The 54,594-nt window shown below is 65.6% G+C and carries 55 protein-coding genes and 1 tRNA gene (1 of these 56 cut by a window edge); 29 read left to right on the top strand and 27 right to left on the bottom strand.

Features of this window, described 5'->3' with window-relative positions; genetic code table 11:
* Window positions 1-167 precede the first annotated feature (167 nt).
* Genes AC56DV_RS22280 through AC56DV_RS22255 form a run of 6 tightly spaced genes read right to left on the bottom strand, consistent with a single transcriptional unit; the run spans window position 168 to window position 5,831 of the window.
* Entirely contained in the window at window positions 168-1,550 is a 1,383-nt protein-coding gene (locus tag AC56DV_RS22280) for an MFS transporter (RefSeq protein WP_496316397.1), read from the bottom strand.
* Between the two features lie 37 nt (window positions 1,551-1,587).
* Entirely contained in the window at window positions 1,588-2,709 is a 1,122-nt protein-coding gene (locus AC56DV_RS22275; protein ID WP_496316396.1) for a porin, read from the bottom strand.
* A 50-nt stretch (window positions 2,710-2,759) separates the two neighbouring features.
* Complete coding sequence (gene aroQ, locus AC56DV_RS22270) at window positions 2,760-3,212, bottom strand: type II 3-dehydroquinate dehydratase (protein WP_496316395.1); 453 nt, start codon at window positions 3,210-3,212, stop codon at window positions 2,760-2,762.
* 9 nt (window positions 3,213-3,221) lie between these two features.
* On the bottom strand, window positions 3,222-4,109 hold the full coding sequence (locus tag AC56DV_RS22265) for a sugar phosphate isomerase/epimerase family protein (protein ID WP_496316394.1): 888 nt from the start codon (window positions 4,107-4,109) through the stop codon (window positions 3,222-3,224).
* Window positions 4,106-4,954: a shikimate dehydrogenase family protein gene (locus AC56DV_RS22260; RefSeq protein WP_496316393.1), complete on the bottom strand. Its 849-nt coding sequence runs from the start codon at window positions 4,952-4,954 to the stop codon at window positions 4,106-4,108. The genes AC56DV_RS22265 and AC56DV_RS22260 overlap by 4 nt, the downstream gene beginning before the upstream one ends.
* The gene (locus AC56DV_RS22255) at window positions 4,947-5,831 is read right to left on the bottom strand and encodes a 4-hydroxyphenylpyruvate dioxygenase (RefSeq protein WP_496316392.1); all 885 of its coding nucleotides are present in this window, start codon (window positions 5,829-5,831) and stop codon (window positions 4,947-4,949) included. Before AC56DV_RS22255 ends, AC56DV_RS22260 begins: the two co-directional genes overlap by 8 nt.
* Window positions 5,832-5,949: 118 nt before the next feature.
* Between AC56DV_RS22255 and AC56DV_RS22250 the strand changes: the two genes are divergently transcribed.
* Window positions 5,950-6,732 (top strand): IclR family transcriptional regulator domain-containing protein, encoded by a 783-nt coding sequence (locus AC56DV_RS22250; protein ID WP_496316391.1) that lies wholly within the window; start codon window positions 5,950-5,952, stop codon window positions 6,730-6,732.
* Here the strand turns inward: AC56DV_RS22250 and AC56DV_RS22245 are convergent.
* The 8 genes from AC56DV_RS22245 to cysS all read right to left on the bottom strand — a co-directional run bounded on the left by AC56DV_RS22245 (window position 6,701) and on the right by cysS (window position 18,562).
* On the bottom strand, window positions 6,701-10,636 hold the full coding sequence (locus tag AC56DV_RS22245; protein ID WP_496316390.1) for a beta-galactosidase: 3,936 nt from the start codon (window positions 10,634-10,636) through the stop codon (window positions 6,701-6,703). The genes AC56DV_RS22250 and AC56DV_RS22245 overlap by 32 nt on opposite strands.
* A gap of 288 nt (window positions 10,637-10,924) precedes the next feature.
* Window positions 10,925-12,175, bottom strand: coding sequence for a hypothetical protein (locus AC56DV_RS22240; RefSeq protein WP_496316389.1), 1,251 nt, complete (start codon window positions 12,173-12,175; stop codon window positions 10,925-10,927).
* Between the two features lie 234 nt (window positions 12,176-12,409).
* Window positions 12,410-12,502: transfer RNA gene (locus AC56DV_RS22235), tRNA-Ser, on the bottom strand.
* 112 nt (window positions 12,503-12,614) lie between these two features.
* A complete protein-coding gene (locus tag AC56DV_RS22230) occupies window positions 12,615-13,862 on the bottom strand; it encodes an aspartate kinase (RefSeq protein ID WP_056404513.1) in 1,248 nt (415 codons plus the stop codon).
* Window positions 13,863-14,004: 142 nt separating this feature from the next.
* Window positions 14,005-15,393, bottom strand: coding sequence for a tRNA lysidine(34) synthetase TilS (tilS, locus tag AC56DV_RS22225; RefSeq protein WP_496316388.1), 1,389 nt, complete (start codon window positions 15,391-15,393; stop codon window positions 14,005-14,007).
* 77 nt (window positions 15,394-15,470) lie between these two features.
* Complete coding sequence (locus AC56DV_RS22220; protein ID WP_057155476.1) at window positions 15,471-16,445, bottom strand: acetyl-CoA carboxylase carboxyltransferase subunit alpha; 975 nt, start codon at window positions 16,443-16,445, stop codon at window positions 15,471-15,473.
* 69 nt (window positions 16,446-16,514) lie between these two features.
* Window positions 16,515-17,174 carry a DNA-3-methyladenine glycosylase family protein gene (locus AC56DV_RS22215; RefSeq protein ID WP_496316387.1) on the bottom strand — a complete coding sequence of 220 codons (660 nt, stop codon included), beginning with the start codon at window positions 17,172-17,174 and terminating at the stop codon, window positions 16,515-16,517.
* Complete coding sequence (gene cysS / locus AC56DV_RS22210) at window positions 17,174-18,562, bottom strand: cysteine--tRNA ligase (protein WP_496316386.1); 1,389 nt, start codon at window positions 18,560-18,562, stop codon at window positions 17,174-17,176. Before cysS ends, AC56DV_RS22215 begins: the two co-directional genes overlap by 1 nt.
* Window positions 18,563-18,801: 239 nt before the next feature.
* Between cysS and AC56DV_RS22205 the strand changes: the two genes are divergently transcribed.
* From AC56DV_RS22205 to AC56DV_RS22190, 4 genes are all read left to right on the top strand, one after another.
* Window positions 18,802-19,425 (top strand): peptidylprolyl isomerase, encoded by a 624-nt coding sequence (locus AC56DV_RS22205; protein ID WP_496316385.1) that lies wholly within the window; start codon window positions 18,802-18,804, stop codon window positions 19,423-19,425.
* A gap of 73 nt (window positions 19,426-19,498) precedes the next feature.
* A complete protein-coding gene (locus AC56DV_RS22200; RefSeq protein ID WP_496316384.1) occupies window positions 19,499-19,990 on the top strand; it encodes a peptidylprolyl isomerase in 492 nt (163 codons plus the stop codon).
* 19 nt (window positions 19,991-20,009) lie between these two features.
* On the top strand, window positions 20,010-20,777 hold the full coding sequence (locus tag AC56DV_RS22195; protein WP_496316383.1) for a UDP-2,3-diacylglucosamine diphosphatase: 768 nt from the start codon (window positions 20,010-20,012) through the stop codon (window positions 20,775-20,777).
* Between the two features lie 146 nt (window positions 20,778-20,923).
* Window positions 20,924-21,631: a substrate-binding periplasmic protein gene (locus tag AC56DV_RS22190; RefSeq protein WP_496316382.1), complete on the top strand. Its 708-nt coding sequence runs from the start codon at window positions 20,924-20,926 to the stop codon at window positions 21,629-21,631.
* A gap of 1 nt (window position 21,632) precedes the next feature.
* On the opposite strand, the gene gudD is transcribed toward AC56DV_RS22190, so the two are convergent.
* Window positions 21,633-22,964, bottom strand: a complete 1,332-nt coding sequence (gudD, locus tag AC56DV_RS22185; protein ID WP_496316381.1) for a glucarate dehydratase — start codon at window positions 22,962-22,964, stop codon at window positions 21,633-21,635.
* 84 nt (window positions 22,965-23,048) lie between these two features.
* On the opposite strand from gudD, the gene AC56DV_RS22180 reads away from it, so the two are divergent.
* On the top strand, window positions 23,049-24,098 hold the full coding sequence (locus AC56DV_RS22180; protein WP_496316380.1) for a LacI family DNA-binding transcriptional regulator: 1,050 nt from the start codon (window positions 23,049-23,051) through the stop codon (window positions 24,096-24,098).
* Window positions 24,099-24,105: 7 nt separating this feature from the next.
* Here AC56DV_RS22180 and AC56DV_RS22175 read toward each other — a convergent pair whose 3' ends face one another.
* Complete coding sequence (locus AC56DV_RS22175) at window positions 24,106-24,498, bottom strand: RidA family protein (protein WP_496316379.1); 393 nt, start codon at window positions 24,496-24,498, stop codon at window positions 24,106-24,108.
* 116 nt (window positions 24,499-24,614) lie between these two features.
* Between AC56DV_RS22175 and AC56DV_RS22170 the strand changes: the two genes are divergently transcribed.
* A complete protein-coding gene (locus tag AC56DV_RS22170) occupies window positions 24,615-25,547 on the top strand; it encodes a LysR family transcriptional regulator (RefSeq protein WP_496316378.1) in 933 nt (310 codons plus the stop codon).
* Here AC56DV_RS22170 and AC56DV_RS22165 read toward each other — a convergent pair.
* Genes AC56DV_RS22165 through AC56DV_RS22155 form a run of 3 tightly spaced genes read right to left on the bottom strand, consistent with a single transcriptional unit; the run spans window position 25,526 to window position 27,120 of the window.
* Complete coding sequence (locus AC56DV_RS22165; protein WP_496316377.1) at window positions 25,526-26,185, bottom strand: glutathione S-transferase family protein; 660 nt, start codon at window positions 26,183-26,185, stop codon at window positions 25,526-25,528. The genes AC56DV_RS22170 and AC56DV_RS22165 overlap by 22 nt on opposite strands.
* A gap of 18 nt (window positions 26,186-26,203) precedes the next feature.
* Window positions 26,204-26,782 (bottom strand): DinB family protein, encoded by a 579-nt coding sequence (locus AC56DV_RS22160; protein WP_496316376.1) that lies wholly within the window; start codon window positions 26,780-26,782, stop codon window positions 26,204-26,206.
* Complete coding sequence (locus AC56DV_RS22155) at window positions 26,779-27,120, bottom strand: winged helix-turn-helix transcriptional regulator (protein ID WP_496316375.1); 342 nt, start codon at window positions 27,118-27,120, stop codon at window positions 26,779-26,781. The genes AC56DV_RS22160 and AC56DV_RS22155 overlap by 4 nt, the downstream gene beginning before the upstream one ends.
* A gap of 80 nt (window positions 27,121-27,200) precedes the next feature.
* Between AC56DV_RS22155 and AC56DV_RS22150 the strand changes: the two genes are divergently transcribed.
* Entirely contained in the window at window positions 27,201-27,719 is a 519-nt protein-coding gene (locus AC56DV_RS22150; RefSeq protein ID WP_496316374.1) for a carboxymuconolactone decarboxylase family protein, read from the top strand.
* On the opposite strand, the gene AC56DV_RS22145 is transcribed toward AC56DV_RS22150, so the two are convergent.
* The gene (locus tag AC56DV_RS22145) at window positions 27,707-28,450 is read right to left on the bottom strand and encodes a hypothetical protein (protein ID WP_496316373.1); all 744 of its coding nucleotides are present in this window, start codon (window positions 28,448-28,450) and stop codon (window positions 27,707-27,709) included. The genes AC56DV_RS22150 and AC56DV_RS22145 overlap by 13 nt on opposite strands.
* A 93-nt stretch (window positions 28,451-28,543) precedes the next feature.
* Window positions 28,544-29,164 (bottom strand): DUF1439 domain-containing protein, encoded by a 621-nt coding sequence (locus AC56DV_RS22140; RefSeq protein WP_496316372.1) that lies wholly within the window; start codon window positions 29,162-29,164, stop codon window positions 28,544-28,546.
* A gap of 74 nt (window positions 29,165-29,238) precedes the next feature.
* Between AC56DV_RS22140 and AC56DV_RS22135 the strand changes: the two genes are divergently transcribed.
* The 4 genes from AC56DV_RS22135 (at window position 29,239) to AC56DV_RS22120 (ending at window position 32,233) form a co-directional block, all read left to right on the top strand.
* On the top strand, window positions 29,239-29,961 hold the full coding sequence (locus AC56DV_RS22135) for a DUF72 domain-containing protein (protein ID WP_496316371.1): 723 nt from the start codon (window positions 29,239-29,241) through the stop codon (window positions 29,959-29,961).
* 90 nt (window positions 29,962-30,051) lie between these two features.
* On the top strand, window positions 30,052-30,435 hold the full coding sequence (locus AC56DV_RS22130) for a GntR family transcriptional regulator (protein ID WP_496316370.1): 384 nt from the start codon (window positions 30,052-30,054) through the stop codon (window positions 30,433-30,435).
* Window positions 30,432-31,289, top strand: coding sequence for an ABC transporter ATP-binding protein (locus AC56DV_RS22125; protein ID WP_496316369.1), 858 nt, complete (start codon window positions 30,432-30,434; stop codon window positions 31,287-31,289). The genes AC56DV_RS22130 and AC56DV_RS22125 overlap by 4 nt, the downstream gene beginning before the upstream one ends.
* Window positions 31,286-32,233, top strand: a complete 948-nt coding sequence (locus tag AC56DV_RS22120; RefSeq protein WP_496316368.1) for a hypothetical protein — start codon at window positions 31,286-31,288, stop codon at window positions 32,231-32,233. Before AC56DV_RS22125 ends, AC56DV_RS22120 begins: the two co-directional genes overlap by 4 nt.
* Window positions 32,234-32,267: 34 nt before the next feature.
* On the opposite strand, the gene AC56DV_RS22115 is transcribed toward AC56DV_RS22120, so the two are convergent.
* Complete coding sequence (locus tag AC56DV_RS22115) at window positions 32,268-33,020, bottom strand: PAS domain-containing protein (protein WP_496316367.1); 753 nt, start codon at window positions 33,018-33,020, stop codon at window positions 32,268-32,270.
* A gap of 111 nt (window positions 33,021-33,131) precedes the next feature.
* On the opposite strand from AC56DV_RS22115, the gene AC56DV_RS22110 reads away from it, so the two are divergent.
* The 7 genes from AC56DV_RS22110 (at window position 33,132) to AC56DV_RS22080 (ending at window position 38,464) form a co-directional block, all read left to right on the top strand.
* Window positions 33,132-34,064, top strand: coding sequence for a 4-hydroxyproline epimerase (locus tag AC56DV_RS22110; protein WP_496316366.1), 933 nt, complete (start codon window positions 33,132-33,134; stop codon window positions 34,062-34,064).
* Window positions 34,061-35,191, top strand: a complete 1,131-nt coding sequence (locus AC56DV_RS22105; RefSeq protein ID WP_496316365.1) for an NAD(P)/FAD-dependent oxidoreductase — start codon at window positions 34,061-34,063, stop codon at window positions 35,189-35,191. Before AC56DV_RS22110 ends, AC56DV_RS22105 begins: the two co-directional genes overlap by 4 nt.
* A complete protein-coding gene (locus AC56DV_RS22100) occupies window positions 35,184-35,453 on the top strand; it encodes a 2Fe-2S iron-sulfur cluster-binding protein (RefSeq protein ID WP_496316364.1) in 270 nt (89 codons plus the stop codon). The genes AC56DV_RS22105 and AC56DV_RS22100 overlap by 8 nt, the downstream gene beginning before the upstream one ends.
* A complete protein-coding gene (locus tag AC56DV_RS22095) occupies window positions 35,450-36,727 on the top strand; it encodes an FAD-dependent oxidoreductase (RefSeq protein ID WP_496316363.1) in 1,278 nt (425 codons plus the stop codon). The genes AC56DV_RS22100 and AC56DV_RS22095 overlap by 4 nt, the downstream gene beginning before the upstream one ends.
* Before the next feature lie 17 nt (window positions 36,728-36,744).
* Window positions 36,745-37,656, top strand: coding sequence for a dihydrodipicolinate synthase family protein (locus AC56DV_RS22090; RefSeq protein WP_496316362.1), 912 nt, complete (start codon window positions 36,745-36,747; stop codon window positions 37,654-37,656).
* 65 nt (window positions 37,657-37,721) lie between these two features.
* Window positions 37,722-37,934, top strand: coding sequence for a helix-turn-helix domain-containing protein (locus tag AC56DV_RS22085; protein WP_496316361.1), 213 nt, complete (start codon window positions 37,722-37,724; stop codon window positions 37,932-37,934).
* A gap of 20 nt (window positions 37,935-37,954) precedes the next feature.
* Entirely contained in the window at window positions 37,955-38,464 is a 510-nt protein-coding gene (locus AC56DV_RS22080; RefSeq protein WP_496316360.1) for a Clp protease N-terminal domain-containing protein, read from the top strand.
* 25 nt (window positions 38,465-38,489) lie between these two features.
* Here the strand turns inward: AC56DV_RS22080 and AC56DV_RS22075 are convergent, their stop codons facing one another.
* Both AC56DV_RS22075 and AC56DV_RS22070 read right to left on the bottom strand, forming a co-directional pair.
* Entirely contained in the window at window positions 38,490-40,409 is a 1,920-nt protein-coding gene (locus AC56DV_RS22075) for a methyl-accepting chemotaxis protein (RefSeq protein ID WP_496316359.1), read from the bottom strand.
* Between the two features lie 99 nt (window positions 40,410-40,508).
* On the bottom strand, window positions 40,509-41,420 hold the full coding sequence (locus tag AC56DV_RS22070) for a LysR family transcriptional regulator (RefSeq protein ID WP_496316358.1): 912 nt from the start codon (window positions 41,418-41,420) through the stop codon (window positions 40,509-40,511).
* 126 nt (window positions 41,421-41,546) lie between these two features.
* Between AC56DV_RS22070 and gcl the strand changes: the two genes are divergently transcribed.
* From gcl to pyk, 5 genes are all read left to right on the top strand, one after another.
* Window positions 41,547-43,289: a glyoxylate carboligase gene (gene gcl / locus AC56DV_RS22065; protein WP_496316357.1), complete on the top strand. Its 1,743-nt coding sequence runs from the start codon at window positions 41,547-41,549 to the stop codon at window positions 43,287-43,289.
* A gap of 10 nt (window positions 43,290-43,299) precedes the next feature.
* Window positions 43,300-44,079, top strand: coding sequence for a hydroxypyruvate isomerase (gene hyi, locus AC56DV_RS22060; protein WP_496316356.1), 780 nt, complete (start codon window positions 43,300-43,302; stop codon window positions 44,077-44,079).
* Window positions 44,080-44,106: 27 nt separating this feature from the next.
* Window positions 44,107-44,994, top strand: a complete 888-nt coding sequence (locus AC56DV_RS22055; RefSeq protein WP_057155508.1) for a 2-hydroxy-3-oxopropionate reductase — start codon at window positions 44,107-44,109, stop codon at window positions 44,992-44,994.
* Window positions 44,995-45,066: 72 nt separating this feature from the next.
* A complete protein-coding gene (locus AC56DV_RS22050; protein ID WP_496316355.1) occupies window positions 45,067-46,335 on the top strand; it encodes a glycerate kinase type-2 family protein in 1,269 nt (422 codons plus the stop codon).
* Window positions 46,336-46,359: 24 nt separating this feature from the next.
* Window positions 46,360-47,781 carry a pyruvate kinase gene (pyk, locus tag AC56DV_RS22045; protein ID WP_496316354.1) on the top strand — a complete coding sequence of 474 codons (1,422 nt, stop codon included), beginning with the start codon at window positions 46,360-46,362 and terminating at the stop codon, window positions 47,779-47,781.
* A 115-nt stretch (window positions 47,782-47,896) separates the two neighbouring features.
* Here pyk and guaD read toward each other — a convergent pair whose 3' ends face one another.
* Window positions 47,897-49,216 carry a guanine deaminase gene (guaD, locus tag AC56DV_RS22040; protein ID WP_496316353.1) on the bottom strand — a complete coding sequence of 440 codons (1,320 nt, stop codon included), beginning with the start codon at window positions 49,214-49,216 and terminating at the stop codon, window positions 47,897-47,899.
* A gap of 185 nt (window positions 49,217-49,401) precedes the next feature.
* Between guaD and purF the strand changes: the two genes are divergently transcribed.
* On the top strand, window positions 49,402-50,808 hold the full coding sequence (gene purF, locus AC56DV_RS22035) for an amidophosphoribosyltransferase (RefSeq protein ID WP_496316352.1): 1,407 nt from the start codon (window positions 49,402-49,404) through the stop codon (window positions 50,806-50,808).
* A 23-nt stretch (window positions 50,809-50,831) separates the two neighbouring features.
* Here purF and uraH read toward each other — a convergent pair whose 3' ends face one another.
* On the bottom strand, window positions 50,832-51,185 hold the full coding sequence (uraH, locus tag AC56DV_RS22030; RefSeq protein ID WP_496316351.1) for a hydroxyisourate hydrolase: 354 nt from the start codon (window positions 51,183-51,185) through the stop codon (window positions 50,832-50,834).
* A 153-nt stretch (window positions 51,186-51,338) separates the two neighbouring features.
* Here uraH and AC56DV_RS22025 point away from each other — a divergent pair, with 153 nt between their 5' ends.
* From AC56DV_RS22025 to AC56DV_RS22010, 4 genes are all read left to right on the top strand, one after another.
* Window positions 51,339-52,160, top strand: a complete 822-nt coding sequence (locus AC56DV_RS22025; protein ID WP_496316350.1) for an outer envelope protein — start codon at window positions 51,339-51,341, stop codon at window positions 52,158-52,160.
* A gap of 119 nt (window positions 52,161-52,279) precedes the next feature.
* Window positions 52,280-52,885: a YdeI/OmpD-associated family protein gene (locus AC56DV_RS22020; protein WP_496316349.1), complete on the top strand. Its 606-nt coding sequence runs from the start codon at window positions 52,280-52,282 to the stop codon at window positions 52,883-52,885.
* 296 nt (window positions 52,886-53,181) lie between these two features.
* Window positions 53,182-53,313, top strand: a complete 132-nt coding sequence (locus tag AC56DV_RS22015) for a hypothetical protein (protein ID WP_496316348.1) — start codon at window positions 53,182-53,184, stop codon at window positions 53,311-53,313.
* Window positions 53,314-53,489: 176 nt separating this feature from the next.
* Complete coding sequence (locus AC56DV_RS22010; RefSeq protein ID WP_496316347.1) at window positions 53,490-53,993, top strand: cyanophycin synthetase family protein; 504 nt, start codon at window positions 53,490-53,492, stop codon at window positions 53,991-53,993.
* A gap of 39 nt (window positions 53,994-54,032) precedes the next feature.
* On the opposite strand, the gene AC56DV_RS22005 is transcribed toward AC56DV_RS22010, so the two are convergent.
* Window positions 54,033-54,594 carry the 3' portion of an HAL/PAL/TAL family ammonia-lyase gene (locus tag AC56DV_RS22005; protein ID WP_496316346.1) on the bottom strand. It continues 1,073 nt past the right edge of the window, so 562 of the gene's 1,635 nt are visible here — the last part of the coding sequence; the start codon falls outside the window, past its right edge — the gene reads right to left on this strand; its stop codon occupies window positions 54,033-54,035.

Below are 54,594 nucleotides of genomic sequence, written 5' to 3'. Positions count from 1 at the left end.
ACTATTGCCTCTCCGTTACGTTGCCGTACCGGTGAGGACGAGCGCTATAGTAATGGCACCTTCCCGATTGGTCAAGGGATCGTACTCGCCTTTAGTGCTTGCGCGTTTGCTTGGCGCCGCCGTACGGTACGCTCAACTCGCCGCGAAAACAACGCCGTACTGTTCGCCTACGCGCCCAGCTCGTGCATCGGGGTCCGGTAGGTCTCCTTGGCCGTGGCGACCGAGACCGCCGAGATCGCACTGGTGATGCTGACGAACACCGCCACCGGCAGCCAGCCCATCTCGCCCTGCCCCAGGATGGCGGCGCTGATGGTGGGGGCGAAGCCGCCCAGCGCGAAGCCGATCTGCGTGCCGATGGCCATGCCGGACAGGCGCACCCGGGTGTCGAACATTTCGCCGTACATGGCCGGCCAGACGCCGTTGGCGGCCGAGTACACCACGCCGGAGAGCAGCAGGCCGAAGGCGAAAATCAGCGGCACGTTGGCGGTGGCGATGGCCCACAGGTAGGGCCACATCAGCACCGCGGAGCCGAGCGCGCCGAAGATGAACACCGGCTTGCGCCCGATGCGGTCGGCCAGCGCGGCGAACAGCGGGATGGCGCCGAGCGCGATCAGGTTGGCCAGGATCAGCACGGTGAGCATGGTGGCGCGCGGGATGTGCATGGTGTTGACCGCGTACGACAGCGTGAACACGCTGAAGATGGTGCTGACGACGGACACCAGCGCGGCGAAGACCACCCGCGCCAGGTTGGCCTTGTGGGTGCTGAACAGCTCCACGATGGGCATGCGCGCGGCTTTGCCCGGCGCGGCCGCCTCTTCCTTGAAGGCGGGCGTTTCAGGCAGGGTGCGGCGCACCCAGAAGCCCACCGCCACCACCACGGCGCTCAGCAGGAAGGGAATGCGCCAGCCCCAGGACAGCATGTCTTCTTCCGGCAGCGCGGAAATCGGCAGGAATACCAGCGTGGCCAGGATCAGGCCGGCCTGCGTGCCGCTCAGGGTGAAGCTGGTGAAGAAGGCGCGCCGGTGCGGCGGCGCGTGTTCCAGCGTCATGGAGTTGGCGCCGGCCTGCTCGCCGGCCGCCGACACGCCTTGCAGCATGCGCAATATCACCAGCATCACCGGCGCGGCCATGCCGATCTGGCTGTAGGTGGGCAGCAGGCCCACCGCGAAGGTGGAGACGCCCATCAGCAGCAGCGTGAAGGTGAGCACTTTCTTGCGGCCGTATTTGTCGCCGATGTGGCCCAGCACGATGGCGCCCAGCGGCCGCGTGATGTAGGCCACGCCGAAGGTGGCGAAGGCCGCCACCGTCGCCGCCACGGGATTGAAGGCGGGGAAGAAGATTTTGCCGAACACCAGCGCCGCCGCCGTGCCGTAGATGAAGAAGTCGTAGTATTCGACGGCGCTGCCGATCCAGCTGGCGAAGGCGGCCTTGCGCGGCGAGCGCTTCGGGGCGGCCGGCGTTGCGGCCATCGACTCTGCGTCATGCGGTCCGGCCGGGGTCTTGCGCTCCGCCTCTGCGGGCGTTGCTTGCGCTGCGATTGCTGTGTTCATGTCTTCCTCCAATTTGATAGTGTAGTCTGGTGCGGGATCAGAAGCGGTGCAGGATGCCCAGCTGCAGCCCGGTCAGGCGCCTGCCGTTGACGTCGCCGTTGGCCAGGTTGGCGGACGGCGCGGCCGAGCTGCTGAAGCGGAAGCCGGCGCTGGGGTCGTTCTTCATCACGGTGGCGAAGCCGTACAGCAGCGTGCGGCGCGACAGGTCGTAGTAGCCGCCCACGTTGGCCGAGCGCGCGCCGGCCCCGCCGCCGCTGGTGTCGTGCGCGCCGCCCAGCATGGCGCCCACCCGCAGCGCGGGACTGATGCGGTAGTCGGCCGACAGCTCCCACAGGTTGTAGTAGCGCCGCGCGTTGGCGTCGGTGCCGGCGAAGGCGTTGTTCGGGCTGCCCACCAGGCTCAAAATCGCGCCGGTGTTGCGGCCGCTGCCGTTGGCGGTGTTGTTGTTGCTGCGCGCCGCCGCCAGGTAGATCTTCCCTGCCCCGTACTGGTAATTCAGGTAGAGGTTGTGGTACTCGATGCGCTCCTGCACGGTGGCGGTGGCGCGGTTCGGACTGGCCAGCACGCCGGCGTAGCCGGTGCGCCAGGGGCCGTTCTGATAGTCCAGCGCCAGCTGCCATACGCCCTTGCTGTTGGCGCCGGCGGCGTTCTCGGGCAGCGCGTAGTGCAGGTCCAGCTGCAGGCCGGCCATGCGCGGCGATTTGTAGGACAGGTCGTTGTCGTAGCGCGAGGGCACGCCGAAGGTGTTGAAGATGGAGCCGAAGGTGGTGCGCTCGGTGTAGTCGATGGCGCCGCCGATGTAGAAGGCCTGGGTGTTCTGCCGCCCGGCGCGGAATTCGCCCGCCGGGGTGGCGATGCCGACCCAGGCCTGGCGGTCGAACAGGCGGCTGCTGTCGGCCGCCGCGCCGCTGTCGGCGCCGATGCCCTGCTCCAGCGTGTAGTTCACGCGGTAGCCGCCGCCGAGGTCTTCGCCGCCCTTGACGCCGAGGCGGCTGCGCAGGATGGCGCCGTCGTTCAGGCCCGTGATGTGGGCGCCGCTGCTGCTGCGGATGTAGCCGATGTATTGGTCCAGCGTGCCGTACAGGGTGACGCCGCTTTGCGCCAGCGCAGGGACAGCCGTCCCCGCCAGCAGGCAGGCTGCTGTAATCGTGTGTCTCATATTGTCTCGTTTTATGGTTATAGGTTTGGATACGTGCTACGAAATACGTGCTACGAAAGCTGGGCCAGGCCCGCGATGGCCAGGCCGTAGCCGGCCACGCCGAAGCCGTACAGCACGCCGGCCGCCACCGGCGAGATATACGAGTGATGGCGGAATGCTTCCCGCGCATGCACGTTCGAGATGTGCAGCTCCACCACGCGCAGCTGCGCGCCCTTGATGGCGTCGTGCAGCGCCGCCGAGGTGTGGGTGTAGGCGCCGGCGTTGATCACCGCGCCGGCCAGCGTGCCCGCCGCCTGCGCGGCGCCCGCTTCATGGATGGCGTCGATCAGCACGCCCTCGTGGTTGGACTGGCGGAAGTCCAGCGTGCAGCCGTGCGCCTCGCAGGCCGCGCGGCACAGGCGTTCCACGTCGGCCAGCGTGTGGGCGCCGTACACGCCGGGCTCGCGGCTGCCCAGCAAGTTCAGGTTGGGGCCGTTCAGCACCAGGATGGTTGGTCGCGCCATGGCTGCTCCTCAGGCCATGGCCGGGTGGCCGGCGGTTGCCTGCAGCACCGCCAGGCTGCGGCGCAGCACCTGGTCGGTCACCCACTTGGCGGAGCGGTAGGCGCGCTGCGCCACCACGTCCGGCGGGAACTGCAGGTAGTCGTCGTTGAAGACTTCAAAGCTGTAGTCGCCCCGGTAGCCGTTGCGGTCCAGCTGGCGCAGCATGGCCGCCAGTTCCCTGGCGTGGCTGCCTTCGCCCGGGAACACGCGCAGGTGGCGCGCCGTTTCCAGCCGCTCCTCGGCGCTGCGCAGCTCGCGCCACATGTAGTCGGACAACTGCACCAGCGCGATCTTGTGCGCGGGGATGTCGTCCAGCTCCGTGCAGTCGGCGCCGTTGGCCAGCATGTGGAAGGAGTCCAGCACCACGCCCAGGTTGGCGTGGCCGGCGCGCTCCACCGCTTCCCACGACTGCTGGTACTGGTTCACGTGGCGGCCCCAGGACAGCGCCTCGTAGCCCACCCGCACGCCCAGCGGCACCGCCAGCGTGGCCAGCTTGGCCAGGTCGCGCGCAATCCCGGCCATGTCGCCGCTGGCGTGGATGGAGGTGCTGGAGCACACCATCAGCAGCGGCGCCCCCACGGCCCGGCATACCAGCAGCATCTGTTTGGCGATATCGAGCTTGTAGTCGTGCAGCGCTCCGTCCAGGCCTTCGTAGTCGCGCATCACCTGGATGCCGGTCACGCGCACGCCGCTGGCGCGCACCACGCGCACCGCTTCGTCCAGCCCGCCGGGGTGGCCGGCCAGGTCCTTCGCCCACAGCATCAGCTGCGAGAAGCCGGCCGCCTTCGAGGCGCGCAGCTTGGCTTCGAGCGGGCCGGCCAGCGTGATGCTATCCATGCCGAAATTGGCCAGGTTCATAATGCCTCCAGTTCGCGGAATGCGTCCGAGTTCACGCCGGGCCAGCCGAACAGCGCCAGGTACAGCGGCGCCTGTTCGATCAGCATCTCCTTGCCCTTCTGGATGCGGCAGCCGCGCGCCTGCGCCTCCACCAGCAGCTTGCTCATCTCAATCTTCATGCCGCAGTCGGCCACCACGCAGGACGGCGACACGCCGCGCAGGTCGATCGGCATGGGGTCGTCCGCATGCATGCCCAACGGCGTGCAATTGACCACCACGTCGTAGCCTTCCGCCTGCGGCTGGCCCGCCGCCACGCGGCAGGCAGGGAAGGCCTGCTGCAGGCGGGCGCGCAGCGCGGCGGCCTGCTCGCCGCGCGTGTCGAAGATGGCCACTTCGCCCATGCCGCGCACGGCCAGCGCTTCGGCCACCGCGCAGCCCACGCCGCCGCTGCCCACCACCAGGGCGCGCGATCCGGCCCAGTCGAACGGGGCCCCGGCCAGGGTGCGGTCGAAAGCGCGCACGAAGCCTTCGCCGTCTATCAGGTCGCCCAGGATGGTGCGGCCGTCGGCGCCCTTGTAGATGGCGTTGCAGGAGCCGGCCAGTTGGGCGCGGCTGCTGGCCGCGTCCACCGCGTCCACGCTCATGGGCTTGTGCGGGATGGAGACGAAGATGCCGCCCACGTTCTCAATGCCCATCAGCAGGCGCACGGCGGCGATGTAGCGCTCCGGCGGCACTTTCAGCGGCACCACGCGGGCGTCGATGCCATGACGCTGGAAGTAGGCGTTGAACAGCGTGGGCGCTTTGACCTGCTCGACCGGCCAGCCGATCACGGGGAAGATGCGCGTGGCGCCGGTAATCTCAAGCATGCCGGCCTCCGTCGCGGCTGGCCACCAGTTCGAAGCTCACGCCGCCCCGGTACAGCTGCGTGATGGCGCCCTTCTCGCTCGGCCCGGCCGGCGCGCGGTCGACGAAGACGATGCCGCGCTGCTGCAGTTCGCGCACGGCGCCCAGCACGTCCGGCGCGCCCATGCCGACGCGGATCAACTGCTCTTCCCATTGCAGGCCGCCGGCGCCGCCCGGCGGTTCCACCAGCTGCAGGTAGAAGCTGTGGCACGGGCTTTCCAGCAGCGTGCCCTTCTGCACCACGCCGAAATAGCGGCCTTCGGGCAGCGGACGGAAGTCCATCAGCTGCTGGTAGAAGTCCACCCACTCCGCGCTGCGGCCCTGGCCGATGGCTTGCACCACGCCGAAGAAATGCAGGCCGGCGATGGCCGGCGGCTGCGCCGGCGCGTGGACGATGGGCTTGAAGTCCACGTCGTAGATGGAGAAGTCGGTATAGCGGTCCACGAAGTAGAGGATGGAGTCGCCCGCGCCGTGCACGCCGGGGATGTTCAGTTCCATGGCGCCGGCGCGGGTCTGGATGGCCCAGGCGCCCATGGCGATGGCGTGGCGGTAGGCGGCGTCCGCGTCGCGCACCCGCAGCGCGATGGCGCTGATGACGGTGGACTGCACCGCTTCCTCGCCCTGCGGCAGCGCGCGCGGATCGGCGTTCACGATCACGTTCATGCCGCCCTGGCGGTACAGCGTCACTTCGCGCGAGCGGTGCCGCGCGGTGGCGGAAAAGCCCATCTGCTCCAGCAGCGCGCCCAGCGCCAGCGGCTGCGAGGTGGCGTATTCGATGAATTCTATGCCGGCGATGCCGAGCGGGTTATGCGGTTCCGGCAACTGCTCTTTGACGATCATGGTGGTCTCCTGCGTTCACTTGTGGAGGCAAGTATAGGAAGCGCACGGATGCAAAAATAGCCGTCAAAACCGGCTATACTGCGCCAATCGCCCCACTTGCGCGATTAGCGCACAAAACATGAAAAAGCCGCAGTTGCTGGATGTAAAGGTTGCCGAACGGGATTTGATTGACGGCCTGGTAACGGGAATCAACGTGATCACCGCCTTTAACGACGATACGGCGCGCCTGACCGCGACCGAGCTGGCCGAGAAGGTGGGCATCAGCCGCAGCGCCGCGCGGCGCTACCTGCTGACCCTGGTGCACACGGGCATGGCGGCCACCGACGGCCGGGTGTTCTGGCTCACGGCCAAGGTGCTGACGCTGGGGCGCTCCTACCTGGATTCTGCGCGGCTGCCGCGCGCCATCGTGCCGTACCTGCAGAAGCTGACGGCGGACTTGCAGGAGTCGACCAATTACTCGGTGCTGGAGGGGGACGATGTGGTCTACGTGAGCCGCGTGAACGCGCCGCGCCAGCTCACCACCGGCTTCGAGCCGGGCACGCGGCTGCCGGCTTATGCTTCAACGGCGGGACGGGTGCTGCTGTCGGCCATGCCGGACGAGGCGCTGCACGCCTACCTGGAGCGGGTGCAGCTGGTGGCCTATACCCACCTGACCGTGACGGACAAGCAGCAGCTGTTCCAGGAGCTGCTGGCGATCCGCGAGTCCGGCTTTGCGCTCACGGAGAACCAGTACGAGATCGGCTTCCGGGGGATTTCCGTGCCGGTGAAGAGCCGGCGCGGAAACCTGATCGGCGCGCTGAGCGTGTCGATGATGACGGCCAGCTCTTCGCGCGCCGAGGCCAGCGCGAAGTGCGTGCCGGCGCTGCAGGCTACTGCGAATACGCTGATGCTGTGGGTTTGACCTCGCCGCCGGCCATGATATCCAGCGGCACGCCGCCGCGCGCGGTGCGCAGGTTGACCAGCTTGACCGGCTCCAGCGCGTTACCTGCCTTGCCGTCCGTGGTGACCGCCAGCGCGATGGTGTTGTGGCCGTTCGGATTCAGGATGCCGGGCGGGATGACGAAGGTGCGCTGCGGGCCGACGTTGGCCGCGAACTGCCCCATGTTCCAGCCGTTGACGAAGATCAGCGCGCGGTTGCTGCGCTCCGAGCGCGGCTTGCCGGTGTCGCCGAAGGCCAGGCCCAGTTGCACGTCGTGGCCCTTGGGCAGGTCCAGCGCGAAGCCGGTGCGCAGCCAGTAGGTGCCGGCGGCCGGCGGCGCGTCGGTGGGCTTGGCGGTTTGCCAGCCTTCCTGCTTGCCCTCCTGCTTGCCGGGCAGGTGCCAGCCCTGGCGTTCGCCGTACAGGCCGCCGTTGTTCAGCGGGCCGCGCACCACGTCGGCGATCGCTTCGCCGCCCTGGTTGCCCTGGATGCGCCATTCGATCGGCACGGCAAAGCGGTTGCCGCCGCGCGAGGTGAGCGAGGCCGAGATCAGGCCGCGCGCTTCGCGGTGGTAGTCGTCCGCCATCAGGTTCCAGTTGTGCGAGTTGTTGCGCACCATGACGGAGATGACGTGCTCGCCCGCCTTCAGGCTGCCGAGGGAGAATTTCACGCTGTCGGTGGTTTCGGGGAAGGAGCGGCCGGTGTCCATTTCATCCTGGCCGAGGAATTTTCCATCCACCCAGGCCTGGATCATGCCGGCCCCGCCGCCGCCGTAGAACAGCTCCAGCTGATTGGTCTTCGGGTCGCTGATCTTGACGCGGCCGCGGTACCACACGTCGCCGTGGTGGAAGCCGTAGTCGCTCATGCTCAAGGTGGGCTGGCCGCGTTCCGGCATAGTCCAGGTTTGCGCGGCGGAGGCGCGGCTGTCGGCCTTGATCCACTGGCTGTCGTCGAAGCCGGGCTGCGCTTCGGGGCTGTCCATGCGGCGCGTCCATGGCTGCTTGGCCAGGTCCGGCAAGGCGATGCTGGCCGGCCCCTTGACGGTGCCGGTCTTGACGCTGCCGTCCGGCTGCGCGGTCAGCGTCAGCGCTTCGCCGTTGAAGGTGACGGCCGCCGCTGGCGGGCCCCAGATTTCCAGCGCCGCGTCCCGGCTGGTGTCGCCGGTGAGCGCCAGCTTGCCGCCGTCGAATCTGGCCGAGCGCACCAGCGCCGGGGTCAGTTCCAGCATCGCGCCATTTGCCGTGTCCTGGCGCCACATGTTGAAGCTGGTTTTCTCGTCGGCCAGCAACAGCAGCATGGGCGCGCGGCCGCCGCCGCTGATGCGCACACGCGCCAGGCCGTCGTGCACGTAGCTCAGCTTGAGGTCGCCCCTGGCGGCGTCGAAGGCCGATGCAACCGAGCCGGACAGGACTTCGACCTTGGGCGCGGACGCATAGCGCAGCACGGTTTCGCCCTCTTCCTTGTCGCGCCCGTGCAGCAGCACGATGTCGCGCTCGCCGTTGCGGAAGTGGGTCTGGATTTCCGAGTTCGAATACACCAGGTGCTGGCGTTCCATGGCGTAGGAGGCCAGCAGCAGCTTGCCGTCCTGGCCGTTGACGCGCACCGGCACCTGGTAGCTGCCGTCCCTGGTGGCCAGCGCGAAGGTGGCGCGGTCATCCGTCAGCGCATCGGACGGGTTGTGCACGGCGAACAGGATGTGGGTGCCGGACTTGGGGTTGATGTTGTGATAGACCTTGATCTTGCCGTTGCTGGGCTTGAGCTCCGGCCCTTTGTCCATCTCGGCCAGCGCCTGCTCGGCCGCCTGCACGAACATGCCCTGCTGCTTGAGCGCATAGGCTTTTTCGCGCAGGCCGCGGTCTTCGGAGATGGCGGCGCCGTAGTCGTAGGAGGTGTACACCACCGGCCCGGCCAGCCAGCCCCACGAGGTGCCGCCAAAGGTCATGTAGATGTTGTGGATGGTGATGCGGTTGATCAGGTTGGTGCCGTAGAACACGCGCTGGTAGCCCTTGCCCTGGCGCTGCGCGGTGCAGTCGTAGGTGCCGTTCGAGCCCCAGTAGTCGAACCAGCCGCCGCCCAGTTCGGCCGCGAAGCCGGGCGTCTTCGGCGACGTGAGCGCGCCGGATTTCGGGCCGGGCTTGCCGTGCATGCCCCAGTCGGGCGCCTTGTTGGGGCCGGACGGGTCGGCGAACACGTTGCAGGTGCCGCCGGGGTAGCCGTCGAAGGCGTACATGTCGGTGGGGCCGGAGTTGGCCCACGGCGCGCTGGAACCTTTCGGCGCCCAGTCCGGCAGGCGGCCGGCCGCGTTGTGGAAGAACGGCACGGTGATGCCGTCGGCGCGCGCCTTGGCGGCCAGGTGCTCCATATGCCGCACGTGCTTGGGCTCGACCTTGCCCAGTTCGTTTTCCAGCTGGTAGGCGATGACGTTGCCGCCGCCGGTGGTGGCCTGGTGGCGGGCGATGATGGCGTTAATCTGCGTCATCCATTCGTCGGTGGCGGCGGTGTAGACCGGGTCGTCGGTGCGGGCTTCGGCGCGGTTGCGGAACATCCAGCCGGGGTAGCCGCCGCCGGTCAGTTCGGCGTTCACGTAGGGGCCGGTGCGGGCGATGATGTACATGCCCTCTTCCTCGACGATCTGCAGCGCGCGCTCCACGTTGCGCACGCCGGAGAAGTCGTACACGCCCGGCGCGGACGAGTGGTAGCCCCAATCGAAGTAGAAGGCCACGCCGTTGAAGCCGGTCGCTTTCATCTTCTGGATCACGTCGCGCCACAGCGATGGATTGGGCAGGCGGAAGGGATGCACTTCGCCGGACCAGACCACCACGCGCTTGCCGTCCACCGTCAGCGAGTGTTCGTCCCAGGCGATATTTTTCGGCTGGCCCTTGGGCCTGGTGGCCTGGGCGTAGGCTTGCGGGTCCTCGGCCAGCACGGTGAAGTGGCGCGCCACGCTGGAGACGCCGCCGACTTCCTTCTTCGGCGTCCACTGGCTGAAAGTGCTGTCGCCGTCCGAGTACCAGGCGCGCTTGCCCTGCTCGTCGAAGTAGATGCGCCAGCCGCCGCCGGGCAGTTTGACCAGCGCCGGGCCTTCGCCGCCCGCGCCCCAGCCGGCCCAGTCGCCCTTCCGCTCCACCGTCCAGGGGCCGGACAGCTCTGCCGCGGTGGCCAGTTCGATGTAGCCGGTTTGCTGGTTTTTGACGAAGGCGGCGTAGCCTTTGCCCGCCGCCAGCACGAAGGTGTCGAGATAGCCTTGCAGGCCGGCCAGCGGCCTGGGCGCGGACCACTGGCTGAAGTCGGCGTTCGGTTCCAGGATGTGCGGGGCGAATTTGGCGCCGTCCTGCGACAGTGACACCACCACCTTCAGGCTGCCGTCCTGGCCGCGCAGCCATTCGGGCGCGCGGGTGGCGGCCACGCCGGGCAGGCTGATGGCCGCTTCAGGCAGGGGCTGCCAGGTCTTCAGGTCCTTCGAGCGGGTGACGCCGAAGCGCGCGCCGTTCGCGCTGCTGGTGTGGACCACGTAGTAATAGCCGTCGCTGTGGCGGATGATGGACGGGTCGCGCAGCAAGGGCTGAGGCGCGGTATAGGTTTCTGAGGCGAGCGTGGTGAAGGTGGCGCCGTCGGCGGAGGTGAACAGGCTGAGCGCATTCGGCGCGCTGGCCGTGAAGCTGGACATCAGGTACACCGGCGTGGATAGGTTCGCGGGCTGGCTCGAACCTGCCTTGGCCTGGGCGGCCTGCCGCGCGCTGTCGGACGCCTGGGGGATGCCCAGTTCCTGCGCCAGGGCCGCGCCGGCCAGCGTGCCACAGGCAACGGCGACGGCGGCGGCAAGCTTGCCGAGGTATGGGGCACGCGACCGGGCGGCACGGCGGTGGGCATTATTCGTCTGGACCAAGGTCTACTCCTACGCTTATTATCGGAATGTTCGCCCGCCATCCTAATGCGAGCCGCCGCGCGGGATTCGTCAAAAAGGTGATTGTTTGCAAAACGCAGCAGGCGCTGGTGCTGGCTGTCGAGCCACCGGCGTGTAACACTATGCGAAGTTTTATCTGCTATGATTTGATATCACGTCGTGACTGACGAATTGGACTAAGGAGTAGACCTTATGATGATCAAAGAACCAGGCTGCTAATCCGGTGCAATGGGGCGTGCAAGTGCGCGCCCCGTACATGCTACTACCCTGCTATCCGCTGTGCTTCATTGCTTCGATATCAACCTTGATTGATAGGAAGTCCTGGTCCTCCAGTGCCTGCGCGATGCCATCCTTGGCGCCGCTTGCTCTTCCCTGCTCAATATACTGCGTCAACAGTTTGACGGCCTGCTGCTTGTCGGCCGGGTTATTCCGCTTCTGGAATCTGATGGCGTAGATCCGTGCCACGTCGTACGCTTTGCCGTACTCCAGCGCCATCGTTTCGATGTCATCTTTGATGGGGCGCAACTCGGTATCGTCCAGGGCGTCGCTGATATCGCCGGCCGCGACCGATGCCTTTCCGTCCTTTTCGAAGTACTGCCTGATGAGAGCGGTGGCTTCCTGTTTGTCCGCTTCGTTATGCATTTTGTCGAATTTAACAGCATAAATGCAGGCCAAATTGTAGACGCGGTCGTCCCAGTTTCTGGGGTTGCAGGTCAGCGCGATTTTGCCGTACGTGCTGGCCTCTTCCCATAGCTCTGCGTACATGTAGATCAGCGAGAGCGAAGCCGCCAGGTAGGACTTCACCCGCTCATTCTTGTGCTTCTCGGCAATGCCATACAGGGCCTTGGTTTCGTCCAGTACGGCATGTGCTTCTTTGATCTTTTGGTCGCTGGCGCGCAGGGTGTCCAGGATGAGCTTTTGCGAGTGCATGCCCGTGAAGAGTTCTTCGATTTCGCTCAGCTTTTCGGCGAATGCATCGGCGGCCTGGTCGGCCTTTTCTATCTTGGCAGTCAAGGCGCTTTCCTTGATCTGAAAATCCTTGACGGCCGTTTCCACCAACTTGGCGTCGCGCTCTACTTTTTTCGCATTTTTTATCATCTCTTCGCTGCTTTCGCGCGCTTTCTTATTCAGGGCTTCGATTTCTTTCAGCCACTTGCTTACTTCGGCGTACTTGGTGATGCCGAAGTAGGTGAGAATCGCCGCGACGATGGAGAAGATGATGCCGATGGTTTGGATCAGTCTCACCATCCATTCTTCTTTGTCTTTGGCTGCGGTGATGGCGGCTTGCGATGTCGCGGCGACGGCTTCCAGGGTGGCCTTTTGCGCGGAGACCATGTTTTCCAGGTAGGTGGTTTGGACTACGACGAAACCTGCGGGGGGTGCTGGGGTGCCGGGCGGGGCTGGGGTGACGATGCCTGTGGGGTTTGCTGGGGGCGCAGTGGCGCCGGCTTGTGCGGCGGCGGGTGCTTGCAGGCAGGCTGTTATGAGGGCAAGTGCGAAGGCAATCCGGTGGAGGGGCATGGCGTCTCCCGTTGTGTAATATGCAATGATCGTATCATATTGGGGGACTCGGGGATTCATGCGTCGCGCGCCCTCGGCGCGCGGGGGCCGGCGCATGCGCCGGCGCGTAGCGCGCAGCAGATGGGCGATTCGGATAGCCTCGCCCCCGCCAGGGGGCTCCGTCTTCGAATCCCACCGTCTCCGTCCGAACAAATAAAAACGGGCTCCCGCAGGGGAGCCCGTTTTTATTTGTTCTGGCGGAGACGGTGGGATTCGAACCCACGATACAGGTATAAGCCGTATGCATCCTTAGCAGGGATGTGCCTTCGGCCACTCGGCCACGTCTCCTAGCTGATTACTCAACTATTTGCCTTTTCCTCCACGTTTCCGCTTCGGATCAGACGAGCGCTATCTTACTGGCCCACCCCTCGTTTGGTCAAGGAAACGGGCCATCTTTTTTTCACTCTTTTTCCAGCTCGAATGCCTTGTGCAGTGCGCGTACGGCCAGTTCCATGTACTTTTCGTCGATCAGTACCGAAATCTTGATCTCGGAGGTCGAAATCATCATGATGTTGATGTTTTCTTCGCTCAGGGTGCGGAACATTTGCGACGCTACGCCAACGTGCGAGCGCATGCCCACGCCGACCACGGAGATCTTCGATACCTTGGCGTCGCCCACCAGGGTGCTGTAGCCGATCTCGGCTTTCTGCCCTTCCAGTACGTCGATCGCCTTTTGGTAGTCGTTGCGCGACACGGTGAAGGTGAAGTCGGTTTTACCGTCCACGGACTGATTCTGTATGATCATGTCCACTTCGATATTGGCGTCGGCTACCGGGCCGAGGATGTGGTAGGCCACGCCCGGACGGTCCGGCACGCCCAGCACGGTGATTTTGGCTTCGTCGCGGTTGAAGGCGATGCCGGAGATGACTGCTTGTTCCATGTTGGTGTCTTCCTCAAACGAAATCAGGGTGCCGGAGTTGGCTTCGGTGGCGAGATCCATCAGCGGATCGGTCAGCGACGACAGGACGCGCGTCGGTACGCGGTAGTTGCCCGCGAATTCGACCGAACGCGTCTGCAGCACTTTCGAGCCCAGCGAGGCCAGTTCCAGCATTTCTTCGAACGTGATCGCCTTCAGGCGGCGCGCTTCCGATACCACGCGCGGGTCGGTCGTGTACACGCCGTCGACGTCGGTGTAGATCAGGCATTCGGCGGCCTTCAGCGCGGCGGCGATCGCCACGGCCGAGGTGTCCGAACCGCCGCGGCCCAGGGTGGCGATGTTGTCGTTGTCGTCCACGCCCTGGAAGCCGGTGATGATGACGATCTTGCCGGCGTCGAGGTCTTTGCGCACGCGCTCGTCGTCGATCGATTGAATGCGGGCTTTGGTGAAGGCGGAGTCGGTTTTAATCGCCACTTGCCAGCCGGCGTAGGAGACCGCTGCCTTGCCAATGGCTTGCAGCGCCATCGACAGCAGACCCACGGAGACTTGCTCGCCGGTGGAGGCGATCATGTCCAGTTCACGCGGGTCGGGCGGGTTTTGAATTTCCTTTGCCAGCGCGATCAGACGGTTGGTCTCGCCGGACATGGCCGACGGTACAACGACGATCTGGTGTCCTGCGTCGTGCCATTTGGCGACGCGGCGCGCGACGTTCTTGATGCGGTCGGTCGATCCCATCGACGTTCCGCCATATTTGTGAACGATTAAAGCCATAACAGTGATGTTTCCGCTCGAAGATTGAAAAAAGGGAGGGCTTGTAACTCTACATGTTGCAGTGCGAAACGACAAGCCAAAAAAGTTATGACGTCATACAGTATTGGCATATGGACATACTAAATCGCCGCAGTACCGAATTTTATTTTGATTCCCAGCGAAAAACCACACGTTCGCCGCCGCCCTGCCCCACTTGCTGGCAGTCCATGCCTATTCCGGCGGCAAAAAGCAATTGCGCCTGGGTTTTGAGCACCGGCAGGCGGCCGCGCTCCCAGGCCGGGATGCCCAGCGCCTGGTAGTGGTATTTGAGGGCGCGCGTGGGGCGGTTCCCGGCCGGCTTGAGCCGCTCGCCGCCGCGCCGGAACTCGATGGTGAGGTATTGGCTGCGCAGCCAGGCGGCGTCGATGCCCTGCTCGGCCGGCTCGATGTGCAGCACGCCGCCGTAGTCGGGGAATTCCAGGGAACTTTCTCCGTTCCAGCGGAAGTCCTGGCCGGGCGAGTCGTCGAACTGGTCTTCGCGGGTGCCGGCGATTTCCGGCAGCTTGGGGATCAGGTGCAGGCGGTCGCGGTGGCGGCGCACGTCCACTTCGGGGTGCACCACCAGCATTTGCGTGTCGTGCCGCGCTTCGAGCAGCTGCGCCAGCATTTCGGACAGCCAGGCGGTGGACGGCATGCTCAGGCCGCGCAGCGCGAACCAGTGGCGCAGCAGGTTGTAGGCGCGGTCGGTGCTCATGCCGCGCAGGGCGGCCACTTGCAGGCAGTCGCCGTCCAGCGCAGCGGCCAGGTCCTGCTCGGCCAGTTCGGTCAGCAGGCGCTGGGCGGACTGGGCGTGCTGGGCGCTGCGGGCGAAGCGTTCCTGGAAGCCGGGGAAGTATTGCGCCAGCGCGGGCATGACGGTGTGGCGCAGCGCGTTGCGGGCGTAGCGCGGGTCGTCGTTGGATTCGTCGTCGATGTGGGCGATGCCATGTTCGGCCACGTAGGCTTCGAGCTGCTTGCGCGAGACCGGCAGCAGGGGGCGCATCATGACCAGGCCGGGGTTGAGCAGCAGTTCCGGGGCGGTGTTGGCGGCGTCCATGCCGGACAGGCCGGCGGTGCCGGAGCCGCGCAGCAGCTGCAGCAGCACGGTTTCAGCCTGGTCGTCCTGGTGGTGGGCCGTCAGCAGCAGGTTCGCGCCGTGTTCGGCGCACATGGCGCCCAGCGCGGCGTAGCGGGCCTTGCGGGCAGCCGCTTCGGTGCCGCTCTTGCGCGCGTTTTCCAGCGTGATGCGGCGCGCTTCGAAAGTGACGCCGAGGGCCGCGCATTGCTGTTCGCAGTGCGCCAGCCAGGCGCCGGCGTTGGGGCTGATGCCGTGGTGGACGTGGAAGGCGTACAGGGCGATGCCCTGCTCTTTCGCGTGCGCGTGCGCCAGGTGCAGCAGCGCGGAGGAATCGAGGCCGCCGCTCAAGGCGATGGCGATGCGGCCGCCGTGCTGCGCCGTGGCCAGGGCCTGGGCGTAGGTGCTGGCAAGGGTGGCGGTTTGCTGCTTTTTCATGGGAACTCCGGATGACAAACGGGGACAGGCGCTGGCGCGGCTGTCCCCGGGGTGCGGCGCTGTTGCAGCGCGCTGAATTACTCTTGCGGCGTGGTTTCTTTGAACTTGCCGTAGCTCATCAGTTTTTCGTGGCGGGCGTTGATCAGGTCCTTGGTTTTCATGCCGTGGAACTGGCGCAGCGAGTCGGCCAGCGCGCGCTTGAGCATGGTGGCCATGGCTTTCGGGTCGCGGTGGGCGCCGCCCAGCGGCTCGGAGACGATCTTGTCGATCAGGCCGATGGCTTTCAGGCGGTGCGCGGTCAGGCCCAGGGCTTCGGCGGCGTCGGCCGCGCGTTCGCTGGTCTTCCACAGGATCGATGCGCAGCCTTCCGGCGAGATCACCGAGTAGGTGGCGTATTGCAGCATCAGCACCTGGTCGCCCACGGCGATCGCCAGCGCGCCGCCGGAGCCGCCTTCGCCGATGATAGTGGCGATCAGCGGCACTTTCAGTTCCGCCATCACGTACAGGTTGTGGCCGATGGCTTCGGACTGGCCGCGCTCTTCGGCGTCGATGCCGGGGAATGCGCCCGGGGTGTCGACGAAGGTGAAGATCGGCAGGTTGAATTTCTCGGCCAGCTTCATCAGGCGCATGGCCTTGCGGTAGCCTTCCGGCTTGGGCATGCCGAAGTTGCGCATGGCGCGTTCTTTGGTATCGCGGCCCTTCTGGTGGCCGATCACCATGCAAGCCTGGCCGTTGAAGCGCGCCAGGCCGCCGACGATGGACTGGTCGTCCGCATAGGTGCGGTCGCCGTGCAGTTCATGGAAGTCGGTGAAGATCTCGTTCACATAGTCCATGGTGTATGGACGCTGCGGGTGGCGCGCGATCTGCGCCACTTGCCAGGGGGTCAGCTTGGCGTAGATGTCTTTGGTCAGCTGCTGGCTCTTCTTGGCCAGACGGTCGATCTCCTCGGAGATGTCGACGGCCGAGTCGTCCTGCACGAAACGCAGTTCTTCAATTTTGGAATCGAGTTCCGCAATCGGTTGCTCAAAATTGAGGAAAGTTGTCTTGGTCATTGTACCTCCGTGTTATGGCCCGGATGGCGGGCGGCCCGGGGGCCAGCCTCGCGCTGGGCGAATTTTTCGCTATTCTACCGGAACCGGGTCCAGACTACGCCATAAATACCAGGTGGCGACGGTCCGATAGGGCTCCCAGTTGGCCGACACTTCGCGCGCATCGCTGCGGGAAACGGGCTCGCCGGAGAAATAGTTTTGGCTGATGCCCTGGATCAGACCGGGGTCGTCCAGCGGCAGAACATTGGGACGGAGCAGATTAAATATCAAAAACATCTCCGCTGTCCAGCGCGTGATACCACGTATCTGCACCAGTTCGGCGATGACGGCTTCGTCATCCATCTGGTCCCATTGGTTGGCGTGGACTTTCTTGGCCTTGAAGTTGTCGGCCAGGTCCAGGATGTATTCGGTCTTGCGCTTGGACAGGCCGCAGGCGGCCAGTTCCTCGGCGCCGGCCTTGAGCACGGCGGCCGGGGTGAATTTCGGGCAGGCCGCCAGCAGCTTCTGCCAGGCGGCAGCGGCGGCTTTCGGCGTGACCTGCTGCTTGACGATGGATCGGGCCAGGGTGGTGAACGGGTCGTCGTGGCCGACCAGGTGCAGGTCGCCAAACTGCGGGATGAGCTTTTTCATGATGCGGTCGCGCTTCATGAGCTCCTGCTTGGCTTCTTCCCAGTACGGCGGCACTGCTACCGCTGGGGACTGCGCCCCCATCATGTCCGTGGCCTTCACCATTATGCGCGGCGCCAGTTGGTGGTGCCGTCAGGCTTGTCTTCGAGGACGATGCCGGCCGCCAGCAGCTCGGCGCGGATCTTGTCCGACAGCGCGAAGTCGCGCGCCTTCTTGGCGGCGGCGCGGGCGGCGATCTGCTGCTCGATGGCGGCGGCGTCGTCGCCCGAGGCGCCCACGCCGGCTTGCAGGAAGGCCTGCGGCGCGCGTTCCAGCAGGCCGAGTACGGCGGCCAGTTGTTTCAGCTGGCGCGCCACGGCCGGCGATTTGGATTTGTTCAGCTCGGTGGCCAGGTCGAACAGCACCGACACCGCCATCGGCGTGTTGAAGTCGTCGTCCATGGCCTCGGCGAAGCGCTGGGCGTTGGCTTCGGTCCAGTCCAGCGGCTGGCCGTCGTCCTGCACGCCGTCCAGCGCCGTGTACAGGCGCGTCAGGGCGCCCTTGGCGTCGTCCAGGTGGGCGTCCGAGTAGTTCAGCGGGCTGCGGTAGTGGGCGCGCAGGATGAAGAAGCGCACCACTTCGGCGTCGTACTTCTTCAGCACGTCGCGGATGGTGAAGAAGTTGCCCAGCGATTTGGACATCTTTTCGTTATCCACGCGCACGAAGCCGTTGTGGATCCAGTAGTTGGCCAGCGCGTGGCCGGTGGCGCCTTCCGATTGCGCGATTTCGTTCTCGTGGTGCGGGAACTGCAGGTCCGCGCCGCCGCCGTGGATGTCGAACTGGTCGCCCAGCAGCGAGGCGCACATGGCGGAGCACTCGATGTGCCAGCCCGGGCGGCCCTTGCCCCACTTGGAGTCCCATTTCACTTCTTCCGGTTCGGACTCCTTGGAGGCCTTCCACAGCACGAAGTCGAGCGGATCGCGCTTGCCGGTGTTGACGTCCACGCGCTCGCCGGCGCGCAGGTCGTCCAGCGACTTGCCGGACAGCTTGCCGTAGCCTTCGAAGTTGCGCACGGCGTAGTTCACGTCGCCGTCTTCGCCCTGGTAGGCCAGGTCTTTCGCTTCCAGTTTTTCGATCAGCGCCAGCATCTGCGGCACGTATTCGGTGGCGCGCGGCACCAGCGTCGGCGGCTGGATGCCCAGCGCGGCGGTGTCCTCGTCCATGTACTTGGTGAAGCGCGAAGTGAGCTGGCCGATGGTTTCGCCGTTTTCAACCGCGCGCTTGATGATCTTGTCGTCGATGTCCGTGATGTTGCGGGCGTAGGTCACGTCGTAGCCGGATGCCTTGAGCCAGCGGTAGACCACGTCGAACGCCATCATCATGCGGCCGTGGCCGATATGGCAGTAATCGTAGATCGTCATGCCGCAGACATACATGCGGACTTTGCCCGCTTCCATCGGTACGAATGTTTGCTTCTCGCGCGCCAGCGTGTTGTAAATCTTTAAATTGCTCATCGGACTCTTGCGTTTTTGTTAAGTGCAAGCCAGCCGGACAATACGAGAACCGGGCGCGGGCACTTCTGGTGCCGCACCGGGCTCTCAAGCATTTGCCGTGGAGACTGACAGACCCTCGGTATCTTGTTGTTCTAGTTTGCTAGAATGAAACGTCAACGCTTAGTATAGCATTGATAAAAACCGGACTGCCCCGATCTTGGTACGGTTTTATCAGACCATACATAAAAAAGGATGACCATATGCAAGACACGAAGACCCTGCTGGCCAAATTCATGAGCCTGTTCGCCGGCGTGGCCCTGTCCGGCGCCGTGGCTGCCGCACCGGCCGCCCCCGCCGTTCCCAACCCTACCCCGCAGGTGTCGCTGAAGACCACCGAGGGCGAGATCGTGCTGGAACTGAACCAGGAAAAAGCGCCCAAATCCGTGGCCAACTTCCTGTCCTACGTGAAGAGCGGCCACTACAAGGGCACCATTTTCCACCGCGTGATCGACGGCTTCATGATCCAGGCCGGCGGCTACACCGTGGACCTGAAGGGCAAGCCGACCAAGCCGCCGGTGGTGAGCGAGTCGCAGAACGGGCTGAAGAATGAAACCTACAGCGTGGCCATGGCCCGCACCGGCAATCCGAACTCGGCCACCGCCCAGTTCTTCATCAACGTGGTGGACAACACCGGCCTCGACTATCCGGGCCAGGACGGCTTCGGCTACACCGTGTTCGGCAAGGTGGTGAAGGGCCACGAGGTGGTGGACAAGATCAAGGGCGTGCTGGTGGACGACAAGGGCATCTTCCAGAACATCCCCGTGAAACCCATCGTCATCACGTCCGCTACGGTATTGAAAACGCCGGTCGCCGTGACGCAGTAAAATAGCGCTTTGGCCGCGCCTGCTGTATAGTCGCGGCCCTGTGCAGAACATCATAACTACCTCAAGGAACATCATGACCACCATCGTCATCACCACCAACATGGGCAAGATCACCGCTGAGCTGGACGCTGAAAAAGCGCCGAAAACGGTTGAGAACTTCCTGGCCTACATGAACGCCGGCCACTACAGCAACACCATCTTCCACCGCGTGATCGACGGCTTCATGATCCAGGGCGGCGGTTTCGAGCCAGGCATGAAGCAGAAGCCGGCCGACACCACCGTGGAAAACGAAGCCAAGAACGGCCTGAAAAACGAGCCGTACACCCTGGCCATGGCCCGCACCTCGGCGCCGCACTCGGCATCGGCCCAGTTCTTCATCAACGTGAAGAACAACTCCTTCCTGGACTACCCAGGCCAGGACGGCTGGGGCTACGCCGTGTTCGGTAAAGTCACCGAAGGCCAGGAAATCGTGGACGCGATGAAAAAAGTGAAAACCACCCGCAGCGGCATGTTCGCCGACGTGCCGGTGGAAGACATCATCATCGAGAAAGTCGAAGCGGTTTAATTACGCAAAGCAGCATCCGATGCAGGCCGACGGCACCAAGCGCATCAGCGCCCTCTTCATCTCCGACCTGCATCTGCAGCCGGCCCAGCCCGCCATCACGGCGGCGTTCCATGCCTTCATGGAGCAGCAGGCGCCGGCCGCCGCATCGCTTTACCTGCTCGGCGACCTGTTCGAGTACTGGGCGGGCGACGACGACCTGGCCGAACCGTTCCACCAGGAGATCACCTCCGCCATCCGCCGCGTGAGCGATGCCGGTGTGGCGGTGTTCTGGATTGCCGGCAACCGCGACTTCCTGGCCGGCGACGGCTTTGCTGCCGCTTCCGGCGCCACCATCCTGCCCGAGACCTGGGTGGCAGATATCGGCGGCCACCGCGTGGTGCTGCTGCACGGCGACGCGCAGTGCACCGGCGACGTGAAATATATGGAGTTCCGCGCCCAGGTGCGCCAGCCCGCGTGGCAGCAGCAATTCCTGGCCATGCCGCTGGCCCAGCGCAAGGCCATCATCGCCGGCCTGCGCGACAACAGCCGCAAGGCCCACACGGAGAAGTCCTACGAGATCATGGACGTGACGCCGCAGGCGATTGCCGATATCTTCGAGCAGACCGGCGCCAGCGTCATGATCCACGGCCACACCCACCGCCCCGCCCTGCACGAGGTGAACGGCAAGCGCCGCTACGTGCTGCCGGACTGGGAGCCGCACTCCGCGCCGCCGCGCGGCGGCTGGATCGCCATCGCCGCGGACGGCGCCATCACGCGCCACCAGCTGGACGGCTCCGTCATCGCCTGAATTCCTGTGGCCGTGTTACACATCGGTACATTATCCGTGTGGAAGTATTGGCAAGTCCCCGCGTATAATCGTTTCATCAATGTGAAATGTGCGGTCCGATGAATCCAGGCTTACTATTGGCTGCGCCCCTGCTTTTGGCTGCATCATTGGCTATCCCCTTGGCCTCCGCGCAGCCCCTCACGGTAGCCTGGCGCGACAAGGCGCCTTATTATTATCTGGAAGACGGCCTGGAAAAAGGCTTCATTCTGGCCTATACGAAGCAATTGTTCGCCAGTGCCGGCGTGCAGGTGAAGTTCGTGCGCGAACCGCATAAGCGCATCTGGAGCCGCTTCGCCGACGGCACCCGCAACTACTGTTCGATAGCGTGGTACCGCTTGCCGGAACGCGAACAGATCGCCCAGTATTCCCTGCCCATTTATACCGATCCCCCGCAGACCATCCTGGTCGCGCCGGCAGCCCTGGAGCGCGTGCGCAAGCATCCCACCCTGGCGTCGATGATGGCCGACCCCGTGCTGACGCTGGCCGTCATGGACGGCGTTTCCTACGGCGCCGAACTGGACGCGCGCATCAAGCGGAGCGCCAACCAGATCATGCGCCGCACCGTGCCTGCCTCGAACATGATGCAAATGCTGGCGGCCGGCCGCGCTTCATACCTGCTGACGGACCGCAACGACTGGAACTATATGAGGCCGCGCCACATGCAGCTGGCCGGCCTGGTCCAGTACGAAGTGCCCGACCTGCCGCCGGGCCTGAAACGCTACATCCTGTGCAGCCGCGACGTGCCGGCCGCCACCATGGACAAATTGAACCAGGCCATCCGCGCGACGCCGAAGCCCGCCCCGGCGGAAAAATAGATCAGCGCACGAAGCTCGGGCGTTTGTTGTCGAACTTCCAGCCGGGGAAATAGAACTGCATCGCCACCGCGTCGTCGCGCGCGCCCAGGCCCATGCCCAGATACACCCGGTGCGCCGCTTCGACGGCGTCCATGTCCACTTCCACGCCCAGGCCTGGCTTGGCGGGCACGGCGATCCGGCCGCCTTCGATCTGCAGCGGCGCCTTGGTGAGGCGCTGGCCGTCCTGCCAGATCCAGTGCGTGTCGATGGCGGTGATGTTGCCCGGCGCGGCGGCGGCGACGTGCGTGAACATGGCCAGCGAAATGTCGAAATGGTTGTTCGAGTGCGAACCCCAGGTCAGGCCCCACTCCTTGCACATCTGCGCCACGCGCACCGAACCTTCCATGGTCCAGAAGTGCGGGTCGGCCAGCGGGATGTCCACCGACTGCAGCTGGATGGCGTGGCCCATTTCGCGCCAGTCGGTGGCGATCATGTTGGTGGCGGTGCGCAGGCCGGTGGCGCGGCGGAATTCGGCCATCACTTCGCGGCCGGAGTAGCCGTTCTCGGCGCCGCACGGGTCTTCGGCGTAGGCCAGCACGTGGTGCTGGTCGCGGCACAGGCGGATCGCGTCCTTCAGCGACCAGGCGCCGTTCGGATCGAGCGTGATGCGCGCGTCCGGGAAACGCCCGGCCAGCGCCGTCACCGCTTCGATTTCCTCTTCGCCGCGCAGCACGCCGCCTTTCAGCTTGAAGTCCTTGAAGCCGTAGCGTTCGTAGGCCGCTTCGGCCAGGGCCACCACCGCTTCCGGCGTCATGGCTTTTTCGTGGCGCAGGCGCGACCAGGCGTCCGGCGCATCCGGCTCGCTGTTGTACGGCAGGTCGGTCACGCCGCGGTCGCCGATGTAGAACAGGTAGCCCAGCACCGGCACTTCGCTGCGCTGCTGGCCGTCGCCCAGCAAGGCGCACACCGGCACGTTCAGGAACTGGCCCAGCAGGTCGAGCAGCGCCGACTCCAGCGCGGTGACGGCGTGGATGGCAATGCGCAGGTCGAAGGTCTGCAAGCCGCGCCCGCCCGAGTCGCGCTCGGCGAAGGCGGTGCGCGCGGCGTTCAGGATGGCCTTGTAGTTGCCGATGGACTGGCCCACCACCATGGCTTGCGCGTCTTCCAGCGTCTTGCGGATCGCCTCGCCGCCCGGCACTTCGCCCACGCCGGTGTGGCCGGCGCTGTCCGTGATGAGCACGATGTTGCGCGTGAAGTAAGGGCCGTGGGCGCCGCTCAGGTTGAGCAGCATGCTGTCGCGGCCAGCCACGGGGATGACGCGCATCGCGGTAATCAGCGGGGTCGAGTTCTGCATCTTGCACTCCAAATGATTGAAAATGATATATAGTTCAGGCTCTATGCATCAAATCCTATCATATTTAGGCAGTCGTCGTACAACATGAAGAAAAACAAACCGGAACTCCGCCTGCTCACCACGCCCACCGCGCAAATGCAGGTGAGCGGCGCCACGCTGGTGGATGTGGCCAGGGTGGCGGGCGTGTCGCCCATCACGGTGTCGCGCGCGCTGAACCAGCCGCAGCTGGTGCGCCCGAACACGCTGGCCAAGGTGCAGGCGGCGGTGCAGGAAACCGGCTACGTGAAGAACATGCTGTCGGGCGGGCTGGCGTCCAGCCGCAGCAAGCTGGTGGCGCTGGTGCTGCCGACCATTTCCAACCAGATTTTCGCCGACATGATCCAGGGCACCAGCGACGCGCTGACGCAGGCCGGCTACCAGCTGCTGCTGGGCTTTTCCGGTTACGAGGCGTGGCGCGAGGAGGTCCTGGTCGAGACCATCATGAGCCGGCGCCCGGACGGCATCATCCTGACCGGCACGCTGCACACCGACAACACGCGGCGCCGCCTGCAGCAGTCCGGCACGCCGGTGGTGGAAACCTGGGACATGACGGCCTCGCCGATCGACATGGTGATCGGCTTTTCGCACGAGGAAGTGGGCCACGCGACGGCAACGCATTTGCTGCAGCAGGGCTGCCGCCGCTTCGCCATTCTCACTGCCGGCGACCCGCGCGCCGCGCGCCGCAACCAGGGCTTGCAGGCGGCGCTGGCCAAACAGGGCGTAAGCGTGGTGGCCACCCACACCGTGCCGGTGCCGGGCACCCTGCCCCTCGGCCGCGAGGGCCTGGCGCAGCTGCTGCAGGCGCATCCGAACCTGGACGCCATCGTGTGCAGTTCGGACACGCTGGCGCACGGCGCGCTGATCGAAGCGGCCGCACGCGGCGTGCAGGTGCCCGGGCAGCTGAAGGTAATGGGCTTCGGCGACCTGAATTTTGCCAGCCACACCGTGCCGCCGCTGTCCACCATCCGCGTGGACGGCGCCCGCATCGGCGCCCTCGCCGCGCAAGCCATCCTGGCGCGCATGGACGGCGCGGGAACGCCGCCCGCCAAGTCCATCAACACCGGCTTCGAGCTGGTGCAGCGCGGCAGCAGCTAGCGGGCGGTCAAGCCGGCAGCTTGGCGACGACCTTGATTTCGAACTGAAAACCGTACAGCCACGTTACGCCGACGGCGGTGACCGTGGGATGGGGCGCGCCGCCCCAGAACTCCTGCACCACGCCCCAGATGCGCTCGAACTTCGATTCGGGGTCGACGATGAAGACTGTCACGTCCAGCACGTCGTCGAAGGTGCAGTGCGCGGCGGCCAGGATGGCGTTCAGGTTCTTGAAAGCGAGCCGCACCTGGGCTTCCAGTTCCGGCTCCGGCGAGCCGTCTTCACGGCTGCCGACCTGGCCGGACACAAACAGCAAGCCATCGGCCCGCACGGCGGGCGAATAGCGGTTCTTTTCATACAGCGCCTGGCGGCCGGGCGGGAAAACGACGTCGCGTACTGTCATGGGAATCTCCTGGAGGTTAAGTGTGGAGAACACTTTACCTGCATGCGGATTGCGGATAAACACGCAATCTTCGCCATAACTGTTTGTATAATCCAAACAATCAACAGGAGACGGGCATGGACAGGTTTGATGCGATGAAGGCCTTCGTGCGGGTGGTGGAGGCAGGCAGTTTCACGAAGGCGGCGCAAACGCTGCACATGAGCCGGACTACGGTGACACAGCTGGTGCAGCAGCTGGAGGCGCGCCTGCGCCTGAAGCTGCTGAACCGCACCACCCGCAAGGTGAATGTCACCGAAGACGGCGCGGTCTATTACGAGCGCATCGTGCGCGTGCTGGCCGAGCTGGACGACGTGGAAACCAGCCTGCCCGGCGCATCGGCGGCGCCCGGCGGCCTGCTGCGGGTGGACGTGCCCAGTCCGATCGCCACCATGATACTGGTGCCGGCGCTGCCGTCATTCCACGCACGGTACCCGGACATCCAGTTCGACCTGGGCGCCAGCGACCGCAAGGTGGACCTGATCGGCGAGAACGTGGACTGCGTGGTGCGCGGCGGTGCGATGACCGACCTGTCGCTGGCGGCGCGGCACGTGGGCGATTTGCAGCTGGGCGTGTATGCGTCGCCGGCCTACCTGGAGCGCGCCGGCACGCCCCGCCACCCGGCCGAGCTGCAGGAGGCGGGGCACCGCATCGTGAAGTACCGCTGGTCCGGCAGCGGCGACGGTTTTCCGTACGCCATGCACAAGGACGGCGAGCGCATGAAAATGCAGGGCCGCCACATCCTGACCATCGACGACGGCAACGCCTACCTGGCGGCGGGCCTGGCCGGGCTGGGCGTGCTGTGGCTGCCGGCCTACATGGCGCAAGCGCACGCAGCGACAGGCGCGCTGGTGCCGCTGTTCGAGGACTGGCGCACCGAGCCGATGCCGCTGTACGTGGCGTATCCGCCCAACCGCCATGTCAGCAAGAAGCTGCGCGTCTTTATCGACTGGGTGGCCGAGCTGATGGCGCAACATGCGCCGCTTGCCGCTTATGGCGCCGCATCGCGCTGAGATGCGCGCCAGTCTTCCAGCTGGGCCTCGAAAGCGCGCTGGTAGGCGGGCCGCGCTTCGCCGCGCGCCACGTAGGCGGCCAGGTTCGGATCGGTGTCCAGCACCCCCGACGGTTTCAGGCGCAGCAGCACCGACACCATCATCAGGTCGGCCGCGCTGAACGGGCCATCGAGCCATTCGGCGTCGCCAAGGCGCGTGGACAGCTGCCCCATGCGGCTGCGCACGCGCTTTTCCACCAGCGGCATGCGCTCCCGGGCCCACGGCTTGTCGCGCTCCAGCAGCCTGGCGTTGGCGAATTCCAGGATGGGCGGCTCCACCGTGTTGAACGCGGCGAACAGCCAGGTGATTGCGCGCGCCCGGGGATTCGCCTCGTCCGGCAGCAGGCCAGCATGGTGCTGGGCGATGTGGAACACGATGGCCCCGGTCTCGAAGATGGCGAGATCGCCCTCCTCGTACGTTGGAATCTGGCCGAAGGGATGCAGCGCGAGATGCGCAGGCTCTTTCATCTCCTTGAACGAAACGTGGCGCACCGTGTAGGGCACGCCTACTTCTTCCAGCGCCCAGCGGACGCGCGTGTCGCGCGCCAGCCCCAGGCCCCGGTCGGGAGAGCAGTCAAAAGCGGTAATGGTCACGGTCATTGCATGGCTCCTCGGGGCTCAGCCCCAGATCATCTTCTCTGTCCAGCCCAGTTCCTTGAAATCCTGTTCGCGCAAGTCCGCCTCGCCGGCGCTGAAGAACTCATCCAGCTGCGGCGGCTCCACGCCGGTGCCGGACAGCATGGCGTGCACCTGGCCGCGATGGTGGATCTGGTGGCCGAACACATGCGCCAGCAGGCGGTAGCGCTTGTCGCGCTGCACGGAGCCGGTGCGCAGGATGGTCACCACGCGGCCCAGTTCATCGTCCTTCAGCTGCTGGCAGTATTCGATCAGGCGCCGGTCGGCGTCCTTCTGCGCCGCGCGCAGCTCGGCGCAGGTGCCGCACGGCTCGTCGCGCTCGAAAAAGCTCAGGTAGTTGGGATGCGGCTCCGCGCCGCGCATCTCGCGCTCCAGCGCATCGATGTAGAACCAGTCCACGGTCAGGATGTGGTTCAGCGTGGCCTTGATGGTGGGGAAAAAGCTGGTGCGGCGCGCCTCGAATTCTTGCTGGCTCAACTGCGCGCAGGCTTTCAGCAGGCGGTGGTTGGCCCAGGCGTTGTTGTACGCCTCGGTCAGCAGGTGGTGCGAAAGTGTCGTCATGTTGTCTCCTTGTCCAAAGCGCGCTGCCATTTCTCCGACCAGTGCAGCAACGGCCCCATGGACTCCAGCAGTCCGGCGCCCAGCGCGCTCAGCGCATAGCCGCCCGGCTCCGCCGAGTCGATGATAGCGGCGTCGCGCAAATCGTGTAGCCGCTGATTCAGCACCGTGGGCGACATGTCGTCGCAACGCGCCCGCAGCGCGCGGAAAGTCAGCGGTTCCGCACGCAATTCCCAGATGATGCGCATCACCCAGCGCCTGCCCAGCAGGTCCAGCAAAGCCATGATGGGGCGCCCGCTGCGCGAGCCCCGCACCGGCATGCCCGGTTTCGGCGTGGCCATGTACTTCCTCCTGAAATATGCTACATTGATATGCTACGTTATCCGTAGCACAAAGTTTATCACTCAACCAGGAGACTGTCATGCATACACCGAGAATTGCACCGCTGGACGCGCCTTACGCTCCCGCCATCCAGCAAGCTTTCGACCGCATCATGCCGCCGGGGATGGCGCCGCTGGGGCTGTTCCGCACGCTGGCGCACAGCCCGCGCGTGCTGCAGCGCCTGTTCGCCGGCAACCTGCTCGATGCCGGCGCCATCACGCTGCGCGAGCGCGAACTGGTGATCCTGCGCACCTGCGCGCGCTGCGGCTGCGACTACGAATGGGGCGTGCACAAAGCGCTGTTCGCGCGCGCCGCCGGGTTGAGCGCCGAAGACATCGCCGCCACGCAGGCGGCGTCCGGCGCGGAGCTGCTGCTGCGCACCGTCGACGAACTGCACGACAGCGCCGGCATCTCGGACGCGACGTGGCGGGAGCTGGCGGCGGCCTACCAGCCGGAGCAGATCCTGGAAATCATCGCCCTGACCGGCTATTACCACACCATCTCCTTCATCGCCAACGCCCTGCGCGTTGCGCCGGAGCCGTTCACTCAAGCGGCGTAAGCAGCGTTCAGGCGGCGGATCAGGTCGGCGTTGAGGTCGCGGGTGTTGCGGTTCCAGCGCTGCATCGCGCGCTCCAGTTCGGGGCGCTGGGCAGCGGCCAGCTGGGTCTCGCCGACGGCGGCGGCCCAGATGGCGAATTCGGCGCGCACGGTGAAGCTGCCGAAGCGGGCCAGCGCCTCTTCAAAGGCGGCGCGCGCTTCGTCTTTGCGGCCGCCGGCGCCCAGCGACAGCGCGCGCAGCAGGGCGATTTCCTCGGCGCGGAAGGCCGGGTCGGACTGAATGATGAAGTCGAGGTGGGCGATGGCTTCCGCGATTCGGCCGCACTCCAGGTTGGCGCGCGCGGCGCCACGGCGGATTTCCAGATCGGCGCCGAACACGCCGTTCAGGCAGGCGTCGTAAGTGGCGGCGGCTTCCGCTGCGGCGCCGGCTTCGAGCTGGGCCTGCGCCAGGCGCATCTGGTTCTGGGCGGTGGGCGTGTAGTCGAAGGCGGCGCGCGCTTCGCGCAGCTCGCGGCCCGGGTCCAGCGTGCGCGCCGCCGCCGTGACGACCTTGCGCGCGCCGTGCTCGAGCCGCGAATTGGGCAGGTAGATCGCCAGGAAGTAGACGATGCTGCCCAGCAGCGGGAAAGAGAACAGGATGAACAGCCAGTAGGTCTGCTGCCGCGACCGCACGGCGTGCACGGCGAAGAACAGCGCGATGGCAATGTGAAGTCCGGCACCGATGTACGGCATAACTACCCCTATCAGCAAAAAGAGGAATTATCGCCGCTCGCAGCCCCGGAAATGTACGCGCTTTGTCACGATTATGACGCGCGTATCGCTCCCCTAAGGCTGCATGGTCTGCGCGGTCTGGGTAACCTGCCTGGCCTGGGTGGCCGGCTCCAGCATGATCACCAGCGCGCTCGGCGTGGTGCGGATGCCGGTGGCGACGAATTGCACGCCCGCATAGCGCAGGTCTTCCGGCTTGAAGCTGTACAGCGGCACGTCGCGTATCAGCTTGTCGGCCAGGATGTTGGCGGCGCCCGCAATCTGGCGCTGCTGCGACTCGCCTATGCCGTCAATGGCGAAACGGTCCACCTGCGCGTCGCTGAGGAAGACGGCGTTGCGCGCGTTGTCCACCACCAGGCGCCCGGACAACGCCAGGCTGCCGCGCCACGACTGCCGCACCAGCATGGGCGACACGGTCAGCTCGGCCGACAGCGCCACTCGGTCGTTCTGGCCGACGGTAAGCAGTTGGGGGTTGCTCAGCTGGACGTCGAACACGCCCAGCACGCGGTGGTTGACGGGGAAGCGCTGGCCCAGGTTCTTCTGCAGGCGCTCCAGCGGCACCTCGAACTGGCGCGGGCCGATCAGGCCGGCGCAGGAGGCCAGCAGGCCTGCGCCGGCGGCAGCCGTGGCGATGGCGGCCACGGCAAAGAGGCGGCGGCGATGCGGAGTGAAGGTCATCTTGATTCCTGTTAAGCGGGCGACATACTGCGCCCGGGTGCCGTAGAGTGTATTTCATCTACGACGGAGGCGCCATGGCGGTAGTGCGAATCGGATGTGCGGGCTGGTCCATCCCGCGGGCGGCCAGCGGCGGCTTTCCCGCCGAAGGCAGCCACTTGCAGCGCTATGCCGCCGTCTTCAACGCCGCTGAAATCAACTCCTCGTTTTACCGTCCGCACCAGCCGCAAATCTACGAGCGCTGGGCCGCCAGCGTGCCGGACAATTTCCGTTTCGCCGTCAAGGCGCCCAAGCGCATGACGCATGAGCAGCGCCTGCAGGACTGCGGCGAAGCCATGCAGCGCTTCGCCGCCGAAGCGGCAGGCCTGGGCGCCAAATTGGGCTGCGTGCTGGTGCAGCTGCCGCCCAGCCTGCAGTTCGACCCGGCCGTTGCCGCAGCCTTCTTCGCGCTGGCCCGGCAGCACTTCGGCTGCATGCTCGCCTGCGAAGCGCGCCACCCCAGCTGGTTCGGCGACGCCGCCACCGCCCTGCTGAGCGATGCAGCCGTCACCCGCGTGATTGCCGATCCGCCCGCCGGCCAGCCCGGGCCGCACGTGGCCACCACCGCCACCACCTACGCCCGCCTGCACGGCAGCCCGCGCGTCTATTTCTCCTCCTACGGCGACGAGTTCCTGGACCAGGCCGCCGTCAGCCTGGCCGGGCGCGCCGGCGACGGCCACGACGCGTGGTGCATCTTCGACAATACCGCCTCCGGCGCCGCCACCGCCAACGCCGTCGCCCTGCTGCAACGCCTGTCCTGACGGCATGCAAAAAAAACACTTGCAGCGCTTAAATCTAGTGTTATAGTTCACTACAACACCACTTCATCACATCACTAGGAGGACGCATGTATGTGGAATGACAACGCGCCGATTTACCGCCAGCTCAAGGAGCGGGTGCTCGGCATGATGCTGGACGGCTTGCTCAAGCCGGGCGACGCCCTGCCCTCGGTGCGGCAGATCGCCGCCGACTACCAATTGAATCCGATTACCGTATCCAAGGCCTACCAGGAACTGGTGGACGAAAGCCTGGTTGAAAAACGAAGGGGGTTAGGCATGTACGTTACCGAAGGCGCTCACGAAAAACTGCTGGCCACCGAACGCGAACGCTTTGTGCGCGAGGAGTGGCCGGCCATGGTGGAACGCATCCGCCGCCTGGGGCTGGACCTGGAGCAGCTGCTGCGCGCATCCCAGCCTGGCCTGCAGCCTGGCACGCAGCCGGGAGCGCCGGCATGAGCGCCCTGATCACCGCCCGCAACCTCACCAAGCGCTATGGCAAAAAACTGGCGCTGGACCAGGCCAGTTTCGAGATCCAGCCCGGCCGCGTGGTGGGCCTGATCGGCCCCAACGGCTCGGGCAAGACCACCACGCTGAAAGCCATCCTCGGCCTGACCCGGTTCGAGGGCGAGCTGTCGGTGCTGGGCATGGACCCGAGCAGGCAGCGCGACGAGTTGATGAACGAGGTGTGCTTCATCGCCGACGTGGCCGTGCTGCCGCGCTGGCTGAAGGTGAAGGACGCCATCGATTTCGTGGAAGGCGTGCACCCGCGCTTCAACCGCGAGAAGGCCGAGCGCTACATCGCCCACACCAAGCTGGAACCGGACATGAAGGTCAAGGCCATGTCCAAGGGCATGATCGTGCAACTGCACCTGGCGCTGGTGATGGCGATCGACGCCAAGCTGCTGGTGCTGGACGAACCCACGCTGGGCCTGGACATCCTGTACCGCAAGCAGTTCTACCACAACCTGCTGGAAGACTACTTCGACGAGAACAAGACCATCATCATCACCACCCACCAGATCGAGGAAGTGGAGAACATCCTGACCGACCTGATGTTCATCCGCGACGGCAAGATCACGCTGGCGGCGTCGATGGAGGAAATCGGCGACCGCTACACCGAGGTGATGGTGGAGCCGCAGTACATCCACGCGGCCACCGCGCTGGCGCCGATGACGCAGCGCAGCGTGTTCGGCAAGGCGGTGATGCTGTTCGACGGCGCCTCGCGCGCGCAGCTTGAAAAATTCGGCGAGATCCGCACCCCGAGCGTCGCGGACCTGTTTGTCGCCACCATGAAAGGGAGCTACGAATGAAAACGATGAAATGGCTGATCAAGCGCGAATTCTGGGAGCACAAGGGCATGGTGGTTTGGGCGCCGGCGGTGGTGGCGGGCCTGATCACCCTGCTGACGCTGGGCGGCGTGCTGCTGGGCCGCCATGTGGCTTTCGAAGGCGGCACCAGCAAACTCAGCGTGGAACTGGGCGGCGAGGCGCGCGATACGACCATCGCCATGCTGGCGGACGTCTACATGGCCTTCTCGGTGCCGATCCTGGTGATACTGGGCTTCCTGGTGTTCTTCTACTGCCTCGGCGCGCTGCATGACGACCGCCGCGACCGCAGCCTGCTGTTCTGGAAGTCGCTGCCGGTGTCGGACCGGATGACGGTGCTGTCCAAGGTGGCCCTGGCGCTGGTGGCGATACCGCTGGTCAGTGTACTGATCGGCATCGCGCTGTCGCTGGTGATCACGCTGCTGCTCGGCGTGAGCATGGCGGTGCACGGCCTGAACATCATCGGCCCGGTATTGTCCTCGCCCTCCTTCTACCTGTCGCCGCTGCGGCTTCTGGGCCTGCTGCCGGTGTACATGCTGTGGGCGCTGCCCACCGTGGGCTGGCTGCTGCTGGTGTCGAGCTGGGCGCGTTCCAAGGTGTTCCTGTGGGCCGTGGGGGCGCCGCTGGTGACGGCGGTATTGATCGCCTGGGCCAACAAGATCTTCGGGCTCGGCATGCCGCCGGGCTGGTTCATGGAAAACATTGTCAGCCGCCTGCTGCTTGGCGTGGCGCCCGGGAACTGGTTCATGCACAGCCGGATCGATCCGAACCAGCTGGTGCAGGAAGGCGCGGAGCATGTGCGCAACGCCGACTTGTTCAGCGCGTCCTGGAGCACACTGGGTACACCGTCGCTGTGGATAGGCGTGGCGGCCGGCGTGGCCATGATCGCCGGCGCCGTGTGGATGCGCCGCTGGCGCGAGGAAGGCTGACGGGAACATGGCGCCCGGGCTGCCCGCAGGCGGCTCAGGCGCCAGCCGTAATACGCCGGTACTGCGTCGGCGTCACCCCGACGGTGGCGCGGAACTGGCGGGTGAAGGCACTGTGGTCGCCATAACCGCAAGCCATGGCAATCTCCGCCACGCTGGCCTGCCCGGCCAGCATGCGCGAGGCGGCGTCGAGCCGGGTCTTGATGATGACCTGGCGCGGCGTGAGCTGGTAAATGCGCAGGAAATAACGCTCCAGCTGCGCCACCGACATGTTCGCCGTGCGCGCCAGCTCGGGCAGCGGCAAGGGCTGGTCGTAGCGCTCCTGTATCAGCCGCGCCGCCGCAGCCACCTTGTGGTACGCCGAATTCTTCCGGTCCTCCATCGCCAGGTCGCGCGAAATGCCGGTCAGCCCCACGATGGTTCCCGACGCGTCGCGCAGGGCAGTCTTGCGGGTCAGGCACCAGCCGGGGTCGCGATTCGGGTACAGGTGCAGTTCCAGCTGGTCCGCAATCTCCGCGCCGCCCGCCAGCACCGCTTCGTCCTGCGCCAGGTAGTTCTGGCCGAACGGCCGCGCGAACACCTCCGCAGAAGTCCGGCCCAATAGCGCGTCCTTGTGCTTCAAGCCGCAGCGCTTGACCAGCGTCTGGTTCACCACCACGTAGCGGCCCTGCGCGTCCTTGACGAAAAACACCACGTCCGGCAGCGCGTCGAACAGCGGCTCGGCAAAGAACACGTCCGCGATGTTTGCGCCCAGTGCCAGGCGGGCGCCTCCCTTTTTTGCGGTATCCATGGCCGCATTCTCGCACGGCCCGCAGCCGCCTGCACCGATTGTGCCGATTTCGTCATCTTTGATGCGCAGCGCCTGCAAGACGGCGGGCCGTGGAAGGCATATGATTTCAGCATGAAAACCATCTCCATTATCGATTCCCATACCGGCGGCGAACCGACCCGCCTGGTCACCGCCGGCGGGCCGGAACTCGGCAGCGGGCCGTTGCATGAGCGCCTTGAGCTGCTGCGCCGCGAGCACGACAACTTCCGCTCCGCCGTAGTGTGCGAGCCGCGCGGTTCGGACGTGCTGGTGGGCGCCCTGCTGTGCGAGCCGCACGCGGCCGATTGTGCAGCAGGCGTCATCTTCTTCAACAACGTCGGCTATCTCGGCATGTGCGGGCACGGCACCATCGGGCTGGTGGCTTCGCTGGCCTATATGGGCCGCATCGGCGTGGGCGTGCACCGCATCGATACGCCGGTGGGCGTGGTGGAAGCCGAGCTGCACGCGGACGGCAGCGTGACCGTGGAAAACGTGGCGGCTTACCGCGCGCTGCAAGCGGTGACGGTGCAGGTGCCCGGCCATGGCGGCGTGACGGGCGACGTGGCCTGGGGCGGCAACTGGTTCTTCCTGGTGGCCGACCATGGGCAGGATCTGCATGTATCGAATGCGGGCGCACTGACGGCGTTCACATCCGCCGTGCGCAAGGCGCTGGTCGCGGCGGGCATCACCGGCGCGGACGGCGCGGAGATCGACCATATCGAACTGTTTGCGCCTTCGTCCAGCGGCGCGGACAGCCGGAACTTTGTGCTCTGCCCCGGCAACGCCTACGACCGCTCGCCCTGCGGCACCGGCACCAGCGCGAAGCTGGCCTGCCTGGCGGCGGACGGCAAGCTGGCCGAAGGCGCCGTGTGGCGTCAGGAAAGCATCGTCGGCAGCGTGTTCGAGGGTTCCTACCGCTACGACGGCGGCAAGCTGATTCCGAGCATACGCGGCCAGGCCTGGGTGAACTCGCAGGCCACGCTGATACTCGATCCGTCCGACCCGCTGGTGTGGGGCATACGGTGAGCTTGGCGGACGTGCTGATCGTCGGCGCAGGCATTATCGGCGCGGCTTGCGCGGATGCGCTGTCGGCGCGCGGTCTGCGCGTGACGGTGGTCGAGCAGGAAGTGGTCGGCGCCGGCGCGACGGCGGCCGGCATGGGGCACCTGGTGGTGATGGACGACAACGCGGCCGAGCTGGCGCTGTCGGCGTGGTCGCTGGAGCTGTGGCGTGATTTTGTCGCCGGGCAGCCGGGCCGGCACGAGTACAGCCGGTGCGGCACCATCTGGGTGGCCGCCGACGATGAGGAAATGGCCGCAGCGCACGTCAAAGCGCAAACCATGGCAGCGCATGGCCTGCCGTGCCGGATGCTCGATGCGAAAGAACTGTACGAGCGCGAGCCGCAGCTGCGCCCCGGCCTGGCCGGCGGCCTGCTGGTCGATGGCGACGGCCTGGTCTACCCGCCCAAGAGCGCGCGCATCCTGATGGACCGCGCCATTGCGCGCGGCGCGCGGCTGCTCAGCGGCACGGTCCAGCATATCGAGGGCGGCAGCAACGGCGTCATCCTGGCGGACGGCACGCGCCTGCAGGCCGGACGCATCGTGCTGGCTGCCGGTTCCCGCTCGTCGGCGCTGCTGGCCGATCTGCCGGTACAGCCGAAGAAGGGCCACGTCGCCATTACCGACCGCTACCCCGGCTTCATCCGCCACCAGCTGGTGGAACTGGGCTACATCAAGAGCGCCCACGCCGCCAGCGGCGATTCGGTGGCGTTCAATTTGCAGCCCCGCCCCACCGGCCAGATCCTGATCGGCTCCTCGCGCCAGTTCGGCGCCACCGACCTCGCCGTGGACCACGCCATGATGGCCCGCATGCTGCGCCACGCCGCCGCCTTCACGCCCGCGCTGGCCGGCATGAACGTGCTGCGCTGCTGGACCGGCCTGCGCGCCGCCAGCCCGGACGGCCTGCCCATCATCGGCCCCCACCCTGCCCGCCCCGGCCTGTGGCTGGCCACCGGCCATGAAGGCCTCGGCATCACCACGTCGCTCGCCACCGCGCAGCTGCTGGCCGCGCAGATGCTGGACGAAAGCGCCGCCATTCCGGCGCTGCCCTATCTGCCGGCCCGCTTTTCGCAAATGAGGAGCGCACATGCCTGAGCTGATCAGCCTCGATATAGACGGCCAGACCGTCACCGTCCCGGCCGGCAGCACGGTGGTGGCCGCCATCGCCGCGCACGCGGCAGGCGCCGCCGTCACGCGGCGCTCGGTCAGCGGCATGCTGCGCGGCCCCCTGTGCGGCATGGGCGTGTGCCACGAATGCCGCGTGGCGATTGACGGCCGCGCCCACCAGCTGGCCTGCCAGACGCCGTGCGCGCCGGGCATGCAGGTTCGTACCGCGCTCGCGGAGGACGCGGCATGACGCAGCTGTTCGACATCCTCGTCGTCGGCGCCGGACCGGCCGGGCTGGCTGCGGCGCACGCGGCAGCGGCGGCAGCGCCGAACGCACGCATCGGCATCGTGGACGACAATCCGCTGGCCGGCGGCCAGATCTGGCGCGGCGGCGTGCATCAACAGCAGGACGAGCGCGCCGCCGCGCTGTGGAGCGAACTGCAGGCCGCGCCCAACGTCACCTTCATGCAGCAGCACCGCGTGCTGTATGCGCCCGCCGACGGCCAGCTCCTGGTGCAGTCGCCCGGCGCCGCCGCCCTGCTGCACTACCAACGCCTGGTCATCGCCACCGGCGCGCGCGAACTGCTGCTGCCCTTCCCAGGCTGGACGCTGCCCGGCGTCACCGGCGCCGGCGGCCTGCAGGCGCTCGCCAAGGGCGGCTATCCGGTGGCGGGCAAGCGCGTCGTGGTTGCCGGCTCCGGACCGCTGCTGCTGGCCGTCGCAGCCACGCTGATGGAACGCGGCGCGCAGGTTGTCGCCATCGCCGAGCAGGCGGCCACGCCACAGCTGGCGCGCTTCGCCCTCGGCCTGCTGGCCACGCCATCCAAGATCGCCCAGGCGCTGAAGCTCTGGCGCAGCCTGCGCGGCATTCCGTACTACCGCGACAGCTACGTGACCGCCGCCAGCGGCCCGGACTTTGTGCGCAGCGTGCAGCTGCAAAGCGGCGGCGGCATGCACATCATCGCCTGCGACTACCTGGCCTGCGGCTACGGCCTGGCGCCCAATCCCGAGCTGGCGATGGCGCTCGGCTGCGCCATCGCTCCCGCCACGCATCCAGCCCCACAAGCGGTGCAGACCGACACCTGGCAGCAGACCACCGTCCCCGGCATTTACTGCGCCGGCGAAGGCACCGGCGTGGGCGGGGTGGACAAGGCGCTGGCCGAGGGCCGCATCGCCGGCCTGGCCGCAGCCGGGCGGCAGGACCTCGCTCTCCCCTTCATCAGCACCCGCAGCCGCTGGCAGGGATTCGCGCGGCGGCTCGCGCGCGCCTTTGCCCTGCGGCCCGAAATTCGCGCACTGGCGGACGACAGCACCATCGTCTGCCGCTGCGAAGACGTTTGCCATGGCGAGCTGCGCCAGCACGACAGCTGGCGCAGTGCCAAGCTACACACGCGCTGCGGCATGGGCCCTTGCCAGGGCCGCATCTGCGGCAGCGCCACCGCCACGCTGTACGGCTGGCGCCCCGATTCGGTTCGCGTTCCGATTACACCGGCACGCGTCGATAGCATCATCATCCACCCATAACCACCCAGGAGATCAGCATGAGCGCAGCAAAATGGCAGGGCATATTCCCGGCAGTGACCACCAAGTTCCACCCCAACGAGGAACTCGACCACGCCGAGATGGAAAAGCACTTTGAGTTCCAGATCCAGAACGGCGTGCACGGCCTGGTGACCTGCGGCTCGCTGGGCGAGGCCAGCACCTTGTCCTTCGACGAGAAACTGGCTGTCACCAAGACCGCCATCAAGGTCGCCAACGGCCGCGTGCCGGTGCTGGCCAACGTGAGCGAAACCCGCACCGCCAACGCCATCCGCTTCGTCGAACAGGCGCGCGAACTGGGGGTGGACGGCTTCATGGTGATGCCGTCCGTGCTGTACGCGGCGGACGCGCGCGAAGCCAAGGACAACCTGCGCACCATCGCGGCGGCGGCCAAGCTGCCCATCATGGTGTACAACAACCCGGTCACCTACAAGGTGGACCTGACGCCGGAAGACTTCCAGGAACTGGCGGACTGCGAATACATCGTCGCCATCAAGGAATCGACCGACAATATCCGCCGCATCACCGACCTGCGCAACGCCGTGGGCACGCGCTACCAGCTGTTCATGGGCGTGGACGACCTGTCCTTTGAAGGCCTGGCGGTGGGCGCGGACGGCCTGCTGGCCGGCCTGGTGGTGGCCTTCCCGGCCGAAACCGTGGCGCTGTACAAACTGATGAAAGCCAAGCGCTACGACGAAGCGCTGAAGCTGTACCAGTGGTTCATGCCGCTGCTGCACCTGGACGTGTCGACCAAGCTGGTACAGAACCTGAAGCTGGTGGAAGCGCTGGCCGGCGTGGGCAACGAGAACGTGCGCCGTCCGCGCCAGCCGCTGCAGGGCGCCGAGCGCGAAAAGGTCACCGCCATCGTCAAGCAGGCGCTGGCTACCCGTCCGGACCTGAGCAAGCTGTTCTAAAAACTGCGGCAAGAATCTTGTCAACTTTGGTTGACAATCCCACATGCGTCAACTAAAGTTGACGCATGCCTGATCTCCACACACTCACTCTTCCCGAAGAACCATCCGATGCGCTGGCCGCAGTCGTAGCCCTGCGCGCGATGGCCGATCAACTCGAGCGCAAGGCGGTCAGGCAAGCCATCGAGGATGGCTGGACATGGGCCCAGGTTGCGGAGGCGCTCGGCGTCACCAAGCAAGCCGCGCACAAGAAGCACGCGGGCAGCCTGGCGCGGGATTGACTGACTTTAGGAGGCTATCGATGTTTTCCAAGTTTAAGCAGCACCTGCAGGATATGCGTACGATTAAAACCCTGTGCGAAGGCGCGGAAGACCAGGCGCGCAAGGCGGGCCAGGAGCATCCCGGCGCGGAGCATTATGTGCTGTCCGCACTGGCGCTCGATGATGGGTCGGCACGGCGGGTGTTCGAGCGGCTGGGCAAGGATCCGGACGCGTACCGCAAGGCGCTGGCGGGGCAGCATGTGGATGCGCTGAAGAAGCTGGGCATCGATGCCGGCGGGGTTGGCGCGCCGCCGCCTGTTGCGGGCAAGCCGGCGGCCCTGTTCGATTCGCAGCCGTCCGGGCAGGCGCTGATGCAGGCCTTGCCCGAACTGGCGAAACGCTCTCCGGTTGCGCTGTGCGGCGCGCACGTGCTGCTGGCGGCGGCGGGCATGCAGCACAGCCTCGCTGCGCGCGCCTTGCGCGCAATGGATGTGGAGCCGCAGGCGCTGGCGCGGGCGGCGGAAGAGGAGCTGGGCGCCGCGCACGCATAATGCCCGTGGCGGCGCGGGAAAAGCTTTAGCGCAGCGCCAGCGAGGTGCGGGGGCTTTGGCTCTGGCTGGCGCCGGCTTCGTCGAGCTTGAAGATGCCGACCACCTGGTCCAGCCGCGCGGCCTGCTCTTGCAGCGATTGCGCGGCGGCGGCGGCTTGTTCCACCAGCGCGGCGTTCTGCTGCGTGGCGTCGTCCATCTGGATGATGGACTGGTTGACCTGGCCGATGCCGTCGCTCTGCTCGTGGCTGGCCGAGGCAATCTCCACCATCAGCGTGGCCACGTGCTGCACCGACGCGACGATCTCGGACATGGCGGCGCCCGCCGTGTCGGCCAGCTTGCCGCCCGCTTCCACCTTGCCGACCGAATCGACGATCAGCTCCTTGATCTCCTTGGCTGCTGCCGCCGACCGCTGCGCCAGATTGCGCACTTCGGACGCCACCACCGCAAAGCCCCGTCCCTGCTCGCCCGCCCGCGCCGCTTCCACCGCCGCATTCAGCGCCAGGATATTGGTCTGGAAGGCGATGCCGTCGATAACGCCGATAATGTCAGACATCTTGCGCGAGCTTTCCGTGATCTCGCCCATCATGTCCACCACCTGCGTGACCACCGTGCCGCCCTTCACTGCGGCCGACGTGGTGGCCGCCACCAGCTTGTTGGCCTCTTCCGCATTGGCCGTGTTCTGCTTGACGGTGGAGGTCAGCTCCTCCATCGCGGCGGCGGTCTCCTCCAGGTTGGAGGCCTGGTGTTCGGTGCGCGCCGACAGATCGAAATTGCCGGTGGCGATTTCGCTCGACGCGGTGGCGATCAGGTGGGTGCTGTCGCGCACCTTGAGGATGGTGCCGTTCAGCGACGACACGAAACGGTTGAACGCGGACGCCAGTGCGCCGATTTCGTCCTCCGACTCCACTGGCATGCGGCGGCTCAAATCGCCGTCGCCGCTGGCGATATCACCCAGCATTTCGGCGGCACGCATCACCGGCGCGGCAATCGCGCGGGCGATCAGGTAGATGGCGAACAGGCCGATGCCGCCGCCCACCAGCGCCGCGATCAGCGAGGAGATGGTGGCCGAGCGCACGATATTGCCCAGCACTTCGGTCTCCGGCACTTCCGCCACCACGTACAGGTTCAGCTCGGGGATGAAGGACGAGGCCACGAACTGCGTGCCCTCGGCGCCCTTGTAGGTGCCGTGCGCGAACTTCTCGCCGCTCAGCAGGGACTTGCTCAATTCAGGCGAAAAGCCCGGCAGGTCCTTCAACTGGTGCTTGCCGTCCGCCAGCGCCGGATCGCGGTGCACCACCAGCGTGCCGTTGGCGCGCACCAGGTAGACGAAGCCGGACTTGCCCAGCTTGTAGGCGCGAATGGTCTGCGCCAGCGAGTTCACGCTCAGGCCCAGGCCCGCCACGCCCAGCTTGCCGCCGCCGGTCTGCACGCGGGTGTTAATGAACAGCATATAGCTGTCTGCGCTGACGTCCTTGTCCAGGTCCAGCGTGTACGGTTTGCCGCCGTTGAGGAAATCGTAAAACCACTGGTCGCTGGCTTTGTCCTTGCTCAGGGTGCGGTCGTAGCCCTTGTCGGTGAAGTACTTGCCGGTGCCGTGCGAGACCCAGAACACGGTGGCCGCCTGGTTCCTGGCCTTGAGCTGCTGCGCGTACTTCTGCCACGCCGCCAGGCCCTCGTCCGGCACGCCGGCTTCTTCCCAGTCGTGCAGGAAGGTGTTGCTGGCCAGCGTCAGCGACACCGACAGCGGCTGCGCAATCTGGCGCAGGATGTCGTTGCGGATCTCGCCGATCTGCGCCGGCAGCTCCTGGTCCACCACGCGCTCGCGGCTGTTCTTGCTGCTCATGACAATGCTGAGCGTAGAGGAGATGATGATAAACAGAAGCAGGCAAAGCCCCATGCTCAGCATGAGCTTGTTTTTGATCGACAGCCGGCGCAGCAATGGCATATGAACTCCCAGCGGATATGAATGGATGCCGTCTTGCGCGGCACTCTTAGACCAGTTTCAGTGTACCTATAACCGTTTCCCGGTCAAAACCATTTTCCACTATCTGTTGCGTGTCCAGTACCCCGGTTGCGCGTATACCGCTTTTAACTCATCTATAAAGAAACGTATCTTGGCAGGCAGGTGTCTTTGCTGTAGATAGACAGCCATGATGTCATAGTCCGGCAGTGCGAAGTCGTCCAGTACGGTGATCAGGCTGCCCTCGGCCAGCTGCGCCTGGATCTCCCACGTGGAGCGCCACGCCAGGCCCAGCCCTTCGCACGCCCAGCGGTGCAGCAGCTCGCCGTCGTTGCAATCCAGATTCCCCTGCACCTTGATGGTCACCGGCTTGCCACCCTGCTGGAAATACCAGCCGCGCTGCTGCCCGCCCTGCAGGTTGAAAGCCAGGCAGTTGTGGTGCGCCAGGTCGTCCAGCGTGCGCGGAATGCCATGGCGGTCGAAGTAATCCGGTGTGCCGCAAACAACACGGCGGTTCCTGGCCAGCTTCACCGCCACGAAGCTCGGGTCGATCACGCCGCCGATGCGGATGCCGAGATCGTAGCCTTCGCGCACCAGGTCGATCACCTGGTCGGTCAGGTTGAACGACACCTGCACATCCGGATTGGCGGCCAGGAAGGCCGGCGCGTGCGGCGCAACATGCTGGCGCCCGAACGAGGCCGGCGCGGACACGATCAGGTGCCCGGTGGCCTTGTGCCGCCCCTCCGAGATATTGCGCTCGGCCACCTCGAAATCCGACAGCAGCTTGCGGCAGTCGTCCAGGAAGACATTGCCCTGTTCGGTGAGCGTCAGGTGGCGCGTGGTGCGGTGCATCAGTTTCACGCCCAGGCGCTTCTCCAGCGCGTCGATGCGGCGCCCCAGCATCACCGGCGTGATGTTCTGCACCAGCGCCGCGCGCGCCAGGCTGCCCTTTTCCACCACGGCCACGAAGGCTTCAATTTGTTTGAGTTTATCCATGCGGAGATTATTCCATACTCAGAGTATCGAATAAACGGATATTTTGTTGTCTTATCAAGCGGGGAGATCGCCTATAGCATACAAAACATCAACAACGGTATTTGCACATCACTCGAGGAGAACACCATGGCAAAGATGACGGCAGCCGAAGCGGCGGTCCATGTACTGCAAAAAGAAGGCATTTCGGTCGCATTCGGCGTCCCGGGCGCGGCCATCAACCCGCTGTACGCGGCGCTGAAAAAGAACGGCAGCATCAAGCACATCCTGGGCCGCCACGTGGAAGGCGCCTCGCACATGGCTGAAGGATACACCCGCGCCGCCGCCGGCAACATTGGCGTCTGCATCGGCACCTCCGGTCCCGCCGGCACCGACATGATCACCGGCCTGTACTCGGCCCAGGCGGACTCGATTCCCATCCTGTGCATTACCGGCCAGGCGCCGCGCGCCCGCATGCACAAGGAAGACTTCCAGGCGGTCGACATTTCGTCCATCGCCAAACCGGTCACCAAGTGGGCCACCACCGTGCTGGAACCGGCCCAGGTGCCGCGCGCCTTCCAGCAAGCCTTCCACCTGATGCGCTCCGGCCGTCCGGGCCCGGTGCTGATCGACCTGCCGTTCGACGTGATGATGGCGCAGATCGAGTTCGATCCTGAAACCTACGAGCCGATGGAAGTGTACAAGCCGCGCGCCACCCGCGCCCAGGTTGAAAAAGCGCTGGGCATGCTGAACGATGCCGACAAGCCGCTGATCACCGCCGGCGGCGGCATCATCAACGCCAACGCTTCCGCGCTGCTGCAGGAATTCGCCGAGATCGTCAACGTGCCGGTGATCCCGACCCTGATGGGCTGGGGCACCATCCCCGACGACCACCCGCTGATGGCAGGCATGGCCGGCCTGCAGACCTCGCACCGCTACGGCAACGCCACCGTGCTGGCGTCCGACTTCATGATCGGCATCGGCAACCGCTGGGCCAACCGCCACACCGGCTCGGTGGACGTGTTCACCGCCGACCGCAGCTTCGTCCACATCGACATCGAGCCGACCCAGATCGGCCGCGTGTTCGGCCCGGACCTGGGCATCGTATCGGACGCCGGCTACGCGCTGGAACTGCTGGTGGAAGTGGCCAAGGAATGGAAAGCGGCCGGCAAGCTGAAGGACCGCACCGGCTGGGTACACCAGTGCCAGGAACGCAAGCGCACCATGCTGCGCAAGACCCACTACGACGAGGTGCCGGTCAAGCCGCTGCGTGTGTACGAAGAGATGAACAACTACTTCGGCCGCAACACCCGCTACGTATCCGCCATCGGCCTGTCGCAGATCGCCGCCGCGCAGTTCCTGCACGTGTACCAGCCGCGCAACTGGATCAACTGCGGCCAGGCCGGCCCGCTGGGCTGGACCATCCCTGCCGCGCTAGGTGTGCGGGCCGCCGACCCGACCACCGACATCGTGGCGATTTCAGGCGACTACGACTTCCAGTTCCTGATCGAAGAACTGGCCGTGGGCGCGCAATTCAAGCTGCCCTACATCCACGTGCTGGTGAATAACAGCTACCTGGGTCTGATCCGCCAGTCGCAGCGCGGCTTCGACATGGACTACTGCGTGCAGCTGGCCTTCGAGAACGTCAATGCGCCGGAACTGAACGGCTACGGCGTGGACCACGTGGCCGTGGTCGAAGGCCTGGGCTGCAAGGCGATCCGCGTGCACAAGCCGGACGACATCATTCCTGCGTTCGAGAAGGCCCGCGAACTGATGGCGCAATTCAGCGTGCCGGTGGTGGTCGAGATCATCCTGGAGCGCGTGACCAACATCGCCATGGGTACCGAGATCAACGCCATCAATGAATTCAACGACGTCCTCGATGTCGCGTAAGGAGTAGAACATGCCAAAATTCGCCGCCAACCTCACCATGCTGTTCAACGAACTGCACTTCCTGGACCGCTTCGGCGCCGCCTCGCGCGCCGGCTTCAAGGGCGTGGAGTTCCTGTTCCCGTACGACTTCGAGCCGGAACAGCTGTCCGAGAAACTGCACCAGTTCCAGCTGGAGATGGTGCTGCACAACCTGCCGGCCGGCCAGTGGGCCAGCGGCGAACGCGGCATCGCCTGCCTGCCGGACCGGGTAGCCGAGTTCGAGCAAGGCGTTGAGAACGCGCTGCGCTACGCCAAGGCGCTGGGCACGCAGCGCGTCAACTGCCTGGTCGGCATCCTGCCGCCCAGCGTGGAGCGCGCCAAGGCGCAGGACACGCTGGTGCGCAACCTGAAGTTCGCGGCAGCCGCGCTGAAGAAAGCCGGCATCCCGCTGCTGATCGAGCCGATCAACACCTTCGATATCCCCGGCTTCTTCCTGTCGGGCACCCGCCAGGGCCTGGAACTGATCGAAGCGGTGGGTTCGGACAACCTGTTCCTGCAATACGACATCTATCACATGCAGCGCATGGAAGGCGAACTGGCCAACACCATCAAGGCCAACCAGTCCGTCATCAAGCACATCCAGCTGGCCGACAATCCGGGCCGCTTCGAGCCGGGCACGGGCGAAATCAACTACCGCTACCTGCTGAACTACCTGGACCAGATCGGCTACGACGGCTGGATCGGCTGCGAGTACAAGCCGCAAAACGGCACCGAAGAAGGCCTGGGCTGGATTACCAGGCTGGCCGCATAACGTTAAAAACCACTAGGAGAAAATATCATGGCAAACCTCGGATTCATCGGACTGGGCATCATGGGCGCCCCTATGGCCGGCCACCTGCAAGCCGGCGGCCACAAACTGTACCTGCACGACATCAAGAACCCGCCGGCCAACCTGATCGACGGCGGCGCCACCGTGTGCACCTCGGCCGCCGAAGTGGCCAAGCGCGCCGACATCATCTTCCTGATGGTGCCGGACACCCCGCACGTTGAAGAAGCGCTGTTCGCCGAAAACGGCGTGGCGGCAGGCCTCACGGCCGGCAAGATCGTGGTCGACATGAGCTCCATCTCGCCCATCGCCACCAAGGAATTCGCCAAGAAGATCAACAAGAAAAGCTGCGCCTACCTGGACGCGCCGGTCTCCGGCGGCGAAGTTGGCGCCAAGGCGGCCTCGCTGACCATCATGGTGGGCGGCCCGGCCGAAGCGTTCGACACCGTCAAGCCGCTGTTCGACCTGATGGGCAAGAACATCACGCTGGTCGGCGGCAACGGCGACGGCCAGACCACCAAGGTGGCCAACCAGATCATCGTGGCGCTGAACATCCAGGCCGTGGCAGAAGCGCTGCTGTTCGCCTCCAAGGCCGGCGCCGACCCGGCCAAGGTGCGCGAAGCGCTGATGGGCGGCTTCGCCTCCTCGCGCATCCTGGAAGTGCACGGCGAGCGCATGGTCAAGCGTTCATTCAACCCGGGCTTCCGCATCCAGCTGCACCAGAAGGATTTGAACCTGGCCCTGCAAGGCGCCAAGCAGCTGGGCGTATCGCTGCCCAACACCGCCAACACCCAGGAACTGATGAACGCCTGCGCCGCCAACGGCCTGTCGGGCCTCGACCACTCCGCGCTGTGCCAGGCCATCGAACTGATGTCCAACCATAAGATCGCGCAGGGTTAAACCGCGCAACGGCGGGCCCCGCACGCGCGAGGGTCCGCCCGTCCCAGAATCAACGAAGAAAGAAACCCCATCATGTCCGTTCCAGACCCTCGCCAGTTCTTGCTCGACCTGTACAACACGGCCATCAACGCCGTGCATCCGCGCACGCTGCTACCGGAATTCCTGCCGCAGCCCCCCGTCAACGGCAGAACCCTCGTCATCGGCGCAGGCAAAGGCGCGGCGGCGATGGCGGAAGCGGTTGAGCGCAACTGGAACGGCCCCTTGTCCGGCCTGGTCGTCACCCGCTACGGCCACGGCGCCAGGACCGAACAGATCGAAGTGGTCGAAGCCTCGCACCCCGTGCCCGACGAAGCCGGCCAGAAAGCCGCCGCGCGCATGCTGGACATGGTGCAAGGCCTGACCGAGAACGACCTGGTGCTGTGCCTGATCTCCGGCGGCGGCTCCGCCCTGCTCGCCCTGCCCGCCGAAGGCATCACACTGGCAGAAAAACAGGCACTGAACAAAGCCCTGCTGCGCAGCGGCGCCGCCATCGGCGAAATGAACTGCGTGCGCAAGCACCTGTCCGCCATCAAAGGCGGCCGCCTGGCGCTGGCCTGCGGCAAAGCGCGCGTGGTCACGCTGCTGATCTCCGACGTGCCCGGCGACGACCCGCGCGTGATCGCCAGCGGCCCCACGCTGCAGGACGCAACCACCAGCGCCGAAGCCCTCGCCATCCTGCGCAAGTACAAAATCGACATCCCGCAAAGCGTGCACGCCCACCTCGAATCGCCCGCCAGCGAAACGCCGAAACCGGGCGACCCGCGCTTCGAGCGCAACAGCCACCACGTCATCGCCACCGCGCAGGACGCGCTGGAAGCGGCGGCCGAGAAGGCGCGCGACGCCGGCATCACCCCTTACATCCTGTCCGACGGCATCGAAGGCGAAGCGCGCGACATCGGCCTGATGCACGCCGCCCTGGCGCGCCAGGTCATCGCGCGCGGCCAGCCGTTCCAGCGGCCCTGCGTGATCCTGTCCGGCGGCGAAACCACGGTGACAGTGCGCGGCAACGGCCGCGGCGGGCGCAACGTCGAGTTCCTGCTCAGCCTCGCGCTGGCTCTGGACTCGGCGCCCGGCGTGCACGCCATCGCCTGCGACACCGACGGCATCGACGGCTCCGAAGACAACGCCGGCGCCCTGTACGCGCCCGGCACGCTGGCGCGCGCCGAAGCCATGGGCATCAGCGGCAAAGCCCTGCTGGCCAACAACGACGCCTACAGCTTCTTCGGCGCGCTGGACGACCTGGTGGTGAGCGGCCCCACCCGCACCAACGTCAACGACTTCCGCGCCATCCTCATCCTGTAGCACCCACACAATAGGAGACCAACCATGCGCCGTGAACGTAAAGCCAAAATAGTGGCCACCCTGGGCCCAGCCAGCTCCGAACGCAGCACCATCAAGGCGCTGTTCGAAGCGGGCGCCGACGTATTCCGCTTCAACTTCAGCCACGGCAGCCACGCCGACCACAAGCTGCGCTACGACATCGTGCGCGATATCGAACAGGAACTGGGCCGCCCGATCGCCATCCTGGCCGACCTGCAAGGCCCCAAGCTGCGCATCGGCCAGTTCAGCGGCGGCAAGGTCAGCGTCAGCGCCGGCGCCGAATTCGTGCTGGACCAGAATCCGGACCAGGGCGACGCCACGCGCGTGTGCCTGCCGCACCCCGAACTGTTCGCCGCAGTCACCGCAGGCCAATCGCTGCTGCTGGACGACGGCAAGATCCGCCTCGAAGTGCTGGCCAGCGACGACAGCATCATCCGCACCCGCGTGGTCAACAGCGGCGTGCTGTCCGACCGCAAAGGCGTGAACGTGCCGGACGCCGTGCTGCCGATTCCCGCGCTGACCCTCAAAGACCGCCAGGACCTGGACTTCGCGCTCGACCTGGGCGTGGACTGGATCGCGCTGTCGTTCGTGCAGCGCCCGGAAGACGTGAAGGAAGCGCAAGCCATCGTCAAGGGCCGCGCCGGCGTGCTGTCCAAGCTGGAAAAGCCGGCCGCGCTGGACCGGCTGGAAGAAATCGTCACCGCGTCGGACGCCGTGATGGTCGCCCGCGGCGACCTGGGCGTGGAACTGCCGCCCGAGCGCGTGCCCGGCGTGCAGAAACGCATCGTGCGCATGTGCCGCAAGCACGGCAAGCCGGTGGTGGTGGCCACGCAGATGCTCGAATCGATGATCAGCGCCCCGGTGCCGACCCGCGCCGAAGCGTCCGACGTCGCCAACGCCGTGTACGAAGGCGCGGACGCGGTGATGCTGTCGGCCGAATCGGCCAGCGGCGCGTATCCGGTGCAGGCGGTCGCCATCATGAACCGCATCATCTCCGAAGTGGAGCGCGACCCATATTACCAGGCGCTGATCGACGCCCAGCACGAAGCGCCGCTGCCGACCAAGGGCGACGCCATCTGCGCCGCGCTGCGCGACGTCACGCAGATCATCGGCGTAGTGGCCACGGTAACCTACACCACCTCCGGCCACAGCAGCCTGCGCGCCGCGCGCGAGCGGCCTGCCGCGCCGATCGTCAGCATCACCCCCAACCGCGACACCGCGCGCCGCCTGGCGCTGGCCTGGGGCGTGCACAGCACCGTGAGCGCGGACGTGCACAGCGTGGACGAGATGGTGGCGGCAGCCTGCCGCACGGCGCTGCGCGAAGGCTTCGTCAAGACCGGCGACCAGATCGCCATCGCCGCCGGCACCCCGTTCGGCCAGGCCGGCACCACCAACCTCCTGCGCCTCGCCGAAATCTGGCCGCAATAATGCCGCAAACCAAAATGGGGTCAGGGTTAATTATTTTTGCAATATTAACCCTGACCCCATTTTGACGAACTGCAACAGATTCGAAAAAAGCCGGCGTTTGCCGGCTTTCTTTTTTCTATTCTCCGCGCTGGTGGACTTGCTTGCCGGCGGCGTAGGTGGCGCTGATGGCTCGGTCGTCGCCCAGCAGGGCCAGCGCGAACAGCAGCTCTTCCAGGCTGTTGGTGCGCGTGGTGCGGCGTTCGAGCAGCGGCGTGGCTTTCGGGTCGACCACGATGAAGTCGGCTTCGGCGCCGGCCACGAAATTACCGATCGTGCCTTCCAGCCGCATGCTGCGCGCGCCGCCCAGCGTGGCCAGGTAGAACATGCGCAACGCAGGCATGTAGGTGCCGCCCATGCGCGCCACTTTGTAGGTCTCGTTCATCGTTTGCAGCATGGAGAAGGACGTGCCGCCGCCGACGTCGGTCGCCAGCGACAAGGCCACCTTGGCCTTGTCGGCGCCGGCGAAGTCGAACAGGCCGCTGCCGAGGAACAAGTTGGAGGTGGCGCACATCGACACGGCGGCGCCGGTGGCGGCCATGCGCGCGCGGTCTTCGTTGTCGAGCCAGATGCAGTGCGCGTACATGGAACGCGGGCGCAGCATGCCGTACTGGTCGTACACGTCCAGGTAGCTGCGCGCTTTCGGGAACAAGGACTGCACCCAGGCCACTTCGTCGGTGTTCTCGGCCACGTGGGTCTGCACGAAGGTGTCCGGGTAGGCTTGCGCCAGTTCGCCCGCCAGTTGCAGTTGCGCTTCGGTGGAGGTTGGCGCGAAGCGCGGCGTGAGCGCGTACATATTGCGGCCCTTGTTGTGCCAGCGCTTGATCAGCTCTTCGCTGTCGCGCGCGCCGCTCTCTGCGGTGTCCTGCAGGAAGTCGGGGCAGTTCCGGTCCATCATCACCTTGCCGGCCGCCATGCGCAGGTTGCGCTGCCCGCTGGCGCCGAAGAAGGCGTCCACCGACTCGGGATGCACGGTGCAGTAGACCATGGCGGTGGTGGTGCCGCAGCGCAGCAGCTCGTCGAGGAAGAAATCGGCCACGCCGCGCGCATGTCCGGGGTCCTTGAACTGGCTCTCGGTCGGGAAGGTGTAGGTGTCCAGCCATGGCAGCAGGCCCGGCGCCGGCGAGGCGATCATGTCGGTCTGCGGGTAGTGGATGTGGGTGTCGATGAAGCCGGGCATGATGATCTTGCCGCGGTAATCGCGCACCAGGGCGCCGGCCGGCAGCGTGTTCTTGAGCTGCTCGTAGTCGCCCGCCGCTTGCACGCGGCCGTCTTCAATGACCAGCAGGCCGTCTTCATGCCAGCGGTGGGCCTGGTCGTTGAGCGCAGGGTCAGCAGTGAAGTGCAGAATGCTGGCGCGGAAGGCCTTCACGTTTGTCTCGTTTGGTATTGTATTCATGATTGCATCGGTAGTTGGATGGAGGGCGGCAGGGTTAGACGAACTCTGACCACATGCCATGAGAGGCTATCACCCGGTATGCGCGGATTCATATCGCTGCCGTTATGGGCGCTATGCATGCGGCGCCCGCCTGCCCTGCGGCGTTGCGCGGTACTGTCTCGCTTGTAATTTCGAGGAGTCCGACCATGTGTGGCATCGTCGGCGTGGTTACGCACGCCCCTGCAAATCAAACCATTTACGATACGCTGCTGTTGCTGCAGCATCGCGGCCAGCAGGCCGCAGGCATCGCTACCGATAACGACAGCGTGTTCGCCATGCATAAGGCGAACGGACTGGTGACGGACGTTTTCCGCACCCGCAATATGCGTTCGCTGCGCGGCAACGCGGGCATCGGCCATTGCAGTTGCGCGGCTTACGGTCCGTCGTGCGACGAGGAGGCGCAGCCCTTCTATGTGAACGCGCCTTTCGGCATCACGCTGGCGCAGAACGGCTGGCTGAGCAACGGCGACGCCTTGCGCGCGGAGCTGTCGGTGGCGGGCCGCCGCCATATGAACACCGCGTCCGACGCCGAGGTGCTGCTGAACGTGCTGGCGCATGAGCTGCATGCGGCCAGCAAAGGCGCCAGCTTCTCCGCGAATGCGCTGTTCGCGGCCGTGGCGGCGCTGCAGCCACGCGTGCAGGGTTCGTATGCTGCGGTGGCGCAGATCGCCGGCCAGGGCTTGCTGGCGTTCCGAGATCCGCTGGGCGTGCGGCCGCTGTGCCTGGGCGTGCGGGAGTCCGCAGGGGGCACCGAGTATATGCTGGCCAGCGAGTCGGTGGCATTGGAAGGCATGGGCTTCCGCTTCCTGCGCGACGTGGCGCCGGGCGAGGCGGTCTTCATCGGCACGGCCGGCACGCTGTCGGCACGCCAGCTGGTGGCCGGCGCGCAGGCGCCCCGCCCCGCTGCCCGCCCCAGCGCGTTCGAATTCGTCAGCCTGGCGCGGCCCGATTCGGTGATCGACGGCGCCTCGGTCTATGCGGCGCGCCTGAAGCTGGGCGAACTGCTGGCAGAACAGGTGCGCAGCGAACTTGATACGGCAGCCATCGACGTGGTGATGCCGGTGGACGATATCTCGCGCCCCGCCGCCATCCAGCTCGCGCTCAAGCTGGGCATCGACTACCGGGAGGGCTTTATCCAGAACCGCTACCCGGGCCGCAGCTTCGAGCTGCCCGCCGGCGCAGCCAGGCGCGCGGTGAGCCAGCGGCTGAACGCCATCGCGGCTGAGTTCAAGGGCAAGCGCATGCTGCTGGTGGAAGACGCCATCGTGGACGGCGCGAGCAGCCGCGAGGTGGTGCAGCTGGCGCGCAACGCGGGCGCGAGCTATGTGGCGCTAGCGTCAACCGCGCCGCCGGTGCTGCATCCCAACGTGTACGGCGTGGACTGGCCCGCGCGCCGCAAGCCCGCCGCCATGGGCGGCACGCGCGAAGAGATGCGCCGCACGGTGACGGCGGACGCGCTGGTATTCCAGACCTTGCCGGCGCTGAAGGCCGCCATCGCCAGCGCGTCTCCAGCCTTGCAGCAGCTAGAGACGTCCTGCTTCGACGCTGCTTAGCTGCCGGCGATTAGCTCCCGTGATTAGCTGCCGCGATACGTCGAGTAGGCCCAGGGCGACACCACGATAGGCACGTGGTAGTTCTGGCCCGCGTCCGCGATGCCGAAGGCGATCACCACTTCATCGATGAAGCGCGGCGTCGGCACGGTCACGCCTTGCGCGGCGAAGTAGTCGCCGGCGCCGAACACCAGTTCGTATTTGCCGATCTGGACTTCATCGCCGAACAGCAAGGGCTGTTCGCAGCGGCCGTCCTGGTTGGTCGTGTCTGCCTTTAACAACACTTTCTCGCCGCCGTCCACGCGGTACAGCTTCACCTGTACGCCTGCGCCAGGCTTGCCCTGCGTGATGTCCAAAACGTGTGTACTCAGCTTGCCCATAGTGTCTCGCTTTCTTTATAGGGTTGAAACAGGAACTCCTGTATGAAAATCATATACGGCACAGTACTGGCGGATATACGCGGCAACGGATAACAACCATGACCCCGGCGGACATAATCGGGCCTCCAATACAATAAAAGAGGGAGACGCAATATGAACGCATTTCGAGTAGGCGCCGCCGGCGCAGTGGCCGTACTGGCTTTCGCCACGGGCATGCAGCAGGCCAGCGCGGCCGACTGGAGCGACACCTCCATCGGCTACCGCTACGGCACCCGCTTCGCCGAGCCGTACAACACCAAGGATCTGGAAAAACACATCCTGAACGTGACGCACGCCAGCGGCTACAAGTACGGCAGCAATTACTTCAACGTGGACTTCCTGAACTCGGACGGCGACGACGCCAACGCGCAGGAAGCCTATGTGCTGTATCGCCACACGCTGGACCTGGGGAAAGTGAGCGGCAAGGAATTCAAATACGGTCCGGTGCGCGGCCTGGGCTTCACCGCCGGCTTCGACTGGAACACCAAGAACGACAACAGCTACGACTCCAAGAAGCACATGCTGGTGGCCGGTCCTACGCTGATGCTGGACGTGCCTGGCTTCCTGAACCTGAGCCTGCTGGCGGTCTGGGAAAGCAACCATCCGCTGGGCGTGGCCAGCCGTTACAGCTACGACACGCACGCGATGCTGAACGCCTCGTGGGGCATCCCGCTGGGCAAATCGGGCTGGTCGTTCGAAGGCTACACCAACTGGATCGGCCACAAGGGCAAGAACGAATTCGGCGGCCCGACCGCGCCTGAAATCAACTTCGACGCGCAAATCATGTATGACCTGAGCGGCGCCGCAGGCCTGAAACCGAACACGCTGCGCGTGGGCCTGGAGTACCAATACTGGCGCAACAAATTCGGCAACCCGCACAACGTGCCGGGCGCCACGGCCAAGACCCCGATGGTCCGCGCCGAGTACCACTTCTAAGCTTATCGGCAGCAATCCAGCCAGCCCTGCGGGGCTGGCTCGGCCAAAGGCGCCCCGGGACTGGACTGGCGGCACACGCTTGGTTATATTGCTCCTACCGAAAGTCACCGAGAGCCGCCATGCCTACCCTGGACCCGCGCATAGACGCGTATATCGCCAAGTCCGCTGAATTCGCCCAGCCCATCCTGGAGCACCTGCGCGCCGTGGTGCATGCGGCTTGCCCGGACGTGGAAGAGACCATGAAGTGGAGCTTCCCGCACTTCCAGTACAACGGCATGTTGTGCAGCATGGCGTCGTTCAAGGCGCATTGCACTTTCGGCTTCTGGAAGGGCGAGCTGCTGGTGGCCGAGGCGGATGCGAAGACGCAGGAAGCCATGGGCCAGTTCGGCCGCATCACGTCGGTCAAGGATCTGCCGCCGAAGAGGACGCTGGAGTCTTACGTCAGGAAAGCGATGAAGCTCAACGACGACGGCGTGAAAGCGCCCGCGCGCGCCAAGCTTGCCGCGCCGCGCGAGCTGGTGGTGCCGGAGTATCTGACGGCAGCGCTGGCGCTGCAGCAGCCGGCACTCGACAATTTCAACGCCTTCAGCAACAGCAAGAAACGCGACTACGTGGATTGGATGGAGGAGGCCAGGACCGAGGCTACCCGTCTGCGCCGGCTGGAACAAGCGGTCGAATGGATCGCAGAGGGCAAGTCCCGCAACTGGAAATACGAAAAATGCTGACTTGAGTAGCCCAAGCAGTGGCCGAAGCGCTGGCCGAGCCTCCGCGTAATATCTGTCGATCGCGGGCATGAGCCAGGAAGCTTGCCCGCCAACGGTGTGCGCGACGATGGGCTGTCTGCCGTCCGTGCAGCCGATGATCGGCGCCGAATTACCGCACTGCCATCACCCGCCGCGATAACGGTTTATCCCGAAGCGGCCGCCTTCGCCCTCCCCTTGCAGTTGAAAGAAGTCTGGACGCCGCCAGATTGAACACGGCCTGCTCCATAAAATTCATTCAAATTTATCAAGGAAACATCATGAAATCCATCGCAATCAAAACCGCTGCAGCCGCAGCCCTGCTGGCCACTTCCGCCGTCGCATTCGCTTCCAATATGGACTGCTGCGCGAGCATCGAATGCTGCCTGAAGATGCTGGCCTGCTGCCTGTAAGCCGCTAACGCAATAGAAAAACGGCAATAAGGAACGGGCCGGTACTGCAAAGTGCCGGCCCGGTTTGCGTTGGTGGCTTGTCAGTCTGGTCTTACATGGCGGCAGGGGGTGCGCCGATGTGGCTTGCATCTTGGTGTTTGCATAATGTGGCCTGCTTCAGTTATCAAGGTTTATGCATGAAAATCATCGATCAACGCTTTATCTCCGGTCAAAACCGCTACTCCAACCGCCCTTGCCTGCTCAGCATACTTGAACTGGACGACGCCGCCGCGTCGCCGGCCGACGTGCGTTCTACCGCAGCGAAGCTGAAAAGGGTGCTGGGCAATTTGCCGCGCCTGGAGCGGCTGATCAACGTCATCGGGCCGATGGATGCCGCTGCGGCGCCCGCCGGACAGTTCCAGCTGGCGCGCCTGTTCCAGGCTGTCACGCTTGAGCTGCAGCGGCTGTCGGGCAGCGATGTGATGGTGGGCTTCGTCGGCGCGCTGCCGCGCATGCCGGGCCGCTATCGCCTGGTGCTGCCGTACAAAATGGAGAAGGTGGCTGCGGCCGCTGTGAATGCGGCGCTGGATTTGGTGAACTCGGTCCGCGCGGGCCGGATGGTCGATCTGGCGGCGGTGATGGCGCAGTTGCGGGCTGCGGGGGAACGGCGGGTTACGGCAAGGGCTGCCGCCCCTGCCTGACCCGCTCCACCCGCCCTACGATACGACGTCTTACCGGCGTTAAACGAACTCGCCGATCTTGCCTGCTACCGCGTCGCGCACCGAACCGCTGGTGACGAAGGAGTGGGCCACCTGGATGTCGTTGTGGAACCAGCGGTCACCATCCAGGCATGCCGGGATCTGCTTGCGGATCTCGTCATACGCGGCCTGCGTGCCTTCGCCCAGCTTGAAGCCCGGCAGCAGGTCTTCGGTCATGGTCAGCGCCTGCGCGGCCAGCAGCATTTCCACGCCGATGATGTACTGGGTGTTCTGCACCACCGTTGCGGCCTTGCGCGCGCACCACGTCGAGTTGGAGATGTGGTCTTCGCTGTTGCCCTTGGACGGAATGCTGTCCACGCTGCCCGGCATGCTCAGGGTGCGGTTTTCCATCACCAGTGAACTCAGCGAACATTGCACCACCGGGTAGCCGGTGTTCACGCCGCGGATGCCGCTCATCAGGTTGCGCGGCAGGCCCCACGACAGGGTCGGGTCGATCAGGCGAGCCACGCGGCGCTCGCAGATGCTGCCCAGATCCGTGATGGCCATGGCCAGCAAGTCCATCGCCTGCGCCAGGTACTGGCCG

Source organism: Massilia sp. BGA-UO-ETr-WB1 (assembly GCF_059567845.1).
The sequence above is the reverse complement of the archived record's forward strand: the minus strand, read 5'-3'. Positions and strand labels throughout refer to the sequence as shown.

Bases quoted from the DNA above. Each gene is read 5' to 3' on its own strand.
- AC56DV_RS22195 (WP_496316383.1), top strand. From the start codon at position 20,010: ATGCAGGCCGACGGCACCAAGCGCATCAGCGCCCTCTTCATCTCCGAC.
- gudD (WP_496316381.1), bottom strand. From the start codon at position 22,964: ATGCAGAACTCGACCCCGCTGATTACCGCGATGCGCGTCATCCCCGTG.
- AC56DV_RS22265 (WP_496316394.1), bottom strand. From the start codon at position 4,109: ATGAACCTGGCCAATTTCGGCATGGATAGCATCACGCTGGCCGGCCCG.
- AC56DV_RS22130 (WP_496316370.1), top strand. From the start codon at position 30,052: ATGTGGAATGACAACGCGCCGATTTACCGCCAGCTCAAGGAGCGGGTG.
- gcl (WP_496316357.1), top strand. From the start codon at position 41,547: ATGGCAAAGATGACGGCAGCCGAAGCGGCGGTCCATGTACTGCAAAAA.
- pyk (WP_496316354.1), top strand. From the start codon at position 46,360: ATGCGCCGTGAACGTAAAGCCAAAATAGTGGCCACCCTGGGCCCAGCC.
- AC56DV_RS22010 (WP_496316347.1), top strand. From the start codon at position 53,490: ATGAAAATCATCGATCAACGCTTTATCTCCGGTCAAAACCGCTACTCC.
- AC56DV_RS22020 (WP_496316349.1), top strand. From the start codon at position 52,280: ATGCCTACCCTGGACCCGCGCATAGACGCGTATATCGCCAAGTCCGCT.
- AC56DV_RS22160 (WP_496316376.1), bottom strand. From the start codon at position 26,782: ATGACGACACTTTCGCACCACCTGCTGACCGAGGCGTACAACAACGCC.
- AC56DV_RS22260 (WP_496316393.1), bottom strand. From the start codon at position 4,954: ATGCTTGAGATTACCGGCGCCACGCGCATCTTCCCCGTGATCGGCTGG.
- AC56DV_RS22075 (WP_496316359.1), bottom strand. From the start codon at position 40,409: ATGCCATTGCTGCGCCGGCTGTCGATCAAAAACAAGCTCATGCTGAGC.
- AC56DV_RS22095 (WP_496316363.1), top strand. From the start codon at position 35,450: ATGACGCAGCTGTTCGACATCCTCGTCGTCGGCGCCGGACCGGCCGGG.
- AC56DV_RS22025 (WP_496316350.1), top strand. From the start codon at position 51,339: ATGAACGCATTTCGAGTAGGCGCCGCCGGCGCAGTGGCCGTACTGGCT.
- AC56DV_RS22180 (WP_496316380.1), top strand. From the start codon at position 23,049: ATGAAGAAAAACAAACCGGAACTCCGCCTGCTCACCACGCCCACCGCG.
- AC56DV_RS22230 (WP_056404513.1), bottom strand. From the start codon at position 13,862: ATGGCTTTAATCGTTCACAAATATGGCGGAACGTCGATGGGATCGACC.
- AC56DV_RS22015 (WP_496316348.1), top strand. From the start codon at position 53,182: ATGAAATCCATCGCAATCAAAACCGCTGCAGCCGCAGCCCTGCTGGCC.
- AC56DV_RS22155 (WP_496316375.1), bottom strand. From the start codon at position 27,120: ATGGCCACGCCGAAACCGGGCATGCCGGTGCGGGGCTCGCGCAGCGGG.
- aroQ (WP_496316395.1), bottom strand. From the start codon at position 3,212: ATGGCGCGACCAACCATCCTGGTGCTGAACGGCCCCAACCTGAACTTG.
- AC56DV_RS22055 (WP_057155508.1), top strand. From the start codon at position 44,107: ATGGCAAACCTCGGATTCATCGGACTGGGCATCATGGGCGCCCCTATG.
- AC56DV_RS22280 (WP_496316397.1), bottom strand. From the start codon at position 1,550: ATGAACACAGCAATCGCAGCGCAAGCAACGCCCGCAGAGGCGGAGCGC.
- AC56DV_RS22275 (WP_496316396.1), bottom strand. From the start codon at position 2,709: ATGAGACACACGATTACAGCAGCCTGCCTGCTGGCGGGGACGGCTGTC.
- purF (WP_496316352.1), top strand. From the start codon at position 49,402: ATGTGTGGCATCGTCGGCGTGGTTACGCACGCCCCTGCAAATCAAACC.
- AC56DV_RS22170 (WP_496316378.1), top strand. From the start codon at position 24,615: ATGGACAGGTTTGATGCGATGAAGGCCTTCGTGCGGGTGGTGGAGGCA.
- AC56DV_RS22250 (WP_496316391.1), top strand. From the start codon at position 5,950: ATGAAAAAGCCGCAGTTGCTGGATGTAAAGGTTGCCGAACGGGATTTG.
- AC56DV_RS22115 (WP_496316367.1), bottom strand. From the start codon at position 33,020: ATGGATACCGCAAAAAAGGGAGGCGCCCGCCTGGCACTGGGCGCAAAC.
- AC56DV_RS22070 (WP_496316358.1), bottom strand. From the start codon at position 41,420: ATGGATAAACTCAAACAAATTGAAGCCTTCGTGGCCGTGGTGGAAAAG.
- AC56DV_RS22255 (WP_496316392.1), bottom strand. From the start codon at position 5,831: ATGATCGTCAAAGAGCAGTTGCCGGAACCGCATAACCCGCTCGGCATC.
- AC56DV_RS22140 (WP_496316372.1), bottom strand. From the start codon at position 29,164: ATGACCTTCACTCCGCATCGCCGCCGCCTCTTTGCCGTGGCCGCCATC.
- AC56DV_RS22205 (WP_496316385.1), top strand. From the start codon at position 18,802: ATGCAAGACACGAAGACCCTGCTGGCCAAATTCATGAGCCTGTTCGCC.
- AC56DV_RS22165 (WP_496316377.1), bottom strand. From the start codon at position 26,185: ATGACCGTGACCATTACCGCTTTTGACTGCTCTCCCGACCGGGGCCTG.
- tilS (WP_496316388.1), bottom strand. From the start codon at position 15,393: ATGAAAAAGCAGCAAACCGCCACCCTTGCCAGCACCTACGCCCAGGCC.
- hyi (WP_496316356.1), top strand. From the start codon at position 43,300: ATGCCAAAATTCGCCGCCAACCTCACCATGCTGTTCAACGAACTGCAC.
- AC56DV_RS22120 (WP_496316368.1), top strand. From the start codon at position 31,286: ATGAAAACGATGAAATGGCTGATCAAGCGCGAATTCTGGGAGCACAAG.
- guaD (WP_496316353.1), bottom strand. From the start codon at position 49,216: ATGAATACAATACCAAACGAGACAAACGTGAAGGCCTTCCGCGCCAGC.
- AC56DV_RS22110 (WP_496316366.1), top strand. From the start codon at position 33,132: ATGAAAACCATCTCCATTATCGATTCCCATACCGGCGGCGAACCGACC.
- AC56DV_RS22135 (WP_496316371.1), top strand. From the start codon at position 29,239: ATGGCGGTAGTGCGAATCGGATGTGCGGGCTGGTCCATCCCGCGGGCG.
- AC56DV_RS22220 (WP_057155476.1), bottom strand. From the start codon at position 16,445: ATGACCAAGACAACTTTCCTCAATTTTGAGCAACCGATTGCGGAACTC.
- AC56DV_RS22150 (WP_496316374.1), top strand. From the start codon at position 27,201: ATGCATACACCGAGAATTGCACCGCTGGACGCGCCTTACGCTCCCGCC.
- uraH (WP_496316351.1), bottom strand. From the start codon at position 51,185: ATGGGCAAGCTGAGTACACACGTTTTGGACATCACGCAGGGCAAGCCT.
- AC56DV_RS22085 (WP_496316361.1), top strand. From the start codon at position 37,722: ATGCCTGATCTCCACACACTCACTCTTCCCGAAGAACCATCCGATGCG.
- AC56DV_RS22215 (WP_496316387.1), bottom strand. From the start codon at position 17,174: ATGGTGAAGGCCACGGACATGATGGGGGCGCAGTCCCCAGCGGTAGCA.
- AC56DV_RS22200 (WP_496316384.1), top strand. From the start codon at position 19,499: ATGACCACCATCGTCATCACCACCAACATGGGCAAGATCACCGCTGAG.
- AC56DV_RS22175 (WP_496316379.1), bottom strand. From the start codon at position 24,498: ATGACAGTACGCGACGTCGTTTTCCCGCCCGGCCGCCAGGCGCTGTAT.
- AC56DV_RS22090 (WP_496316362.1), top strand. From the start codon at position 36,745: ATGAGCGCAGCAAAATGGCAGGGCATATTCCCGGCAGTGACCACCAAG.
- AC56DV_RS22145 (WP_496316373.1), bottom strand. From the start codon at position 28,450: ATGCCGTACATCGGTGCCGGACTTCACATTGCCATCGCGCTGTTCTTC.
- AC56DV_RS22240 (WP_496316389.1), bottom strand. From the start codon at position 12,175: ATGCCCCTCCACCGGATTGCCTTCGCACTTGCCCTCATAACAGCCTGC.
- AC56DV_RS22050 (WP_496316355.1), top strand. From the start codon at position 45,067: ATGTCCGTTCCAGACCCTCGCCAGTTCTTGCTCGACCTGTACAACACG.
- AC56DV_RS22125 (WP_496316369.1), top strand. From the start codon at position 30,432: ATGAGCGCCCTGATCACCGCCCGCAACCTCACCAAGCGCTATGGCAAA.
- AC56DV_RS22100 (WP_496316364.1), top strand. From the start codon at position 35,184: ATGCCTGAGCTGATCAGCCTCGATATAGACGGCCAGACCGTCACCGTC.
- AC56DV_RS22080 (WP_496316360.1), top strand. From the start codon at position 37,955: ATGTTTTCCAAGTTTAAGCAGCACCTGCAGGATATGCGTACGATTAAA.
- cysS (WP_496316386.1), bottom strand. From the start codon at position 18,562: ATGAGCAATTTAAAGATTTACAACACGCTGGCGCGCGAGAAGCAAACA.